The following is a 57,671-nucleotide window of genomic DNA, read 5'->3' on the forward strand; positions in this document are numbered from 1 at the left end:
AAGTGACAAGAACCCTCTTATCCTCGATGGCGTCAGAGAGAATATCGCTTATTTCGGGCTTTCGGGAGAAGTGACCTTCACAGACATCCGTGACGTTACCAATCACTATGATGTGGCAATTATCGATTTACCTTACAATTTATGTTGCGCCATCACCCCTGAGCAGCAGAAAGAAATAATCAGTCATGCACGCAGGATTGCCCAGAGGGCCGTAATTGTAACTGTTGAACCAATCGATGACATTCTGCTAGAAGAGGGATTTTCTATTATTGACCGTGCTATCGTCAGCAAAGGAAAATTCACACGCGAAGTGATTGTATGTGAATAAGTCTCCTTAGAAATGAAAAAAGACTGTAGACAATATGTGAGTTTGTTTACAGTCTAAAGCTGATGATAAATAAAGCCCTATTGAAATGATAGTGTCCTCAGGGTAACTTCGATATTATCTTTTGTAGCCTTTGAATAAGGACAGACTATTAAATAAGTCCTAAAGCTGATGTTCATCAATTACCCTGTCCGTGTTCTTTTTTATGCGGAAAACTAAAGATGCCAGTCATTCTATCAGAACTATAATCTACGATTTTCACCATTCTTTTGGCTCATAGTCTAAGTCTCTGAACAATTGATTTCGCTCTTTCTTGGATAAATCTCTCCATTGCCCAGGAGGGAGATTGCCCAAATGAATATTCATGATCCGAATTCTTTGCAATCTGTAAACGTTGTACCCTAATTCGGCGCACATGCGGCGGATTTGACGATTCAGCCCTTGCGTTAAAATGATTTTAAAATCAAATTTTGATAATTGTTCGGTTTCACAAGGAAGTGTTGTTGTACCTAAAATCTTTACACCTTCAGACATCCCCTTCAGGAATTCAGGAGTAATCGGCTTATCTACTGAAACGATATATTCCTTTTCGTGCCTGTTTTCGGACCGCAGAATTTCATTCACAATATCGCCATCGTTCGTAAGGAGGATCAAGCCCTCTGAATCTTTATCCAGGCGCCCGATATTAAATATTCTCAATGGGTGGTTGACCAGATCAACAATGTTCCCCTTTACACCTTTTTCAGTTGTGCTTGTGATGCCCACAGGCTTATTTAAGGCAATATAGACATTATTCCTTGCTACTCGGATGGGATTTCCATCTACTCGAACGTCATCCCCAGGTTCAACTGAGCTGCCTATTACGGCACGCTTCCCATTAATAGTAACTCTCCCATCGGCAATTAACTTGTCCGCACCTCGTCTGGATGCTTTTCCGGCCTCACCTATATATTTATTAATACGCATGTTGACACACCCTTAATCAGATGATTGTAATCACCTAACTATACAGTATTCTTCGAATAAAATCTCAAACACCTACATTAAAGGGAATGGATAAAAGTCTGTTTCAGTAACCTACCTTTTTTAGATGCGGACCAGTAGCAAGAGGCCAGAATCATGAGCGGATTGCCCAGTGATTTAGAAGGCCTGCACAAACATGTCAAACGTTACAATGAAAATAACGATGCAAACTTATTTGAGGAGCTAAAAACTTACATTGCCAAAGAGGTGGCCAGAAGAAAAATCATGTTGGCTCGCCCAGGGGAGCTCTTTTTATTTTATAAGGATGACTATGTTGTAGTCACAGAAGAACTGGCGAAGGTCCCTCTCTCGACAGACGAGTTTACCGGAAGCCCCAGTCTCTTTAGGCAATTGAACCAGGATCAGGTTGAGAGAGTGGGGCAACTGCCGAGGGAGCTTGTCATTCTTGCCAAGTATGAGAATGTTGGGGTTGGGCTGTAGAAAAGTTGTTTGAACAGTTGAAGGAAAAGCAGGGAGTATAGACTTTGTGTGAGGCTTTGCCGACTTTTTGGGTACAATTTTGCATATGCTACAGTGAACCGTATCATAAGTAAATGAGGTTCAAAAATCTATTATTTAAAAGCCTGTTTGGTAGGTATATTTTCCAAGCAGGCTTTTAAATTATTTGTTCAATGGTAATATCTTGTTCTAAAAATACCTTATCATTTATACTTTTACCGGGAGTCCAAATATGTCTGTTAAAAGATCGGCAATATCACTATGATTTTCATACCAAATAACATTTACACCTAGCTTTTTGAAGTTTTCTTCAAGAATATGATGGTGAAGGTCAAGAAATTTATTAGTTACCTTAGGAATGAGATCTTCTAAGTTTTTAGATGTTGAACCCGAATAACGATGAAGTAAAATAAAATGTTTTTTATCAGTTTGTTGGCTGGTTTGCATTAATAATCTTCGAATATTAGGATCTGTTAATGATAGACCAATCATTAAAACAGTATCTTCTCTAAAGGCATTTATTTGAGTTAGATTTCTCCAAGAATAGGGTTCATTTTGTAATTTGTAATATGAATCCTCAGTAAAGATAATCTCCTGCTCATCTATATTATATTCTGGATAGTTCTCCATCCTTTGAGGTAAAAAACCATGTACATGATAAATAGGGAACTGTCTAGGCTCTCTATTGGAATCTTTATATATTGTTTGCACTTCACAAGAAGGATTAAGCTTATTTAGACATAGTTGTAAAAGGTCATCATAATTATAGGTAATTACCTTTTTAATTCCTTTATTTGAAGTTGACTGCAAAATACTCTCAGCAATTTTAAATATCTGAGACTCTTTGTTTTCTAAATTATTAAATTGACTATAAAGATTTTCATGAATTTTATTATTGAAAGAAACTTTACCTTTACCTTTACCTTTTTTGACTTTTTTAGAATAAGTATTTGAAAAACCTCTTTCAAGGTAACTAGCAGATAATAAAGGGTTATTGCTAAGCAAATCACTTAATTCTTTTGTTAACAAATTTTTTTCGGTATAATGTAAATCTAAATCCATTAAATTTGATATGATTCCACTGCTTAATCTCCCAATTAACTCATCCCATAATGGCAATCCACAATCTTTTGATACACCAGAACCTAGAAAAAGAGATATATGTTCATTATTATATATACCCTTAAGAATTTCTGAATTATTTCTACTATTATTATCTGGCCTCTCTGCTTGCTTTGTATAGTATATTAAATCGAGATTTTCTAAATCGTTTTCCTCGCTAATTTTATTAAAAACCATATTTTTCTTAAACTGATTTTTTATATCATTAATATCCCAAATTACTAGATTAAAGCTCTTTGAATTATTACTTTCTAAAATATCATATATTTTAGTTTTGGTATTATAATCTAGCTCTGTGCCAATACAAATTAAAAACGTTCCAAAATGAATATTATTTTCTAATTCAAAAATAGACTTGATAAGTTTGGAAATATTTATGTAGTTAAATGAATTCTTAACTTCTAATAACACAGGGCCTTCTAGTTCTAAAACTCCTTCAGGAATTATAGCATCGAATCTTAAAGTTCTATTAGAAATTGTTTTTAATAAAGGTTCAATAAATAATACTTTTCTTTTAGCTTTTGCCAATTCTTCAATATTTAACAAAATAAATTTCTCGAAATAGTAGGATCTTTCAGTCGGCGATAAATCTAAGTTATTAAAATTTAAAAAATAATCCTTTTCCAAATATTTCATCCCCCTTCTATATTAAATATAATAGTTTAAATTAAATATTCCAATAAATAATTTATCTTTTATAGCATAAGATTTTTGATAACCTCATTTAGATTCATTACCGTGGACGTATCATAAGTAAAGGATGTTTTAGTAGGGCCTGAACAATCCGTTGTCACTCCCTGAATAAGATCAAATTACTAATAAAAGGTTTGTGTTGTTGAAAACCCTGTACATCGGGAAATTACAGAACATACATTAATAAGACAATGTATAATATAGACAAGGTTTATAGAAAAAAGATTGATCAGACGGCAATGAGTACAGTCGTACTTATTGTTTTTTAAAGGGTGGAAAAAATTGGATCATACAGAGAAGAAATTGCCGACTTATTTATATACCTACTCCTGCAATTAAGGAAAGAATGCACGTCATGTATGAGGGGGAAAGCCTTCAAGACCTGCTCAAGCAAGTGGAGGCCTTACAAATAACGGGTGAAACGTTTAAAGTAGTTTATGTGAAAAATGAAGGCTCATCAAAAACGGAAAAGATAGGATTTGAGAACAGACGTGCAATTGAGAAGGGAGTCGGATTACACATCAATGGTGAGGCTGCTCTTGAACATCCAAAAAGACTGTTCGGTATCATGGTTGTGAACGGAAGATGGATTTTCGATGAATATGTTAAGAGTGAATCGGTATGGCATCGACATCAACAAAAGCCTCATAGCTACTCGACTGCACTGAACACACGTGTAGCCAGGGCCGNAATGAAGGCTCATCAAAAACGGAAAAGATAGGATTTGAGAACAGACGTGCAATTGAGAAGGGAGTCGGATTACACATCAATGGTGAGGCTGCTCTTGAACATCCAAAAAGACTGTTCGGTATCATGGTTGTGAACGGAAGATGGATTTTCGATGAATATGTTAAGAGTGAATCGGTATGGCATCGACATCAACAAAAGCCTCATAGCTACTCGACTGCACTGAACACACGTGTAGCCAGGGCCGTTGCAAACATCGCTGTTCCTGAACCGAGCGGAATAAAGGCCATCGACCCTTGCTGCGGAATCGGGACTGTGCTGGTGGAAGCTTTATCTATGGGGATTGATATTGTGGGAAGTGACAAGAACCCTCTTATCCTCGATGGCGTCAGAGAGAATATCGCTTATTTCGGGCTTTCGGGAAAAGTGACCTTCACAGACATCCGTGACGTTACGAGTCACTATGATGTGGCAATTATCGATTTACCTTACAATTTATGTTGCGCCATCACCCCTGAGTAGCAGAAAGAAATTATCAGTCATGCACGCAGGATTGCCCAGAGGGCCGTATTGGTAACTGTTGAACCAATCGATGACATCCTGCTAGAAGAGGGATTTTCTATTATAGACCGTGCTGTCGTCAGCAAAGGAAAATTCACACGCGAAGTGATTGTGTGTAAATAGGTTTCCTTAGAAATGAAAAAAGACTGTAGACAATATGTAAGTTTGTTTACAGTCTAAAGCTGATGTTCATCAATTACCCTGTCCGTGTTCTTTTTTAATGCGGAAAATAAAGATGCTTGTCGTTCTATCTAAGCTATAATCTATGATTTTCACCATTCTTTCGGCTCATAGTCTAAGTCTCTGAACAATCGACCTCGCTCTTTCTTGGTTAAATCTCTCCATTGACCAGGAGGAAGGTTGCCCAAAACTTGAAGTCGCAATCGTCCTACCAGAAATACTTTAATGAACGGTGTTCATCTATCAAATTCGCCTCTACGAAAACCACCACTTGCAACAGGGGGGCCCCCTAGTATAAGCTTCTTACGTAATCTTATATCAGCAATTATTATACGCTCGAAGGTTTCAAAGAAATTATTTCATCAATGATTCTACGTATCCGGTTCATACTTTCGTATAAATATCTTTTTAAATTTAGTATGATTGAATAATTGGAATTGTTTAAAAAAACAAATAGAATTTTTATAGGCCTAGTGATATACATACTTATATCACTCATTAAGGATAAATAGATTCTATTTATCTTTAAATTAATGATTAAGAGGAGGAAGCAAATGTACAGAGTCGGAATTGATGTCGGTGGAACTTTTACAGATCTTTTTGCGTGGGTGGGAGATTCGGGGAGTATAGGAAAAGTCAGGATGGCCAAGGTATTGTCAACTCCAGAGGACCCAGTGGTCGGTTTTATGAATGCGCTCTCAAAGGCAGGTATCGCACCTTCAGAAATTGAAACAGTGATCCATGGAACTACCATTGGAACAAATGCGTTGATCGAGCGTAAATATCCCGAACCTGCTATGGTTACAACCGCTGGATTCAGGGATACGATTGAGATCAAAAGACAGAGCCGACACCATCTCTATGACCCCTATGCGGTGAAGCCATCTCCACTTATCAGCCGAAAACAACGTTTTACCGTTAGTGAGAAAATGGGAGCTGATGGTTCTACAGTCAAACCATTAAACCGAGAGGAAGGCCTTCAAGTAGCAAGGAAAATTGCTGAAAGAGGCATAAAAAATATTGCTATTTGCTTCATTAATTCTTACGTAAGTGGGCGCCATGAGCAGGAAATGCGAGATATTATCTTAGAGGTCATTCCAGATGCGAAGATTGCCGTATCATCTGAAACTCGGCCAAAGATCCGTGAATTAGGAAGATTTATGACGACAGCAATTAGAGCGTGCTTGTTTCCTGTAGTAGGTGACTATGTCGTAAGATTGGAAAAAACTTTACAGGAAGCAGGATGTAAAGCTCCTCTCTTTATCGTTAAGAGCAACGGCGGCATGATGCGGAGCCAGACAGCAAAAGAACGGCCGGAAGAGCTAATAGAGTCAGGACCTGCAGGCGGGGTTGCGGCGGGAAATTTCATCCATAGCATGCTCGGATTAAATAATATGATTATTACGGATGTAGGGGGTACAAGCTTTGAGGCTTGCCTCATGGAAAATGGCCAAGGGTTAGTGACTGATGAATATGAGCTTGAATGGGAGATGCCGCTCATCACCCCTATGCTAGACATTCGGAGCATTGGAGCTGGAGGCGGATCCATTGCTTGGATAGACGAAGGAGGATCCCTCCGTGTAGGACCGCAAAGTGCAGGGGCAGATCCGGGTCCAGCTTGTTATGGCAAAGGTGGAGTATCTCCTACCGTTACAGATGCTAATTTGGTATTGGGTAGACTGAACTCAACATTAAGCGGGAAGTTCCAACTGGACTATGATGCTGCGGTTGAAGCGATTGAAAAAGTATCAGAACCTTTAGGACTTTCAGTCATTGAGTGTGCAGAAGGAATTATTGAAATTGCATGTGAAAATATGGCTGATGCCATCAGAATGGTATCTACTGACAGAGGTAGAGACCCGCGGGATCAGACATATGTATCCTACGGGGGAGCAGGCGGGCTGCATGCCTATAAAGTAGCGCAGTCTGCAGGAATCAATAGAATTTTGATACCTCCTTTTGTTGGGGTGGATTGCTCAGCAGGAGCGACAACAATGAACGTTCGTCATGATGTAGAGGGAACTTTCTATGCTGCGCTCTTAGAGGTCGATCCAGCGGAACTGACCAAGGCCTTTGAAAAACTCGAAAAAGACTGTACCGACATGTTGGTCAACGACGGAGTTGCTCCTGAAGAAATCAATCTGGAGAGAACGGCATTAATGCGCTATGTTGGACAATCGTATGAGGTAGCGACCCCAGTTCCAAACAGAATACTTGATGAAGAAACACTTAAAGAAATTGCACACGAGTTTAACAACCAACACAAACTTGAATACGGTGTGTATTCGGAGGACTTCCCCATTGCATTCGTTACATTGCGAGTCACAGGGGCAAGCCAGGCAGAACAGCCTCTAAAAGATCATCTAGGGAAAATTTTAGGGCCAAAAGGAGAAAAAGCGTCTAATCAAATCAGTGGGCAAAGAGAATCTTATTTTAATGGTAAAAAATATTTAGCAGATTTGTATGAAGTTGATCAAATTTCAAAAGGGCAGAAAATTCAAGGGCCTGCCTTTATTGCCCATCCAAACAGCGAGATTGTTCTCCCGCCGGAAGCCTCAGCGGTAATTGATGAATATGGATTTATCCATATCTCGGTAAATAAGGAAGCAAAGATAACAATGAAGGAGGCTGTCCTATGACTGTAAAGAGTACTGTAGAGCGTGTACTGGATCCTATTACTTTCGAAGTGTTAAGAAGATCGTTTGTATACACATGTGAGAGAATGAGTCTGGTTTTGAAAAAAGCGTCATTTTCTCCAATTATTTACGATATGGTTGACTTTTCAAATGCTATTTTTAGTCCGGATGTTGAGTTAATAGGCCAGACTGCAAACTGTCCTGTTCATATTGCGGCCATGCATTTTAGTGCCCAAGCTGCCTTAGAAAAGTTTCCGTTGGATGAGCTGGAGGAAGAGGATGTGGTTGTCTTAAACGACCCCTATAATGGAGGTACTCATACACCAGATGTAACGATGGTCATGCCTGTTTTCTATCAAGAGGAACTACTGGGGTTTGCGGTGAGCCGTGCCCACTGGACGGATGTTGGAGGAGGAATGGATACACATGTAGCCGGTGAAGGGCTGAGACTGCCTCCATTAATGCTCTATAGAAAAGGCGAACCTAATAAAGATCTTATCGACATTATTAAAAACAGTTCAAGGACACCCCATTATGTTGAAGGGGACATTCAAGCGCAGATGGGCGCCTTGCGGGCAGCCAAGGATGAACTCATCCGTTTGGCGGACAAATACGGAATTGATACAGTGAGGCAAGGAATGCGAGAAGTTTTGGATTATACACAAACTATGACCAAGGAAGCGATTAAGAAAATTCCAGATGGCGTTTATGAGGCCGGGGATTATATAGAAAGTGATGGCTATAGTGATAAACCTATTCGCCTAAAAGTTAGGCTAACCGTGAAGGGGGATAGAATTGGCGTTGACTTTACTGGAAGTGACCCAATATCTATGGGGCCGATCAATTCACCGTATGCTAATACGGCTTCCGCTGTCTATTATTCATTAAAGTTCTTTCTTAATCCTGATGCTCCTGCCAATGCTGGAATGTATAGGCAAATTGATTTGACCATACCTGAAGGAACATGGCTAAATCCGGTGTGGCCAGCGCCTACACTTGGGTGTACAACTGCAACATCGTCTAAAATCACTTCTTCCATTTGGCAGGCATTGTCAAAAGCACTTCCGGAATTGATTGTAGCTCCAACATGCTCGGATGCTAACTGGTTCGTAGCTAGCGCTACTGATCCAAAGACCAATGAGACACACGTATTTACGGACTTACCTGCTGGAGGATGGGGTGGGACACCGTACAGTGACGGCATGCATGTAACAATGGACCCTTTAGGGAACTGTCAAAATTTGCCGGCTGAAATAGCGGAAATCTTGTATCCTATTCGTTATAACGCATATGAAATGAGAACGGACTCTGCAGGGGCTGGACGTTACAGAGGCGGTGTAGGGGTTCGGATGGAAGTCGAATTTATCGACCGGGGTGAATTGATTTGGATGGAGTCATCCAGAACATTGGAAGGGTCTCCGGGAGTGAACGGAGGGAAGCATTCTGCACCTCAAAGACAGCTGTTGAAAACAGCGGATGGCCAATTTAAAACAATCGGAGGCTTAGCCGATGACGGCACTTGGTATCCGCAAATGCTGGGTGGAGTTCATTTCCAACCTGGTGAATCGTTTGTGTTTCAAAGCACTGGCGGAGGCGGATGGGGTAATCCCATGGAACGTGACCCAGAAGCTGTAGCTGAAGATGTTAGGAATGAGTTGGTTTCAAAAAAGCAGGCAGAAGAGATCTACGGGGTTGTCCTTACGGAGAGCTTGGAACTGGAAGTGGAATTAACGCAAGAAAAAAGAAAGGCTTCCGCTGCTCGGTAACCGGTCAGGCAATTGAATTCATAAAGTCAGCAGGGTTTTGACCAAAATAACCTCGGAACCGTACTTCATCTGATGAAGTTATCCGAGGTTATTTAATAGAATAATTCCCTTAATTACATATATTTACTCTTGTGTTAAGGAGGTATGGATTTGGCACTATGCTATATACCTTTAATAAACGGAAAATCTATTAAACCAGAGGCGCGTGGCCTTATCAAGCAAACTAAAAAATTGGCTAATCACGTAACCGCCATAGTAATACATTGTGGCATGAAAGTCAGTGACATGGACCTCGATTGTGATGAGATTTATATGATTGAACTGAATGAAGATCAATGGCCCGTCGCTGCTAACCATATTCACGCCTTCCAGACATTTAATAAAGATAGGAACAACGAAACTATTATTTTTCTTGATTCGCCACTATACGGAGAAATAGCATCCGGACTTGCTTACATTTTTAATAAAAAAATGATTAACAAGGCAATGGATATGGTGGTACAGCAGAATCAACTGTCAGTTAAAAAGGAAATATACGGCGGTAAGGCGTGTTCCAATGAAATAATTGATCAGGGTAGCTTGATCACTTTTGATCCAACATACATTCCCGTTTCTACAAAGAAGAAAACTAATATGCCAGTCTTACATATTGATTACGTAGGGCCTTGCCAAGTCAGTTCGATTCAACTAGTTGAACAAAAGCAACTTAATTGGGATGAGGTCGCACTGACTGAAGCAAGTTGTGTAATTGGTGTTGGAAGGGGTGTTCATAGCGCCTTTAACAAAGATCAGTTTCAGCAAGTTGAAGAATTGGCCAGGATTTTACATGCACCAATCGGCGGTAGTAAAGTAGCTGATGAACTCCAAATTACTCCTAGGGAAAAGCGGATTGGTTCAAGCGGGGTTTACATTGATCAGGCTGACATCTATATAGCTATTGGAATATCAGGCTCTTCCCAACATTTAGATGGTATAAAAAATGTAAGGCATGTTGTAGCAATAAACAGTGATGCAGCAGCTCCTATATTTAAACGTTGTGAACTTGGGATTATCTCCCCTTTTGAAGAGGTGTTGCCCAAGCTCGTCGACATCATTAAGGAAAAAAGTGGAGTGGATAACAGTGAGATTACTAGTCATCATCAGGCAGGTGTATGAACAGAAGTCTGTTCGCTGGGATTATCAAAAAGGAGAATTGGGGTATAAGAGAGCAACTATTAATAGGGCAGATTTTCATGCCTTACAATGGGCCTACGAATATGCAACTAAGCAGAATGGTAAAATGGATGTTTTTTTATTAGCAAGGGAAAAAGTAGAGAAAAAAACACTGGATATCTTGAATGGATTTCCCATAGAGCTCTGCTTTCATATTGAGCGTGGTGAAAGTGATCAGGAAGATGCCGCATTTATGGAGACTTTGCTTAGCTGCGATATGTATGACCTGATTGTCTCGGGGGAAGAGACAGAAGACGACCATGATCGGTCATTAGTTCCGTTGCTAGGGACATCACTGAACATTCCCTCTTTAACTTCTGTACACCATATAGAAGCAGATGAAAAAAACAATCTTCTTGCACATCGAAAAGAGGAGAGGGGAATGACGCAAGTATTTAAAATACAACTTCCTGCTGCTTTATCCGTAACTACGCAAATTTCGAAACTAAGTTACAGGAAATACAAACCTAAAAGACCAATGAAAACAGTTATTAAACAAAGAGATTTAAAGAATAGCAGCTCTATTAAAAGAATCGGTGCCCCTGAACCCAATATATTTATAAGTGACGACATCCCAGACGAGGAATCTGCAGAGTCAAGACTTTTACATATTATGGGTTTTAGTTCAAAAGGGAATGCAGGACCAGCTAAAAGGACACAAACTCTGTCAGAAGAACATCTTTATTACACAGCAGAGCGTCTGATGAAATGGCTAAAGGAGTAGAGAAAAATGGAGATTGAAAGAGACACCTTTTGGAATATTTCATCTGATGCACAAATTGTTTTTTACATTCTTGCAGGAATGTCCATTATCGCTTTCTTATATGGATTTTATAGAAGGTATAGACTATGGAATAAGGGTCAAAGGGAAAAAGTGGAATGGAAACATGTAAAAGATAATATCGGATATTTTTTTCAGTTCGCCATCCGGCAGACAAAGGTGCAAAAAGACCGGATGCCGGGGGTCATGCATAAGTTAGTGGCCTATGGCTTTATCGTTTTATTTATTGGAACGGTACTTGTTTTTATTGATGAAGACTTTAAGATCCCCATCCTACAGGGGGGATTTTATCTGGTATATGAACTGGTATTAGACCTTTTTGGAATTGCCTTTCTCGTAGGGCTTGCCGGGTTTCTGTTAATCAGGGGCGGAAATTTTCGGAAAAGATTGCTTCGGGGAAAGATGGACTATTTATTCTTGATTTTACTGTTTGTAATAGGGGTTGGTGGATATATCGCGGAAGGGATCCGGCTCAGTGAAACCAAGGTCGATTATGCCCATTGGTCTCCGGTAGGATATGTGCTTAGCCTGTTGTTTAATGAAAGCCGGGTGTTTAAAGGGGATACGTACTTGTTTTGGTGGCTTACCCATTCGATACTTGCTTTTATCCTCATTGCGATTACTCCATTTACAAAGCTATTTCACTTGTTTACTGCCCCACTGAACCTTTTGCTTTCTCCTGTAAAAAGATCGGGAGATTTCCAGGTTGAATCAGCAATGAAAGATGGAACACAGCGGCGGAGAAACGTCAGTCATATCTATGACTTTACCAATCTACAGCTCTTAAGCACTGATGCCTGCACTGAGTGCGGAAGGTGCGACCATGTCTGTCCTGCTAACCTAAGCGGAAAAGACTTGGCCCCTAGAAATATCGTTATGAAAATCAGAGATAACATGCAGGAAAATGGGCCGATTTCTTCTTTTATATCAGCGGAAGAATTAAAACAGTGCACAAGCTGCGGTGCTTGTGTTGAAGCTTGCCCTGTTTCGATAAATCATATCGATTTAATTTTATCAATGCGCAGGGGAGCGCTGCCGGATAAATTGTTAAATCCGCACGCTGGGGAAGCAATGGTGAATTTGGAACAAGATGAAAATATTTGGGGCGCACCATGGTCTGAAAGAGAAGATTGGGCAAAAGGCCTGAATATCCCTGTTTTGCGGGATACTGAAAACCCAAGGAAGGAGGCATAACATCATGGAGGTGTTATTTTGGGTTGGCTGCGCAGCGGCTTATGACGCACGGTTAAAAAAAATTGCTTTAGCGTTTGCGCAGATTATGGATAAAGCTGGTGTCAGCTATGCCATTTTGGGAAATGAAGAAAGGTGCACAGGTGATATAGCTAGGAGGTTGGGCGATGAAGATTTGTATGAAAACCTGGCTAAAACAAATATTGAAACATTAAATAGGCATGGCGTTACTTCTATTGTCACGACTTGCCCGCACTGTTTCAATATCTTTAAAAATGAATACCCAAAACTCGGCGGGACGTTTGAAGTAGAACATTATACGACATTTATATATAACCTCATTCAATCCGGCCAGCTGAAAGTGCCCAGTACTGAAAAGAAAGAAATCATTACGTACCATGATCCTTGCTACCTCGGGCGTCAAAACGGCATTTTTGAGGAGCCAAGAGACATACTTGAAATCCTTGGCTATGAAATTAAGGAGATGGAGCACACCAAAGAAAAGTCTTTCTGCTGCGGTGCTGGAGGCGGGATGATGTTCCAGGATGTCAATAAAGGTGAAAAAATGAACAGTATTAGGGCATCTGAAGCAGTTTCAACAGGAGCTTCTACAACGGCAACCGGTTGTCCATTCTGCCTGGTTATGATGGAAGAAGCAATAGAGGCCATTAACCAGAAAGAGGGGAAGAACTTTTTTACACGTGATATTGCCGAGATTGTAAATGAACTGACAGAAAGGGGGCGGCGATGATGACAGCATTCAAATATTTGTTTACACCCCAAAAGCTTGGAGCTACTACGGTGAAAAACCGGATATTTAGCACGGGACACATGACGACCTATGTGGAAAATGGTTTGCCGACAGATCAGCTGATTGCCTATCACCAAGAACGTGCAAAAGGAGGAGCAGGACTGATTATCGTGGAAGCAAATGCCGTCCATTCCACGGCTGCTTTTACCTCCAATACAATTAGTGCCTTTACGGATGAGATTATTCCTCATTACCGAAAGATGGGAGCGGCAGTCCATGAATACGGGTGTAAGATGTTTATCCAGCTGTTTCACCCCGGCAGAGAAATTTTTCCCTCAGGTACTTCGGTGGCGGTCGCCCCCTCTATGGTACCGACAGACCGGTTTGGCGTAATGCCAAAGGCATTAGAAAAAGAGGAGATTAAGGAAATCGTTAACGGCTATGCAGAAACAGCGCTTCGAGTGAAAAAGGGAGGGCTGGACGGGGCTGAGATTGTGGCTTCCCACGGGTATCTGGCAAGTCAATTTTGGTCGCCGCGGCTCAACCTGCGCGAGGATGAATACGGTGGACCGCTTGAAAACCGGCTCCGATTTTTAAAGGAGGTAATTCATACTATCCGGGAGAAGACCGGTCCGGATTTTACAGTAGGCATTCGTCTCAGTGTGGATGACTTTGAAAAGGAAGGCTCCACTTTTGATGAGGTCCTGGATATCATCAGGTTCATTGACAGAGATATTGGTGGGTTAGATTATTTTAATCTGATAGGGGGAAGCTCGGCTACCTTGGCCAGTTCAGTATTTATCGTGCCGCCCGCAACCATACCACCTGCACATTTTGCTCCTTATGCAGCGAAAATTCGTGAAATGGTCTCCGTACCGGTCATGGTAGGATCACGGATCAATGATCCTGTTATCGGCGAAAAGGTGTTGGCCAATGGTCAGGCGGATATGGTGGCCATGACAAGGGCAATGATTTGTGACCCTCATATGCCTAACAAGGCGCTCCGAGAAGAATTGGACAGAATCCGTGTATGCATAGGATGCAATCAGGCCTGCATTGGGCACATGCATGATAACATCCCGATCAGTTGTATCCAAAACCCGGTAACAGGGCGGGAAATCGTTTATTCTATTATGTCGAAAGCAAAGAAAAGAAAAAAGGTAGTCGTAGTCGGCGGTGGTCCAGCTGGGATGAAGGCTGCGGTAATTGCAGCCGAAAGAGGCCACTATGTTACTCTTTTTGAAAAAAGTGGTGAGTTAGGCGGACAGGTGAAGCTTGCGCGAAAAATCCCAACAAGGGAAGAGTTTGGCGAATTGGTCCCTAATTTAAAAAGAGAGCTTGACCTTTTTAGAGTAAATGTCATCTTAAACAAGGAAGTTACCAATGAGCTGCTCAAGAAAGAGCAGCCAGATGAAATTATTTTGGCTGCAGGAGGAAAACCGTTTTATCCTCAAGTAGAAGGTTTAGATCTTCCGCATGTTATGAATACATGGGACGTGCTGGAGGGAACAAAAGATATTGGGCATAAGGTTGTCATTGCTGATTGGAAGGGAGATATGCCTGGCATTGGTGCAGCCTTGTATCTTGCCGAAAAAGGTCATGTAGTCGAACTGGTGACTAGTTCTGTTCATGCTGGGTATTCCCTGCAGCAATATGTAAGGGATATGCTTCTTGGTCAATTGTATATGAGTGGAGTAACTGTCACACCTCAATACAAAATTTATAAGTGTGAGCCCGGAAAAGCAATATTTACAAATATATATACAGGGCAAGTACATAAAAAAGATGCTGACACTTTAGTATTAGCCTATGGAAATATCCAAAACGTATCCTTGTACGATGAAATCAAAAAGAACTTTCCCAACGTCAAAAGGATAGGTGACTGCATGGTTCCTCGTACAGTAGAAGAGGCAATCCTGGAAGGATTTGAACACGCGGCCAGCATTTAGTCTAGCCTTTAACATTGGTTAGTTCAAATGAATATTACATCGTAATAGCTTCTGCGAAATCCGGAATCATTTTCAGCATAAGGGCTGTCTGCAATGCCATCCATAGCTCCGAAATATGGCTGATATTATTCAGGCGATAACCAGTGATGACTTCGATTCGGTTTACCCGATAAACCAGAGTTTGTTTATGTATATTCAAGCTTTTCGCAGAAGCTTTCCATGAGCGGTTATAGTATAAATAGACGTATAATGTTTTGACCAATTCGCTATTATTTTGTCTATCATAATCAAGTAAATCTCCGAGCACATCTTTCATCAGCATTTCAGCATCAGTTCGGTCTCTTGGAATAAAGGGAGAAACGGGAAAGCTTTCGCTGTAAAATACAACCTTTCTGCCGTGGGTTTCGGCTGATTGCAATGCCCAGATAGCCTCCTGGTATGCTTTTGATGTCCTGTTGAGCCGGTTTATGGAATCGCTAACCCCGATACGTGTCTGATTGGGGGATTCGGTCTGTAATTTACTGAGAATATTGCATTTTTCGGGAAGTAATATAAGAAGGATACCTTGATGTAACGTAATTAAATTAGGAATTCCCGTATCATGAAGCCAATAATGCAGCCACTCATAGTTAAATTTCTCTTCTCTACCGGAGCAAGCGACAATTTGCAGTGTTTTCTTTCCAAGTCCGTGGTCATTTAGTAAAATAGACGCTGCTTCATCAGTAACATTGCCTTCGACCATCCTTATTAACAGTTCTGCTCCAATCCGCCTTTGTTTTTCTAATATTGTCATATCTTTTTCTACGATTATGCCTATTATCGTAGCCAAATGTCTAAGTACAACATTGTCAGGAAGAGAACCTGCATTTGAAATGACTAATAAAATAGTAGGACGTGAAGACGGAATTGATACTTGAGCTATTAATTTATCTTTTGTTTTTATATGTTTGATATAATAAGGCAGTTCATTTGACTTGATATATGCAAGTTCTTCAATATTAAGATCTTTCTCCTGTTCAAACAGGATCCATTTGTTTTTAGCATCAATAATATATAACTTACAACCAATGATCTCATTTAGCCTACGAAGTATTTGATTAGGCGAATCGTGGTTAATGGTCTTTCTTAATTTATCATATAAGCGCATAGTTAAAATAACTTGTGCATGTTCTTGATTTACATATGCATTTGCAACAGTTTTTGAAAAAGCAATCCATGGAACATCATAATCTGTGTTCAATATTGGAAACGCCTTTTGGTCTGCCAGAGACTTGAACCCATCTGATAGCTTAGGTGCATGTAACCCTTTCCCAATAGCCAATCCGCTAGCATTACTATCAATAAGCTTTTGTAAGTAAACTATCTGCTCTTCTTCGGAGGAAGGGATGGCAAATCCGTTCGTCATAATAAGTTCACCACCAGTTAACCAATGGGTAGGATCACTGAGTTCGCATGCATGGGCCCAAGTAACTTCACGATCAAGACCGTCATTTCCAGCAATAACAGAAGATTTTAAATGGGGATTATTGAGTAGTTCACGAATAGTGATTGTCATCTTTATCCACCTTTGCTAAATGGAAATTTTAATTTAAGTAGGAGAAGTTATTACTTTTAAACCAATTAAATTATACTAGTTATTCAGAATTAAAGGAACGTATAAACGACTTTTGATGATAGAGTTGTATAATTCAATAAGTGATCGTACCTGATGTAAATGCTCTACCTATTTAATCACCAACACAGGAGCATAAATCAATAGATTTCATGAGACCAACCTTTATCTCTTTCTTTACAGAAACTTCAAGGAAATTCCTATAATTAATGTGTGTTAAATGGAGATCTGGATTTCCTTTAAGAAAAACACGCTTGAACGATGGTTCACCTGTCTCGCCCTGAGTTTTATAATGAAAAATTGTTTCAACGTTCAATAATCGAACGTAAAGCCTAATATGATGTATCCAATGAAAATCTCAATAATATAAGGGGATCAATAAACTTTGCTTTTCGCCTGCACCCAAAATTCAACGATGAGCTGCAAGGCGATGGCCAGTAAAAAGACACGATAACATAGAGGAATCCAGGTTTAAAGCTGGCCAAGATGCCAAGGCAATGGCAGCAATCCATAGGGCACCCGATAATAAGCCGCCCCGTGTTGTCCGGATAAGATCCTTCTTTGCGTAATGGTCCATCCATACTTTTTGATCTTCAAGGATCCATGGTTTCAGCCGCCCATTTTCCATTAACAGTAAAAACGCCAAGATGCCTGCCCGGGGAACGACAAATGGGATTAATATACCGAAGACAGCATGCATTTCCATGCTATCCATGAAATAGAGCATGGCGGATGTCGTCAGTCCAAATAAGAGAAGACTTGCAGCAGCGGCATACATGAGTGGGAAATCCAGTGCATCGGAAAATGGCGGCCTGTTTCTTACGTTAAGGCAAAGAAAACGAAAGCACCGCCGGAAGGAACTAGAAATGGCATCTAAGAAGAAGGTGTCATTAGATACTGAAACAGTAGCAAAATAGCTGGTCCGATGATGCCAAAGAGTAAGGCGGCCCCCGCGATTACATAGGCAGTGCTTTATGCCAATCTGAGTTTTTAGACGAACATACATCTGATCGATGACTTCATTCCTCTTTTTCTTGCTGATATATCGGCAGTGGAGGTGATATCGCCCAATTCGGCTACCGCTTTGGTAAAGGCTGCTTCATCGTCTAGGCCGTTACTTTTCAAATCTTCGTGCGATCCATCAGATTGATTATAATTTCTTCTTTGAAATCGGTGAGTTCGGGACTTGCCTCGTAACCATGAAACAAGTCATTCACATATTTTTGAATCTGACTATTCATTTTAATCCTCCTCAAGCAATCGGTTTAAAATTTTCTAGGTAACTCCCAGTCTAGCTTATTTTGACGGTATTCTTTTTTCTTCTTCGGTAATCCTGTAGTACTTCCGCCTGCCACCCTGGGATTCATCCGCCCCAGTAGGCGACGATCAATTCTTCTTTCTCCAGCCTATGGTAGCTTGAATAAAGCGTTGCCTCTTTTAATTCATACTGATCATCTGTTTTTTCAAGGATCGGTTTATAAATCTCATACACGTAGCTGTCCCCTTTCATTAAGATACCGAGCACGATCGTATCTGTGTGGCCGCGCAGCAATCGGACGACACCCTGCCCTTCATAATTTCACCACCTGTTTGTTTGATACTATTTCCATGTACACATTTTTTAAGGCAGCCTCCTAGGCATATGTGTATTTGTCACTAAGATGTCCTAGCCTTAAAAATTTTTTTCAAGATAGCTTTTCACCCGGGTGCTATAAAGATCGTCTTTTAAAACTGATATTGAAAAGAAATTTTTCTTTCTTCCTCATGGTGTCCATTTTCCATGAATCCCTCTATATAAGAGTTGAGAGGAGCGGCAGATGCAGGAGGCCGACCGATTTTTGAGGCTGAAAAAAGGAGGAAGTTGGATGAGGAAACTATTCTCCTAAGGCAGTTACATTTGTACAGGAATTAAGCCCTTATATTGCTTCTCCTTCATTTGTCGTCTATCCGTTTGTAGCAATTATTGATCGCGATCAAATAATCGATTCTCACAATAAAGAAGAAGTAGAAGAAGTATTTACCGTGCCGGTTAAATGGCTATTACACTATGAACCTTATATGCATTTTGTTTCAGTTAAACCAATACCTGCACCTGATTTCCCTTTTGAGAAAATCATGAATGGTGCCGATTATCAATGGGGAACTCGGGTGATGGAGGAATGGTTTTATGATTATAAGGAATATACCATTTGGGGGCTAACAGCTAGGATATTGAAACATTTTATAGAGACAATAAAATAAACAAACAAATACAAATTTTATTTCACTTTAGAGGAAATCACAGATGGTCCAAGTTTTAAAATTGGCAGGAATTTCTGCGATTCTTTAAAAATCCCTAATGATTAACTAAACCCACTCCTTTAATGAAGAGTGGGTTCCTTAGCGGCCATTGCCATTACAAAAAATCCCCTTAATTTTCTGCTCTATAGGCATCTAGGAATAGTTGTCCAAGATTACCCTTCCCTTTGAAACCTAAATCACGTAGGCCATTATCGATCACTGTTAATACTGATAAGACTTTTTCATAGAAGGCATTTTCACCCATATGACCAATACGCAAGATGACATCTTCATATTGCGCCAAAGAAGTGGCGATGTATAGATTGTATGTTTCTTGGATGTGTTGTTGTAATTGTAATGCGCCTATTTCTTCTGGAATGATGATCGCAGTCACTGTATTGGAGCTTCCTGATTCTAAGAATAATGTTAGTCCATATTCTTGTACAGATTTTCGGACGGCGTTCGCAATTTTTGCATGTCGCTCATAAACCGCCAATTGTCCTTCTTTTAAAATATTGTCCAAGGCAACATCTAAAGCCTCAACAATGTTAGCGGTCATTGTATAAGGCAAGGTTCCTTTTTCAACATAACCATTGAAAATTTGCAGGTTTGCATAATAGGAAGCAATTGGTGTTTTACGGTCATTCATCGCTTTTTTAGCGTCCTCACTAATGGAAACGATAGCTAAGCCAGTAGGTGCTGAGATCGCCTTTTGAGAACCTCCACAGCAAATATCGATTTGATTTTGGTCAACATCGATGGGTTCACCAACCATACTGGCTACTGCATCAACCACTGTTAGAATGCCATACTCCTTTAGTAAGGGAGAGAGTTGGCTGACGTCATTTAAGATGGACGTTGGTGTATCACAATGAACAAATGTTGCATATTTGAAGTCATGATCTTTTTCTAAATAGTCACGTACTTCTTCAACAGGTATGTCTTTATGATAGTCAAAACTTAAGACAACAGGTTCTCCTCCATACATTCTGACAAAATCTTGAAAACCTTCACCGTATATACCGTTATCGAGTACAAGGACACGGTCGCCAGGTTCAGTTAAGCTCGCACAGGCAGCTTCCAAAGCTAGAATCCCTTCCCCGGCAAGCAGCAGTACTTCATTTGTAGTACCCATAACCCGCCCCATTTTTTGGGATACCTCATGGTAATAGTGGATGAATTCGTTATCAAAATCAGGGTTATTTGTTTTTTTAGCAAACGCCAAGCGTACATTCTCACGTACGTCCGTTGGTCCTGGTGCATAGCTTGGTTTAAATCTCATATAAATCGTTCCTTTTCAATTAGTGTATTTTATGGGATAACCTTAGCAAATAATTGGTATGTTTAAAAGTATCAACTTATCCTAAAATCTAGGGGTCAGTTTAAATGAAATACCATTTTTGGATCCCTTTACAATTAGAAATTTATTACTTGGTTTAGTTGTTTATGTCGCATGAACGGGCAGTAAGATTTCCACCTCTAAATTTTAGATGACGAAATTGCGATCAGGGAGTATAAAAAGTTAATCAGAATCGAATTAATCAAGATAATAATAATGACTAAATGATGTTTAAACTCCTTGGAATACGATTTTTCCAAGCAGATTAAGATGGAATTTGGCACATGACAGTAGCCATCTACGCCCGCGTAAGTACAGAAGAACAAGCAAAAGAAGGTTTCAGTATAGCAACTCAACTTCTAAATGATCAGCAATCCCATTGCCACAAGAAAGCCGATGATAAACACAAAAAAAGAATTTCGGAACGCTCTCAACTCAATCAATTTATCCAGTTCTCAAGTCAATGGAGCTTTGCCTAAATCATCACGGTAAACAATTCAAGCCAAGAAAAAGGGTTTGACTGAGAATCTGAATTCTTAAAGTTAGTTTAGTAAATTTGCTTAAATAGGGGAGAAAGAATGGAATAAAACTATTCTTCAGATGCCCCAATATGCAGCAAACGACCCTGAGTGTGACTAGGAATATAATTCCATACTAGATTATGATAAGATATAGAGAAAAAGTTCTAGTTCTAATTTCTTATTGGTAGAGAAAGGTATTGATAAGATGATACATAAAGAAAATTTGATTCAGTTTCCTGAGTTAAAAGTTGTACAAGATGATTTAGAAGTTGAATACGAAGTTGAAGCCGTTGTGCTAGAGGAAAACGGTGCAAGAGAAGATAAAATTAAGGAGGAGATTGGCAAACTTGACGAACTTGACGAACATATATCTTTAAACCAAGATCGGTTAGATAAGCTGAACAAAGAAATTGATAGGCTTACGAACCATTCTGAAGGTGCCGACTATCTGGTTGCTGTCGGGAGTGGAGTACTTGCTGGATTGATAGATGTTTTTTGGGTAGATGAATTTAGTTTAGAGCGTGGGAGAGACTGGGGAGAAGATAAAGTCAACCAGTTTGTGAAGAAAGTTGCAGAATTTAATGGCTATGAAGGGGACGATCTTCAAGGTGCCATTAGGAATTTAGAACAATTTGGTACGCCAAGCGATAGTAATACAATGGACTTTGGAGGATCCTTACAACATCATTTACGAGATTTTGCTCATCATCCAACACTTGTTGGTTTAATGTTCTCTTTGCTTACACAATTTACTGGGAAGTCTTATGGAACTGATGAAAATGGATTATTTCAAGTAGTCGATGTAAATAATAAGAAACTGATTGGAAAAACTATCCCCGATAAGTTCTTATTAGGAGTAGTGCATTGGTTTTTACATATGGTAAGCGATATGGCGGGGTCAAGTTCTACACCGGGAAAAGGGACAGGTCTTCCGGGACCTTTACTCTCCTTAGCAAAAGAGTTATCTACTTTTTCAATTTTTCAAAATATCAAAATAGGGGAACAGCGTCTTTCCGTATGGATTTCTAAGTTATTTAATGGAACTTTATTAGCAGAACGTAATGACGATGGAACAATTGATAAACCATTAAGATTTGATTTGCGAGCCGAGATAGGGATTGGTTATGAACTAAGTCGGCAAGCACTTCCTGTAGTAATTAACGAATGTGTCGTACGTGGCTTTTATTTTATCCGTAGATTGGTAGAAGAGATAAAAGAAAAAGATGTGAAACGAGTGAAAGATTTAAAGCAGTTGGAATGGCAGCGAACTTTACCATTTAAGAATCGCACCATCGTTCGAATGTTAACAATTTCGACAGGTACATTAGCTGCGGTTGATTTAGGTGATGCTGCAATTCGCGGATTATACAAATCTGGTGGAAACAAAGCATTGTTCCTAAAGGAATTTGTTTTACGCGTGAATTTTGTAGGAATTGGAAGATTCTCTATTGCGATTGGGACAGATGCAACAATGGGGATGAAACAACAAAAGCGGCGAAATGAACGAATAGGCATTCTTGGTGAGCAACTTCATTTGATGAATAGTAAAATTTACTATTTACAGGCGAGTGCTTGGGTAACAGCAAAGACAACTGAAAAAACAATTAATGAAGCACTCGAAAAAATGAAAGAAACAACAAGATATTTTGTAGACAATTGGGAAGCAAATCGAAAATCTATGCAAAATATTGGTGCGTATCGTCAAGGGATTGAAAGGCATAACCCTAAATTGCTAGATGAAATTAGCGATATTTTAAAATGGGGGTAATGAAAGTGGTACAAGAAACTCTTGAAAAGTCGGATCGACATTTATTAACAAATGAGGCAAAAATCGGTGAAGAAGATTTGCCGGTGTTGCTTAGCGAACAAGTTACAAAACTCAACCAATTGGATAGTTCTATTAAAAAGGCAATTGAAGCTGCTGAATTTGCAAACAAATCTGCAAGAACAGCAAAAGACCAATCAGCAGGTTTTGGTAAGAAGAAAGTAGCAATCGAACAGTTGCAATCAGCCAGTTATGATTTAGCGAAAGCTGTTCAATCAGGAACGGTGGCTCAAAAAGTATCCTTTGAATTCCAAACGAAACTCGCTGAGATTTCTAAGTACTTATTTGGTTTAGGTGTTAGTAATATTGCGAGTAACCGATTTGTTGTGCGTGAACTTGAATTGAAATTGAAAGGCGCATCAGAAGAAGAATTATCGGAGCTAGCTCAACAAGAAATCGTTACAGTTGTTAAGCAATTAAAGGAGCAAGAAGATTTATTAATTAAGTTGGAAAACCTTTCAAAAAACATTGGAGAACAAGACCGTATCTTACAAAGGCAATCTCAATTCAATCAAGACGTTGACAGCCGATTCGACGAACTTGTGAAAGCTGAGTTATGGAATGACGAGCAGTGGAAGAGACAAGCTGAGGTGAGTGAAGAGTTTGAAGAACAATTAAAAGCTCATGCCGTCATAGATAAAAATTTAGATAATAAATATGAAAACCAGGCTAAGATCATCAAACTACATCGTGAAAAGTTAAACAAGCATACAGAACTTCATAAACATCAGAATGAACTGATAAAAGCTCACGAAGTAATCTATAAAAGACACGATGAAATACTTAAAATGCATGAAAAGATTAATGAGAAACACAGTGAAACACTAAATGAATGCGCTAAGATGGTTGAAAATCTTGAAAGTCAACTCAAGGTTCAATCAAAACATTCTCAAGAACAGATGGATATACTGTTTGGTAACGTTAATAAGCATGATGAAAGCTTAAATAGTTTGAATGAAATAGATAGTAGGATGAATGGGGAAATAAAGTCTAACCAAGAAACCATTGAAGTGCAAGCTCAAGAAATCCAAAAGCTTACTGATGAAGTAAATAATTTAAAAAAGCAGTTAGATACGAAAGCTAGTCTTAAAATGTCTAAAGTAAATTTTAGCATTGTGATTTTAACTTTTATATTATCTATTGTTCATTTCTTTATCTAATTCATAAGTCTTTAATTGAGAAAGGTATTTCTTTTCTGATGAGTTTTTAGGTTTTGATAAGGGAAAAAACCTAAAATATATCTGTTAAAATTTTATTTAATAAAACAAAATAGATACAAAAAACAGCATTAGGAGATAAATCCCAATGCTATTTTTTTGCATCTTAAATCACCACGGTGAACCGTATCATAAGTAAAAGAGAAAATCCTAACGATAAACTGTTAGGATTTTTCCTTTAAAATGAGAAACAGGGGTTAAGATTGGCCTCCAGCGCATGATACTGCAGATTCAGAATAGCAGAGGCCTTATTATCTTGGGAAGCCATTCATATCATTGTGCAATGGTATGTAGAGGTATATGTTCCCGTTAACTTAGCTGTACCAGAGTACCAAGATCCGGTACCAGACACTGGGAAGGGTTATGAGATAGCCGAACTGGAAGTAAGGTTGAAAATTATGGAGAACCTAATCAGAACTTCACTGCAACAGCAACAGGAAGGACCGCAGAAAAATATAAAAAAGTGCTTGAAAATAAGCACTTTAATATAATTCCTCTAAAATGGTTTTTATAGCTTTTACATGATCATGTTTGTCTTCTTTATTTACATTAATACCTATAGGTATAAGGTTTTTATCCAATAATTCTTTTGCATCAAAAGCATGTAAATTTGGGACAATAATAAAATGCTCTCCTTTTATATGCTCAAGAATTTTATCATAAAGATTTTTGAAATACTCATCTTTAAAAGAAAATCCAATAAACAATAATGTTTTATTACTCATAATTCCATTAAGAATATGCATTATTTTCTCAGATTGATAGAGGTTATCATAATCCTCTTTTGTTACTATCATTGAGCTATATTGAACTATATGACCATGAAGATGAATAACATTTTGCTCATCTTCATCCAAAAAGTCTTGTAGATCCTCTAGGTTTTCTAATATTATTGGCATTACAAACTCTTCCCGATAGTCATTTAAGTAATCAGCAATTGCATTATCATAGTTGGTAGTAATAATAAATTCTGTATCAAGTTTTAAGATATCTAAGATGTTGTGATGATTAGTATTAGATTCCTTTTTATAGCGTGATTTTATTATATCTTTAATGTCCCGTTTTAGTACTTGTTCGGTTTGATATAAAAGTGAATATTGTTTTAAGAAGCTTAGTGCTCTTAGATAATCACCTTGTTCAATTAATTCAGTATATTTTTCCTTATTAGTATCAGATAGACCTTTGTCTAATTCAAGTAATAGTTCCCCCCAGTTAGGTAAATTAAAAGGAATAGAAACCCCCGCTCCTAGAAAAGGAATTAATTTATGAGTGCGATTTTTTAGTCTATCTAAGTTATGCCTATAGTCTTCAATTAAATACTTTTTTAATTGATTCTTTTTATGTTCATGAATTAATTTTAAAAAGTTAGAATTAAGCTTATAAGTTTCACTTATAATATGGTTTTCTGAATCTAATAAAGTTTCGCCACAATGTCCACATTCCTCATTAAGACTAACTGCAAAATCAACCGAGTCTGTTGCTTCACAATCGTATGTAAAATACTTAGAAATAAAGTTGGTTCTTAATAATTCAGTAAGAATTGTATTAAGGGTATCTATTTCAATATTGTAGTGTATCAATCTTTCCTTTGGGAAAATTTCATCTTTTACTACTTCAGCAAGCATATTTAATTGCTCAAGTACTTCTTCTTCACTTTTTTGAAGTTTGGTACTAACGGTATGAATTAACTGTGTTAACAACATAATGAATTATCTCCTTATCTAAAGGTCTATTAGGAAGGAAAACTATTCTAAACCTTTTGCTTGTAGAGTATACAGTTGTTTGGATGACATCTATATCCTTGTCATCACTAAAAGTGTAATCGGTAAACCATGAGATTGACCAGTTATCGAGTCCTAATGCTTGTTCAAAATTAAAATAAAGACTATGAAACATATCTGATGCTGAGACAGGGTGTTTAGAATTACTTGACTGAGTCGAGCTCCTACTTGATTTGCTTGATGTGAATTTTATTCGTGTTGGATAACCAACAAGCTTTTGCTTTTTTGCTTTTCTAACGAGTTCGATGGCCTTTATATTGTATTCAATGTAATAAGATAGCAGCAATGCTTGAATTTTTTTTCTCAAATCCCCTTTATCAGCATTGTTTAGTCCCTCATCGTTTTTAAATAAAGCTTTGTCTAATTTTTTTACCGCATCTTTTATTGATTTATTTGTCCGTAAATCTACCTCATTACGTATGTCTTCTAATAAAGCAGTATCTAAGCTTTTGCAAAAGTTGTACATACCAGTACGATCTTTTTTTACAGAAGGTTTTTTTAATGAAATACCTAAGGTATATAGTACTTTATTAATTACAGTTTTATGCATTTGATGAATAGTTGTATTTGTTTCTTCGTCTTCTTTTTTTATTTCTGAGATGTTTCTTACCATGGTTAGAGCCAAATTATTTCTGAAATCGAGATCAATACCAGCAATAAAGTAAGCAATTCCTTGCGTTTTTTTAGGCACGACCTCTACAAATAGGAACCTAGCAGATGTTACTAAACCATTCTCCTCAGTATAATCAAACCCAGCAATAAAAGTAGTGCGTGGTGAAGTTATATTCAGTACATCCATTAGATAAAAGCCATTTTCACTCATGTGATTATGAAAGTTAATAGGAATAGTATCTTTAATATTCAACTCATTTATTAAGTGTTTGACCTTTTCTTTAAAGAAGTTGACTTGTAAATTTGGATGTCCAGAGATTTTTTCAACAAAAACATTTTTTAAATGACTATAAAGAATATTCTCAAAAAATATATAACCTATATCTTCTATTTTAAAGTTATCTATCAAATAACTATAGTAATCTGGAAAATCCAGATTTTGAACTTCTTTAGGAATTTCATACTTAATGGAAACATCATTTTTAAATTTGTCGACGTCGATGAAATCCAGAAATTTTCCTCCATTAAAGATATATATTCCGTCTTTTGTCTCCATAATATTGCCCCCTTAAACAAAATTATAGCATAATGCGAAATATTGTATTAATTGGTTTTCAACCGAAATACGCCATATTGTATATATTAAGGTGCATAATGAATATTTACTCAAATAACATTTATTTTTATTGAATTACCCCCCTCCCCACGAAGTCAAAGTTTTTTTCATAAAAAAACCTGTCAAGTTGACAGGTCATTTTCACAATTAGATTGATAAGGTGAACCGTATCAAAAGTAATGGTAAATCAAAAATTAGAGTGTACTATTGAGATTTGTAAATTAGAAATAAGATAAATAGGTATAAATAAAAAGAGGAAGGAATTAATCCGTCCTCTTTTTATTGTTTAAAGTAGCCGAGGTTAGTTTTTAAAGTGTTTATGGTGATTCCTATTAAATAAATATTGAATAGGCAGAAAAACGAAAATAAAAGTAATTAATATTATGGTGTTTTATGTTATATAAAAAATTGTAATTTAGATTTAAAATTAAAGTATAGAATGGGAACTTTTGTACTTATACAAACGGGAGGTCTGTTGAAGAGTACCATTAAGTCTTTGTTCAACATTCGGTTTAAAATGTGAAGTAGGCAAAACAAAAAAGAGGTTGATCAGACCTCTTTTTTGCTTCTGACACTTACCTATTCCTTAGTTTAAATGCGAAGCATATTAAGGTGAAGGCAGTTATCATTGTACATACTATTCCAAAGGTTTCAGGATTACTTTTAACAATTACTTTATGTACGACCATAAAGATTGTCTGTCCATAAGCACCTATAAAGAAAAATATGTACTCCAGTAAGAAGTTTAAAGCCACTGTTTGATTCCAATTTTTCATATTAAAATTCCTCCTAAAGTGTTTCACTGGGCAATACTAAAATTTTCGTAACAGTATATACCCAGTGTTTTAGGCGGAAAAAATGAATGATTGGAACAGAGCTTCTTCTTACTTTTTATTGTGAGGTAAATCTTAGTAAAGGAGGAAACAAATAACACGAAAAATTGGCGGTTTACCCAGTGAAAAGTAAACCTTTTTAATAAAATGGATTAACTTTTAAAATTGGTTAATTCATTCGTCGTAATTGTTTGCTCTACAATAAATGTAGCTTTGAACAAAATTCACACGTTTTATTTCAATCATGGTGATCAACTCCTTTTACAAAAATAGATTACCTCACTGAAGTAATTATAGAATTTTTGTTTAATTATTTCAATAACTTAGGGATTCTTTTTATTTAGAGTGTTATGGGGTAGTCAGAGAACTATGGGGAGACTTTTTTAAATTGTAGAAACTTTTGCTGAAATAATCGTTGCATATAGATAAGAATGGTCTTTAAAAGAAGAGGGTTATAATACACCCCCTTTGAAGATGATAAAATATGTTTGCCCCAAAGTAATGAGAACCAGGATAGATATAATCCATACATACCATTATAAATTTTTTAAAAAGTTACCTATCACTGGGAATAGAGTTGGAAACAATGCATGGATTAATGTTATTAAAACACCTATAATTGCGATTACTATTGACTCATTAATTTAATATTCCTCCAATAGATTTTGATTGAGGATAAAGCTAGGTTAGAAAGGTTTTTTTCTCATAAGCATTATAGAGGGTTGATCGTGATATTTTAACAGTGTTTTGGCCGAACTTTGTTTTACCTAGCAACGGAGCTTTACTTCTGGTTGAAATTCTTTTTATGCCCATATATAAATAAAGACGAAAGTTGAAAGGTTACTCCCCAAATAACCTGCATATTTCTGTTTTCAAGGAAAAAATTTATCTTTCTCACCGTATAGTGATTTGTTGGGAGAATTTTCTCAGTTTTGTGCTGAAGAAGTGGCTCACTTAGACAATTGAGGAATATGAGGAATTTATTTACTTGAGCATATAACGAGAAGTATGCTGAAAACTTATTTGAGGAATTAAAAATCTACATAAAAGAAGAGACAGCTAGAAGTAAAATAATGCATGGAGAACTTTTCTTATTTTATAAAGAGGACTATGTCATTGCCACAGAAGAATTAGCAAAAGTGCCTCTTACAACTGATGAATTACTGGAGGACCTAGTCTTTTTAGGCAGTTGAGTCAGGATCAAATTTAAACAGTGGGACAATTGCCAAGGGAGCTTGTAATCCTTGGCAAATATGAAAATGTTGGCGTTGGTACTGTGGAGAAGTTGTTTGAACAGTTGAAGGAAAAGCAGGGAGTTTAGCAGTTGTGAAGAATGGGATAAGGGTTTCGTTCCTTTATCCCATCCTTTTTGTATACAAGAAAAAGTACCATGTTGATGCTGGTAGACAGCTTTTCAAGGATCGATATGAATAGAATACTCCAGTCTGTATTTTAAAACTTGCTCATACAATCTGTTTCTGCAGTTTTTTTTATTTTCGACGTGACATCCCACTACAATCCAGCCTTTAAAAATACAAGTGAGAAACGCTTTTTTTTATTTTTTCGCCCTCAGGGTGTCCTTTTTTAAAGAATCCCTCTATATAAAAGATGACAACAGCGGCAGATGCAGGAGGCTGAACGATGTTCAGCGCCGTTGATTTTCTAAAAAGGGGGAAGTTTGGATGAGCAGATTGTTGATTCAAGAGCATCCCGTAATGATCATTCCATCGTTAGCTGTGAAGCTGGGGGTAAATGAAGCAGTGGTGTTGCAACAGATGCATTATTGGGTGATGAAAAGCACACATATTAAGGACGGACGAAAGTGGGTGTATAACACATACAGCCAGTGGCATGAGCAGCTACCGTTTTGGTCGGAGAGCACGCTGAGACGCACGATTAATTCGCTGGAGAAGAAGGGATTGGTGATGTCCGCGATGTTCAATCAGTCCAGGATGGACCAAACGAAATGGTACACTCTGGACTATGAAAAATTGGAGGAGTTAGCTGGAGAAGATCAAGATGGACATCTCCCTGCCCCGGATGGCATAGTGACCGAGCCAGTCCGAGCGCCTGAGCAGGCCAGTTTGACCAAACCAATACCAGAGATTACTACAAAGACTACAACAGAAAAAATACATATTCCTTTTTCCGAGGTCGTTGAATACTTGAATGCAAAAACGGGATCTGCCTACAAGCCGAACACGAGGCGTACACGGGAGCTGATCCGTGCACGCTGGAACGAGGGGTTTACCTTGCAGGATATGAAAAAAGTGATTGACCTGAAGACAGCGGAATGGCTACATGATTCTGATTGGAGGAAATACTTGCGTCCAGAGACGTTGTTTGGGACAAAGTTTGAATCGTATTTGAACCAAAAACCGGCCACAAAGGTATTGTGGGAGGAGGAGTTTAATTTTGATGACTAAACGGGAGACGTTTTCGCTGATGGCTAGGATTGCGGTCTATTACGAACAATTCGAGCTGGATCAGAAAAAGCTGGATTCATGGCATGAGGTGCTAAAGGGTTGCAATCTGGAGGAGTTGGAAGCCGCACTGCACGCGCATGTGTCAGCCTCTGTGTACCCTCCAAAAATCGCCAATCTGCTGAAAAGGCCGCAAAAGGCTCGGGTGGTTCCAGGTCCTGAAGAAACGGAAAGAATCATGTCCGGGAAAGAGAAGCCTGCCAGCCGCGAAGCCATGCAAAGCGAGCTGGAGAAGGTGCGGACCATTTTGGGGATAGGCAGAGGAGAATCTTGATGGAGGGGAGGCCGCTTTACAGCAGGGAAGTGGAGGAGGCCTTTGTGGGAGCATTGCTGCTGGACGGTGATCTTGCAAAAGAGAGTACCATCAAGCCTGAGCAACTGTATATGTCCAGAATGCGGGTGCTGTTTGCGGCGATTCAGCGCTTGTGTAAAAAAGGAGAACCAATTGATCCGGTGTCAGTCATCGAGGAAGTCGGCCTGGATAATGTGGAAAGTGTCGGCGGCATCAGTTATGTGACGGACCTGGCCGTCCGTGTACATACAACAGCCAATGTCAGGCATTACGAGAAGCTGATACAGGAATATGACCAAAAGAGAAAAGCAGTGAAAGTCGCAAGCCGGATTCAGCAAGAGGTACAGGAAGAGGACATTTCTTCTGTACTGAGTAATGGGATCAAGAATCTGGTTGTGCTTGAAGAGGGGCTGATTGATGAGGAGCTGGGCGATATCTCTTCCGGCCTTGTCGATCTGTATGTGGAGTCAGGAAAGGATCAAGGGGAGGTGACCGGCATTTCTTCCGGTTTTAAACATTGGGACCGCTTGACGGGCGGGTTGCAGGAGTCGGAGCTGATTGTCATTGGGGCGCGGCCGAGCATGGGGAAAACGGCATTTGCCCTAAATCTCGCTATGACGGCGGCACGACAGGATGTGGTGATTATCTTTTCACTGGAAATGTCCAAGCATCAGCTGTTAAAAAGAGCGGTCGGCCTGGCGGGAAATATCAGCTCGGTAAAAATGAGAAATCCCAGGCGCCGTTTCGAGGAGGCTGATTGGGTGAAGCTGACGGGCGCCATGGGTATGTTATCTGAGGCAAACTTGCATATTTTCGATAAGCCGGGGATGGATATCGGGTATATGTGGGCAAAGGTTCGGAAGCTTCGACGAGAATATGGTGACGAAAAGAGGTTCCTCGTCATCATTGATTATTTGCAGCTCATTGCTGGAGATACCAAGCATAGATCGAACCGGCAAGCTGAAATCAGCGAAATCAGCCGGATGCTCAAACATCTTGCCAGGGAATGCCAAGTGGCAGTGGCCGCTCTTTCTCAGCTCAGCAGGGGAGTGGAAAATAGGCAGGATAAACGTCCTGTCCTTCCTGATCTGCGGGAGAGCGGACAAATCGAACAGGATGCCGATGTGATCGCCTTCTTATACCGTGAGGACTATTACCAGAAGGACACGGATCAGCCGAACATTGTGGAAGTCATACTAGCTAAACAGCGGAATGGCCCCATTGGGACCATTAGGCTCACCTTTGACAAGGAATACGGGAAGTTCGGAGATGTGTGAAGCTCTTGAAAGTGCGGCGCTTTAATAAAGAACATGAGATTAATATATGGTATTGAAAATGTTTTATAGCCTGCAGGGAATAGGGGAGCAAAAATGCTACTGACTGTGGCATCAGTCATTCATCCGGAAGATGTTTGTCAATTGCCCAGAAGAACGACTAAGCGCCTCCCCTTTATACTAACCTGCTGATTAATGTAAAACTTCCTGAAGAAATGAATACTTCTCAGTAAGCTCCTTATACGTACCTTTATCAGTGATTGAATCATATTCACCTTTATAGCAGTATACATGTGTAAGGGTATTGATAAAGTCCAGTAACACGACGTCTGTTTCTTGGAAGACATTTCTACATATGGGGCAATGAATTTTTAACATGGGATTCTCCTTTCTTAATTCAAGGATTATTTGGTCAATTTTCGAAATTACTAAACTGGCATTTCATTTTTTTCTTGAATCCTTATTGCGAAGAATATCATCTTAAACTTCTTTCATAAACTCGGAAGAAATCCAATTCAAAAGCGGCAGTGAGACCACTGATTGTGCTGGCAATGGGCTCCTGTTGGTTGGTTTCCTGTTTGTTTATTTATTGTCTTTCTGTCAAGAGAGCGGGGTAAGCCAGGGTCTTCTTGAGATAGTTGACTCATCATTCTCAGCCTCTTAATTGTATTAACAATATACTCCAACTTCCATTAATCTATAGGTGTTTTCCCTCTTTTTATAACCAATAGAAGCTAAGGAGAAAAATCGGAACACGATGAGGGGTACCCAAAAGTTGACAAAGTCTTTTCAGGAAATTGAATCAGAATCAGATTAAGACAATGGAACTACCAAGGGAACCAGTTATCCTTGCCAAATATGAAAATGTTGGTGGTTTGAACTTGGAGAAGTTGTTTGAACAGTTAAAGGAGAAGCAGGGAGGTTAGATTTCACATTAGATTTCAATGAAAATAAATTAGTATATGGTACCATGAACCATAACATAAGAAAATGAGGTTTTTGGGGGGCGAGTAGCAATACAAACCTACCAATTACCATATAAGTTGATAAATTAAAGGTTGATAAAAAAGCTTACCATTTCGATAAGCTTTTTTATTAGATTGAAGCATGATTTTACAACAAATCTTTAATTTGTTCATAAATATATTCTTTACTTAACCACCAAGCTTGTTTTGTCATATAATGATCTGTAAAATTCTCTTTTTCACTTTCTGGTCGAAGTCCCCAATTTGCAGGGTGAGGTAATTTCCTAGAATTATTCATTAATTTCTTTTTCGAAATTCCTTTTTCTACAACATCTTTATAGTATTTTGATCTGTATTGAGCAACTTGGGCATCGGGACGAAGATGTAAAATATCTTCTAAAGATGGTTTAATGAAATTATTATTTATTCTAACTTCATTATTTTTATTTTTGGTAAAAGTTAATTCAACACCGTTTTTTATCTTTTCTACCTCCGTTTTCCATACTCTTTTTACTGGCCCATCTATATCAGTGATTGGAACATTCCAAAACTTAGCTCCTACAAAGGTAATTTTCTCCGGATTTGTTTCGTAGGAAGAGCTATTTCTTTTCATCTTATTGACATCATCAAAGACTAGTAGTAAAAACTTTTTTCTTTCTAAGAAATCATAAACTCTTGATTCCTCCCAAGATTCATTAACTAGTTCCAGAAATGAAGGAATTCCCATGAATTTAAAATGTTCTTTTGGTTTCCCCTTCCTTAAAGTAACCGTTTTTAAACTAATGTCAGCTTTTTCAATTTCTTCTGATGTGACTTCATCCGCAGTGGTAGGCAAATTAAGAATCCCACGGATTATCATGTTATTAATATTTTTTTGGGACTGACTTTTCCCTACTACTATACCAAGTTCCTGGATCAACTCACTTTGTTTCATACCATAATAGGGAGTAAAGCGGGAGACAATAATCTCTTCGAGAGTTTTCTTTTCTAGTTCACTAACATCTTTCACAATACTATTGATTGCTTCGGTATGGTCTTGTCCAATAATATGATTATTTATGAGTTCATTAATGAATTTTGATTTAAATGAATAGGCTCTAGGTTTTGCACGAACGTTTGTATGCTTCTGTTTTGTGAAATCATCACCAGTTGATGACTTTGTACATGCTCCTAGATAATTCGTAAGGCCTTCTGATAATTGTTCGGCTTTACCTGAGTTTATATATTCAGAGATTTTCTCCCAGTCTTGCTTGATTATTTCCAAATCTTTTTCTGATATTTCTATTACTGTATCTTTAGGCAAGTCGAAGTCTTTCAACTCTGTCATAGAAAGCAGATTCGCATATGCAACTTTAAATTTCGTCTTATCTTCAATCATTTCTCCGCTAGAGATTTTTTTCTTATGTGAAACATCACGTCTATAATATTGTATTAATTCAATAAGCTTATTCTTATGCCAGAATGAACTTTGTTCAAATGATTTACCATATTCATTTTGGTAATTAATTTTATTTAATACAAGTCTCTCCCCAGCAATAAGTTTTTTGGCTTTGCTCTTTTTATTTGTTTGTTTATCGATGGGGGTAACTTTTAATTCCACACCGGCTTCTGGAAAATCTGGTTCGGCATAATTATCTGCAGGATGGTTAAACCAGACTTGCTCTATCACATTGCCTGGATAAGATTTATTTTTTACATTCATAGTGCTCTTCACATCTATTTCTCCAAGCGTCTTTCCAACTGCTTCTAATGCTCTCTTATGTACTTTCTCCTTCGTATTATAGACACTACTCAAATCATTCTTCTCCTCCAATACAATGAACAACAAATGTTAAATATAGTATATCAATGACTCTGACAATGTGTAGCCGAAGCAACATTTAATGTAACTCTGTTTAAAGAATTTTCTCTCTGAATGACTTTCTTTCGGCCTGCTTAGCTTTGTATAATAGCTCCTCTTCATTTTTGTAAAGCATTTTAGGTTTTTCCCCCTTCGTAATAGAAAAGCCGATACATTGTATCGGCTAAAAGGTCAATTCCAATTGAACAGTTCTTTGTTCAAGCTTTTCTATTTCTTCTATTCGTTTTCCCATGGTTTCAATCAATCCTACGACTAAGGCATTTCCCATGCAGAAGTATCTCATGCGGTCAGTCATGCCAAATGTCCAATTGTCAGGAAATCCATTTAGTCTTTCGCATTCAATAGGTGTCAAAAGGCGTTTCCTGCCATTTACTTCTACAATATGTGTACTTCTGTTTATGGATCCTTCACTTGTTAACATTGTTCTTCCCGGTTTGTCCAATTCGTCAGTGGGAGACATTCCCCCTTCTGAAAAATTATATTTATGGCCGCTAGCAGAAACACGTTCAATTCTTTTTGGGCCTCTCAAATAACGGAACTTCTCTTCTTCTTCGGGAGTCAAATAAAATTTATCGTCTACAAGCTCTTCTTCTATGAGTATGTCAGACAATGGAGTAGGCTTCTTCTGTATTGGGTCTACATGAGCTGTAAAGACTTCTCCATCTCTCATAATACCAGCTGTATGGAAGGTATAAGAAAATGAATCGGATATTTCAACAATATCCTCCGGAAGAGTGACTGAATCCATTCTATCTTTATACGGGTCTTCTTTTACAGGGAATGATTCAGCAAAAAAGCCATGTTTAAACACAATATCATGTTGTTCCAATTCACGTATGTCATTTTCATAAACAATGTCATTCTTATAGGCGAAGATGAATACCCTTCTTCTTCTTTGAGCAAATCCATATTCGGCCGCATTGATTACACGCCATTCCACACTGTAGCCCAAATCCCGGAAAGTGCCTAACATTACAGCAAAGTCACGTCCTCTTTGGGAAGAGGGGGATTTTAACAGTCTATCAACGTTTTCTAAAAGTACATACCTGGGATTCCCATTTTCAAGTGCTCTTTTGATTTCCCAGAAAAGCACGCCTTTCTTGCCTTGGATTCCCTTTTCACCCGATAAAGTGCGGGCTACAGAATAATCTTGACATGGGAAGCCGCCAACAATCAGATCCGGGGAAATCTCCCTAAATAAATCGTCAGAGACTGTCGCTATATCCTCATTACTATGAATACCTGTATGGAAATTTCGGGAATAGCATTCGAACGCATCCTGAGCTTTCCGTGAAGGCTCCCATTGATTTGCCCAAACGGTATCAAAAAGTTGGGGATTGGCCTTTTCCAAGCCTAGACGAAAACCCCCGACACCGGCGAATAACTCCATAACTTTAAGTTTTTCATGTGCCATATTAAGTCCCCTCCGAACAAAGGCTCTCATTATATTATATATTACATCAAGGTACTTTTGTATCTTTTAAATCATTTTAGGTTCTATGATTCGACAAAATTGCGGGATGCAGGTTTTTGGCCATATCTATGAATCGAACTGTCTCGTCAACTGTTTTCTCTAGGTTTTGTCTTATTTCATGTTCCCAAATTCTCTTTATATGCCAATTTCGTTCAATGTAATAGGAAGTTATCTCTGCATCCCTCTCGACGTTCCTCTTGAATTTTTCATCCCAGAACTCTTGGTTGCTTTTAGGCCTCTTGAAATGTTCGGGACATACATGCCAAAAACAAGAGTCTACGAAAATGACGATTTTATATTTCTTTATAGCTATGTCTGGTGTGCCTTTGAGGGATTTTACATTTCGTCTGAAGCGCAAACCTCTTTTCCAAAGTGCGCTAGCGAATAGATCTTCAAGTTTGGACTTCGCCCTGATTTTGCTCATTGTCCTACTACGTTGCTCCTTGGACATTATATCAGTCATCTTTACCATCCCTTTTATGAATTTCAGGAACTGATTAAAAACTGAATTTAACCGTATATGTGTATTGTTCCCTTAAGGAGAGCGAAGAACACCTCAATAGACGAAAGATGGTAAAAAAACAGCAGGGGTACGAAGACTGGAAGATAATTACACTGATTCGTGAACTTTTCGGTTATGAGCGTGAAGTTTTTCCATCAAACATTCATCTTGAAAGCGACGATTTAGGAGGCTTTTCGCAAGTGTGGCTTGCCCAGGGCGAACACTTCGATAGGTCTCTTATTATTGTAAATGCACTTGGCGATTTCCTTTTTTTTCAAGTGTTGCAAGTTACAGGAATATATCTCAAAAGCTTCTTTTACTATTGTTCGGAACAGTTCTAGTATTAATTGTAAAGGATCTTACAGCAAGGCATGTATATTTTAACTATCCCTGTAATAACGCTTTGCTTAAATTAGTTTCCATACAATAGTATAATGGAACTATATATAAGTTATATGAATGCTATTTTTTTCGGTCAAAAACTAGCTATCAGCTTAAAAATATTGAGAAAATAGAGGTGCTATAATGAAACTTTTAGAACAGCATTTCGATCTATTTAATAGAGAACACTTCCTGTTTACCAAGATAAAAGAATTCATACCAGAGCAAAATGACAGCATTAAGGACGCTTATAAAGATTCTTGGCAACATTGGAAGACTATTGTGAATGAGGCATTTAAACAACTAGGTTCTCACTTTGATGAACCAGATACAGAGAACTGGACTAACGGTTGGTCTGTCCGAACCAGATTTTGGACTAGGTTTAAGTATGTAGATAGAGTAAATTCTTCTTCTTGTATTGCTGCAATGATTAATAAAGATAGTTTAAGAGTGTACCTAGAATGGCATGATCACAAAAGTGAGAGTTCACTTAACTCTGTTAAGCAACATAATAAGTGGATTGATCATATTGATTCATGGATAGAAAGTCAAAATATTGACATGAGTGAGTATAGCGTGTGGACCTCTTTAGAAAGTGATTATGAAAAATATTCTACATTAGAGACATTTTTAGAGGATCATGAAATTAGAGAAGAATATAAAAGGATTTTGGAAGATTCAGAAGATGAATGGATAAGGATAGGTAGAGTTTTTGCAAAAGGAGAGGTAATTCAGTGGGAAAATGCTGAGGAAGAAATTGCAAATGTTATACAGGAACTAGAGGGGATATATAAGAAAACTTATGATGTAGATTTTAACAGGAATTATTGGTTGTTCAATGTTTATTACTCTCAAAACCCAGTTGTCTGGGAGAATTGTAAAGCATATGAGGTTGCAGCAATGCAGTATGAAGAAGGGAAGCAAAACCAAGCAGCAGTTACTAGAAATTTAAACCTTATAAAAGAAATCGCTGTCGGTGATTATGTAATCGCTTATACGGGAAACAGAGGTTTCTTAGCTATTGGTGAAGTAACAACGGAGTTTTTTAATGAGGTTGAGGAGAGTAAATTTATTAGTGTAAATGGAGAAAGTTGGCGGCAACGAATAGGTGTTAAATGGTTAAAAATATTAGAGGAACCTGTTGTTTACACTGGAAATGAGTTAAAAAACAGGTTAGGTCTCCAACCTAAGACTGTTATGGGTTCTGCCACTATTTTTAAAATACCCGAAGAAGGTTTCACTTTTGTTCAACAACTAATGAATGGAAAAAAAGAAAGTAGCACTTCCAATCTTAAGTTAGGAGATATTATCCACTCCTACATAACCAACAAGGGCTTTTATTTTACAGAAGAAAACATCAAGAACTTATATCTATCCCTCAAGACGAAACCATTTGTCATCCTGTCCGGCATCTCAGGGACTGGTAAAACAAAGATTGTCCAGCTGTTTGCCGAGAGTGTCGGAGCTACGGAGGAAAATGGGCAATTCAAGTTGATTCCTGTAAGGCCTGATTGGAGTGACGGTTCGGATTTGATTGGCTTTGAGGATATTAAGGGTGAGTTCAAGCCTGGTCCGCTAACGGACGTTCTTGTGGAGGCAAATAAGCCTGAGAATCGAAATAAGCCTTATTTTATCCTGCTGGATGAGATGAATCTGGCACGGGTGGAGTACTATTTCAGTGATTTGCTGAGTGTAATGGAGAGCAGGCAGAAGGTGGACGGAGAGTATGTTTCCGTACCTGTGGTTGATCGCCCTGAGGTTGGGCGGTTGATGCTGCGGAATAATGTGTTCATTATTGGTACGGTGAATATGGATGAGACGACGCATCCTTTCAGTCCGAAGGTTTTGGACCGTGCGAATACAATTGAGTATAACGATGTTCAATTAGCTAATTTTGCTATTTTTGATCAAATGGAGGAACCTCAAGTGGCTGTTGTCTCCAATGAGCAGTTGGCCGGGGAGTATATCACGCTCAAAGATGCGTTCGCTGACCACGAGGAGTTGATCCGCGAAGTGACGGATTGGCTGGTGGAAGTGAATCAGATCTTGGAACAAGTAAAGCTGCATTTCGGTTACCGCGTCCGGGACGAGGTCTGTTTTTACATGATTTACAACGAGCAAGGGCAGTTGATGGATAAAGAGCAAGCGTTTGACCTGCAGCTTCATCAGAAGGTTTTGCCGCGCGTATCAGGGAACGATGCGGATACCGTGAAGGTACTGAAAGAGTTATATGCCTTTTGTACAGGGCATGCATGGAATGAGGAAACTGATGTTCACGTGGTGCGGGAGAGTCGCTTTCCACAGTCCGCCGCGAAGCTTGCGAGCATGATCAAGAAGGCGGAGCATGAAGGCTTCACTTCTTTCTGGATGGGCTAAGGAGTGGTTGCTCATATGAATGAAACGAAGGAATTGCTGGTAGTGGAGACGCCTGACTTTTCACTTTATATGAAGGGTGTTCCGTACGATGAGCGGTATGAGAGTCTCAAGCAATACCGCATGAAAGCCGGTTTGGAGAAAGAGACGATGACGTTTCGTTATGGTGCGCGGCAGTGGGAGAGCATCGAGTTGTATGATGTGGAGACGGATCAACTTGCTTCCTTCGAAGGAAAAGAATTTGCTCCGATCTTTTTCGAAAATCGCGTCTATCAGCTTGTTATCACCCCAAAGACAGACAAGGAGCTACACTTTTATCACGAGCATCCCGGTATTCGTGAGGCTGTCAGTTATGTGGGGAAGAAGCCGCATCAGATCCTGATGGGGAATCTGCAGTTCATGAATGAGGTAGGATTGACTACCTTCTCGATTTATAGCGGACATGAGCAACTGCTGGAAGTTACATTTGAGATTTTTCCATCGAAGCTGAATTATAAAGAGGACTATCTCCGCTTGTTGGATGAGGTCAATGAAGAGATTTATAATTTGGCTTTCCATTTTATCAAAAAGACCTTTCTCGGAGCTTCCACGACCCTTTCAGAAAAACCGTCACCAACGGAGTTTTTCAGGCTGGTGGAACATTACTTCCCATCGTTTTGCCGGGCAATTGATCGTATTGAGGCACAGCCCCACCACGAATTGGTGACAAGCTATGAAAGGGTACGTGCCGATCGCATTAAACGTCTGGATCAAAAGGGAAGGAACTATTTAAGGAAGAATCCTCAGTTGTTTTATGAGGCAAAAAACGGAACTCCGATTGGAGACCGGTCGTTTTTACCAGAGAAAGGGCTGAATGTGAAGAAGTCCCTCTCCTTTGATACAGTAGAAAACCGCTTTGTGAAGTGGATGATGGAGCGGCTTGTGTATCAGTTGATGGATCTGAAGAAGAGAGTCATGAGGCCGAGCGGCCTCTATGATGTGCCAGTGGATGAGGTGCTTGTTGGTAGGATTGATCGCAAATTGTTTCAGTTGAAGAGCTATTTGAAGAAGCCGTTTTGGAAGCGGATGGGTCCGATCAGAAAGAGCGTATTGAATATGGTCATGCAGATGAAACCCGGATACCGTGACGCTTTTCGAATTTATTTGATCATCAATCGGGGACTGGCTCTCCAAGGTGAGTTGTTAAAAATGTCCGTAAAAGATGTTGCGACTTTGTATGAATACTGGACCTTTCTCAAAGTGGGGCAGATTTTACGGAAGAAATATGAAGCCGTTGATCAAAGTGTGCTGCAGGTAACGCAGGGTAAGTTGTTTGTTAATTTGCTACAGAATCAGCGAGCGAATCAGGTGTTCAGGCATCCCCAGACAAAGGAGAAGATCACTTTGTCTTTTCAGAAAAGGACGGGAAACCTTCCTACTGTTCCACAAAAACCGGATATCATGTTGGAGATTGAGAAAAAGGGCAAGACGTATTCGTATGATTATATCTTTGATGCAAAATACCGGATCGATTTTTCCCGGGAAGACCCTGGACCACTGGAGGAAGATATTAATACAATGCATCGTTATCGTGATGCTCATGTGGTCAAGCAGGGAGGTCCTTACGAGCGTTTCGCTTTTGGCGCTTATGTTCTGTTCCCTTGGCAAGATGAAGATAATTATGAGAAGCATCCATTTTACCAAAGTATCAATAAGGTAAATATTGGTGGATTGCCATTTTTGCCTGGTTCTTTCAAGCTTGTTGAGCGATTGATTGACCGATTGGTGGAGAGCAACCCGGAGGAGTTGCAGGAAGAGGGCATCCTGCCGCAAGGCTCCATCTCTTATTGGGAATCCCAGTTGGATGAGAAGGTGCTGGTTGGTTCGGTGAGTGATTCAGATGCTTATTTGCGATTTAAACAGGGGCGCTATTTTGAAATCGAGGCTAGCCAGTTAAAAGGGGACTGGCAAAAGTCGAAGTACCTTGCGCTATACGTCACGCAGGAGGCGGCTAATACAAGTGGTGCGGAAAATGGCATTCAGTTTTATGGAGAAATAGCTGACGTAGAAATTTTGGATGGATTCGGTTCGGAAACGCTCGTCCAAATTTTTGTTGATCGCTGGGAAACATTAGACCAAACCATCCGACCTGTTGGCTATGGACTTCAAAGCTATATGTTAACAACGAAAAATATGTTGGATCAGGCAAAGGAGCTGCCGGAGCTGTTCATGAAGTTTGGAGAGGAAGTAAAGCTATGGCGAATGCTCAGGCGATTGACAACGAAGGTTCGGACGAAGCTTGATGAGGAGCTTGTTGACCGAGCAAGGAAAATCCAGGCCTATCAAATCGGGCATGACTCCGTGGTGATTGACCAAGGAGCGCAGGAAATTCAGGTGTTGCATGGAAATGAAGTCCGACAGCGGTTGTCGCTGGAAATGTTGGAGAGGCAGCCTAGCCAGGTGTTTAAGGTGATTAGAGGGGAGATATTTAGGTAGTTGGCTAAACAGTAGGTGTGACAACCCATTTTAACTCTAAATTTGTTGAGAGCCCTGAAAGGGCTCTCAAACTTTTAGGTCATTGGTTAACTTCGACGCCTTTTGCCGCCAACCACTTTATGTATAGCTCTTATTTCGATCATACCATTCGCTTGTAACAAAGTAACTAGCGCCATTAATTGTAATGGGTTTTGCATAATAGCGTGGATAATGATTCACTAAGCGCTGTTCCCCAAGGTTCTGAGAGTTACCTCTTTAGAAATGTCATGCAGGTCATGCACCTGAAATATTCCAATCAAAGATTGCTTGCTTTTTGAACATATTGTTTGATTTTTCGGTTTGCTGTTGTTTGACTAATACCTAATGCCTTACCGAGTTTAATACTGCTGGGATATTTCTTATACATTTTGTTAATGTACTCACTTTCTATAGCTTCCATGTATTCACTAAGTGTCAATTCCTGTTTTTGTTTTTCAGCGTCATTGAAACTACTATCTGCCAAAGTAATAATTTCATTGTTTGATAAAATCATTGTCTTCTCAATATAATTTCGAAGCTCCCTTATATTCCCCGGCCACTGTTGTTGGCTCATCCATACCTTCAATTCTTCAGAAAATGACTTATTTAATCCATGCTTTAGATTAAGCTCCTCCGTAAATACATCAATAAGAGTTTTTATTTCGTTCTTTCTCTCCCTAAGAGGCGGAATATCGATATTTATTACATTGATACGAAAAAATAGATCTTCACGAAATTGCCCTTTTGTTACCAAGTCCTCAAGGTTCCTGTTGGTTGCACAAATAATCCGACAATCGACATATACTTCCTTATCACTTCCTAAACGGGTTATTTTTCGATTTTGCAATACAGATAATAATTTGACCTGTAAATGATATGGAAGCTCAGAAATCTCATCTAATAGGATAGTCCCGTTATGAGCCAGTTCGAAGTATCCTTTTTTACCTCCTGTTTTTGCTCCTGTGAATGCACCTTCCTCATACCCAAACAATTCAGATTCCAGAAGGGTTTCAGGTATCGCACCGCAATTCACCTCGATAAAAGGCATGTTTTTACGAAAAGACCTTTCATGTACTACCTGTGCGAACCTCGTTTTGCCCACTCCGGTTTCTCCCCGAATGAGTAGCGTTACATCTAAGTCAGCGACCTTTTCAACTAGATTCATTAATTTTTCTTGATGGTCATAAAATAAACCTTTTTGTTTTTTTAAGTTCTCTAACTCTTTTTCATATAAAGAAATGGTTTTGGCAACTTGATTATTCTTTTCTTTAAGCATTTCCAATTCTGTAATGTCCCTCGAAAAACTTAACACATTTGCAAGAGCCCCGCATTTATCAAAAATTGGGTAAGCTGCAACAAGCACTTTTTTGTTTGTTCTTGTATATTGAATCCTATTTTCAATGGTTTTACTTTTCAATACAATAATTGATACAGAGGGGTTCAGTATGCCTTTTTCTTCTAGGTCATATACTGTCTGTCCAATTAGGTCCTGAGAGTCGACCCCGTATAAATCTGCAGAAGCAGGACTGACATCCGATACAACACCCTTATGGTCTATAATAAAAATTTCATCGAAGGAATAATTGATAATCCCTTTTAGGAGGATGGAGTCCAATAGTAAACACCCTTTCTATAAAGGTAGTCAATTTTGATTATACTATATTTAAAATTAACTAGGTATTGCATATCATTTGAATATATAAAATATTCATAAATGATGAGGTGTTGTGCATGTAATGAATAGCCAATTCTATGTTGCTATAGATGGACGATTCATAATGCAGAATAGCAATCGTTAGTAAAAGGGTTAACGGCAGTGCGGAGTCATAATCAAAAATGATTACATTTGGTAGGGAGAGTACCCTGTTAGTGGGAATACGATTTGGAACAAAACTTGCACTTAATAAATACTAAATAAAGGAGGCAGGTTGATGATTAAGAATAAAAAATACGCACCTATTGATTCTCAAGTCTATCCAAGATTTAGCGGGATTAAGACATTTATGAGGCTTCCGCATGAAACGCAGGAAAAAGCAGTTGACTTTGCTGTTGCTGGTGTCCCTTTTGATACTGGGGGAAGTTTTGCAGTAGGTACGAGATTTGCGCCAGAAGCTGTTCGGTCTATGTCGTCTTTAATCCGGCCATATAACCCCGGATTGGAAATTGATATTTTTAAGTATTGTTCTGGTATTGACTATGGTGATTTTGCCGTAAATCCAGGATATATTGAAGAATCCTATCAACAAATTGAAACTCAATTAGGGACGCTTCTAAATAATGATATAACCCCCATTTTAATTGGCGGTGATCATTCAGTTTCGTTGCCTCATTTAAGGGCAATGGCCAAAAGATATGGAAAAATAAGCCTTATTCAATTTGATTCGCATGGAGATACGTGGGATTCCTATTTTGGAAAAAAATATACCCATGGAACTATGTTCAGGCGGGCGGTAGAAGAGAATATTGTAGACCCATTTAAATCTATACAGATCGGAATGAGGGGCAGCCTGTATGGACCTGGAGACATTGGGGACGCCGAAAATCTGGGTTATAAAGTGATTACCACTGAAGCGCTTAGAGGCATAGATCCGGTTAGGCTTGGTGAAATAATTAAAGAAAGAGTAGGTGACGGTCCGGCCTTTGTTACTTTTGATATTGATTTCTTAGATCCGGCTTATGCTCCGGGAACAGGCACTCCAGAGATTGGTGGATTCAGCACTTTTGAGGCGCAACAATATATTCGGACTCTTAAGGGGCTGAATATAAAAGGCTTCGATGTAGTAGAGGTTCTTCCGGATCGGGATCCTTCTAAGATTACTAGTCTTGCTGCTGCAAATGTATGCTTTGAGTTCATTTCATTGATAGCCTTTAATAAAAGAGAGGCATCTGGTACATACAAAAAATAGATTAGAATGAATAAACGGTGTCTAATAATAAAGCTATTTTCCTCTATTGGGAATACAGACCTTATCAAAAGATTTACGTTATACGCTCAAAAATATTAAACATGTGCGTAAAAACCTCACTGATTGCAGTAATCATTCAAGGAATGACTTTTAAGTTGAAACTATGCGTAAGAAGAAGGCAACGGTCTTCGTAAAAGCTTCGCCACATGCATTTTCAGGCAAATGGGTGGGACTGCTGAGCCATTGTGAGATGTTAAATTGACTAGTTGGAGGGTATCTAAAATGAGGAAAATATTAACGGTTATGGTTTTTCTATCATTACTTTATTTAACCGCATGCAGTGGTAAGGTTGCTAATAATGATCAATCAGGAGCTTCCTCAAAGGAACTAGTTGTTGTTGATTATGGAGGGGCAATGTCTGAGGCCATGCAAAAATCAAAATATGAGCCATTCGAAAAAGAGAACGATGTTAAAATTACCATTGTTTCCCCTACTGATGTTGGAAAACTAAAGGCAATGGTTGATGGTGGAAATGTTGAATGGGATGCAGTAGTGGCCGACAGTGACATTGCACTCCGTTTAGAACAAGAGGGCCTGCTTGAAGACTTAGACTTTGACATAATTGATAAATCAGGTTTTATGCCGGAACTAGTTACAACTTCTTCGATCGGCAATGAACTTTACTTCACAAATATAGCCTATAATACAGATGTTTTTGATGAGGACAATCATCCAAAAACCTGGAAAGAGTTTTGGGATACGGAAAAATTCCCTGGTGGCCGCACTCTGCATAAAAGCCCTATGGGAACATTAGAGATTGCACTTCTTGCTGACGGTGTTTCCCCTGATGAACTATACCCATTAGATGTAGAGCGCGCTTTTAAAAGCTTGGATAAAATCAAAAGTGAAGTAAAAGTTTGGTGGGATGCTGGTGCTCAACCTGCTCAATCACTCGCAACAAAAGAGGTAGTCCTGGCTGCTGCTTGGAATGGCCGCGTTTCTGCGGCAAAAGCTGGGGGAGCACAAGTTGCGAATGAATTTAACGAAGCGCTTGCAATGGCCGATTCATGGATCATCCCGAAAGGTGCTCCCAATAAAGATTTGGCACAGAAATTTATTTCTTTTGTCTCACAGCCTGAACAGCAGGCAGAATACTCTAAGCTCATTGATTATGCACCACCTAATGAAAAGGCATTGGATCTATTACCAGACGAAATAAAGGAAAATATCGGACGTTCTTCAAAGGATGCAGAGAATCAAATTACTGTTGATATTGAATATTGGGCAAAGAATTTTGAAGAGATAAATGAGAAATTTGACAATTGGTTATTAAGCAATTAAGAGCAAGCTATAGTGTAACAAATTAACTATAAATTACAGAATTTTTTCAACCATTCCATTGAACATATTGGGAGATATCGACTTGGAATTCTTCATGTCCAGTGGTCTTGGGAGACTTCTTTAAATATGGTTCATGAAGTTTGCTGACAGAAAAAAACAATATAGGGGAGGATAAGGTAATGCCTCAACGCGAAATTTTAGTTCCTGGCGGTTATGGAAGAGCATTTCAGGTTTCTAAGGGCGAGTTTATAACCGTTACTGACATAGAAGGGAAGCAAGTTGCGGATTTAGTAGCATTTAGCCCAAATAATTTTGATAGGTATTTGTCAACAGCACAGACTAGAATAATGTTAGGCAAGATGCATGTAACAAAGGGAGATTGTTTATATAGCAATTATAAAGAGCCATTGCTGGAAATTATAGAGGATACTGTAGGGGTTCATGATACACTTTATCCATGTTGTGATCGTGAAAGGTATCTATACGGATTCGGTGTAAGCGAACACAGAAACTGCAGGGAAAACTTTGTAGAGGCGTTTGAGGCATATGGGTTAAAATACTCGCATGTTCCAGATCCCTTAAACCTTTTTCAGAACACACCCCTAAACGATGATGGAACATTTGGGGCAATTTTAGAGCCGAAATCTAAGGCTGGGGATTACGTTGTTCTAAAGGCACACGAAGATTTGCTTATCGGTCTTTCTGCGTGTCCAATGGATCTAACACCTCTTAATGGGGGAGAGATTACTGATATAAAAGCACAAATAACAAACGGCTTATAAAGGAGGGGAACAATTACCTGGATGTAGACTACCGATACCTTATTGGCGGAGGCTTGCAATCCATCAAAGGTATTAATAAAACTGTTGAAAAAGCTTATTAGGGTGAAGAAGCTTTTCAAATGCTGTGAAAAGATCTTATATGTCATTTATCCATTAATCCGGTAGAGAGATCTACCGGATTTTGTGATGTGCCCCGCAATCACAAAATCTAAATGGTTTAAATCCACTCAGCATGTTTGCCCTTTAATGTGCTGAAGCCGAACAGAGATCCTTCATCGATAAATGAGTAGGATTGATAGGGTTGTCCTCTGTGAAGGGGTATCTGAAAGGTCTGCTGGTAAAGTCCGGCCCGTAACAAGATGTGATGTGAACCAGAGGTGGCGGAGAAAATAGGTGAATCGCCCATAAATAGGGGAAGCTTATGCGTAAAGCATCCCCTATAGGAAAACGATTGTACCACTTTCCATTAAAAGGGAGCATGTTGAATAAAGCCCCCTTAATTTTTTACAAAAAAGAAGGTCGAACCAAGTTTCGAAGAATCAAAAGAACTGTATAGGCAGCGTTATTGCTGGTTAAGGGAAATACAAAAAGCAACCAAGCAAGATACTGCTATAGTCTGTGTGCCAGACCAGTTGCTTTAACGGGTAGTCGATTAAGTAAAAATACATAAGGTGATATGCGAATAAACAAGGGGATAAATAGATGCCGAGTATTCATCCCCTTTCTCAAAAGTTAAAAAGGCCCTCACTGAGGTTAATTTCGGCCTAACCGCTCTACTAAAGTTTTTCCACTTGGAGCTTTTCCATTTAATTCTGCTTTTTCATCTATGCGAGAAAGGCCGGATTGGACAAAGCGTACGCCCATCCATCTAAATGGCTCAGGCTCCCACTTCTTTGATTTGTGTTGGACCATTGGCAATTTAGTTACTTCGGTCTGTTGCTCTAATAGAAGGTCAGACATAATTCTTCCGCCGAGGTTTGTTGTCGATACACCTTGCCCGGCATATCCCCAAGCACTAGCGACCTTTGTCTTTTTGTTATATAAAAAATTGGGCGTCCAGTCTCTCGTAACACCGACTGGCCCTCCCCAGTCATGCGTAAAACTAATGCCCTTTAAGGAAGGAAACCATGTATAAAGCCTTTCTTTCAAGGCATTATGTGTTTTTTCGTGCCGATCAAAAGCGTTGCTGATCTTTGATTTGTATTGGTAGGGCTGACCTCTTCCTCCAAAAAGAATTCTTCCGTCAGCCGTCCGCTGCAGATAGTCTACCGAGAGGCGTGTAGAGCCTACAGTTTCCCGGCCACCCCATCCAATGGAGCTCCATTGCTCTTCTGTTAATGGCTCAGTAAGCGTAATAAGTGAATACATGGGAATTAGATTGCGTTGATAATTCCGCATTTGTGTCATATAGGCTTCTCCTGCCAAAACGATGGCATGTTTGGCATTGACAGCCCCATTGCGGGTGACGAGTTTAGGAGACTTTCTTCCATTACCCTCAACGACTTTCACGACCTCTGAATTCTCGTAAATCTGCACTCCACGCTGTTCGAGAGTTTCGGCCAATCGCCTTACCAATTTACCAGGATTAAGCACGGCGGAAGTTTTGGATAATAGGCTGCCGGATGCCCCGTTAATTCGAACCCGTTGATCTGTCTGCAACTGGTCAAGCAACTGGAAATGCTCCTCTAGATCCAGCTTTTGATAGGTGGCCATTGCTTTTTCCAATGTAAGAAGATGGTGGTCTCCTCGTGCGATTTGCAGCGATCCGCCTAATGTCCAATCTGCATTGATATTTTCTTTTTCTATAACTCTTTCAATTTCTGTCACAGAGTCAAACATGGACAATTGTATTTGGCGGGCGATATCTTTTCCGTATCTTTTTATACAGGTGGCGGGACTGACCGAGAATTTTGATGAGCACCAGCCGCCATTTCTGCCTGATGCTCCAAAACCAACGCAACCTTTGTCCATAATGACGATTTTGAGTGAAGGATCTTTTTCGAGTAAGTAGTAGGCGGTCCATAACCCTGTGAAGCCTGCTCCCATAATGGCGATGTCTGCGGTTATGGATTCTTTTAACGTCGGACGCTCTTTAATATCGTCTTTTGCTGTATCCAGCCAATAGCTAATGGCGTTTCCGCTATTTTCTTCTTTCATCCATGACACCTTCTTCTATGGAGATGGTTAAATATTTGATGTGGAGGCTTATTGGAGCATCCACTCTTGAAATCTCTGGTTCACTTCTTCAAAGTTTTCAGCCCAGTACTCCTCATTGACTGGAATTTGCTTTTCAGCCATTTCAGGTGATTGGCCAAGTCTTTGTTTGACCTCATCAGGAAGCATTTCAATGGCTTCTTCATTGATTGGGGAGTAATCAATGTTTTCAGCAAAAGCGGCCTGTGGTTCTGCTCTTGTAGCAAAGTTAATAAACTCCATAGCCAACTCTTTATTTTTGCTTCCTTTCGGAATAGACCAGGCTTCACTGTTCAGCAGGGCTTGATTATATTCAATGTCTACAGGAGCCCCATCATTTTTGGCAGCTGTAATACGTCCGCTCCAGGCAGAGGAAGCTGCAACCGTTCCAGAGGATAACATTTCAGCTGGCTGGGCTCCCGCTTCCCACCATATAACGTCTGTTTTGGATTTCAGTTTGTCCAGACTTTTAAAAGCACGGTCGATATCAAGCGGATAGAGGTCTTCCGGCTTAACGCCATCGGCCAAAAGGGCAACTTCTATCGTATCGTATGGACGGTTGCTCAACGCGCGTGCCCCGGGGAATTTATCCGTATCCCAAAACTCTTCCCACGTTTTCGGATGGCTACCGTTAGGGAAAGCTTCTGTATTATATGAGATAGCAGTAGAATACATCTCTGCGCCTACATAAAACTCTCTTGCCATGTTGGGGAATACCCCTTCTTTGCTGACCACGTCATAATCGATTGGTTCAAACATGTCTTGCTCTATTGCCTGTGCAGCCCACATGGATCCCACATTAGCAACATCCCATGACACATTTCCTCCTTCGACCATCGCTTTATATTTGCCATAATCGGTAGGAGTTTCTACTTGAATTTTGACACCGAATTCTTTTTCAAAAGGCTCGAAGATGGAATCTTCCCGAGCTTCGGTGATGGCTCCCCCCCAGTCGGCGATGACTAATGTTTTAGCCTTTTCCTTACCGCCGCTGCTTTTTTCGCTGTTTCCACATGCGGCAATCATAGAAATCACGACTACCATTGCACCTGCCATGAATACTCTTTTTAGCATGAGACCACTCCTGTCTTATATTTTTTGTTCCTTGCAACCTCTGCATTTAAGGCAATATAGCCTTGCAGAAGGTATATGACAACGATGCTTACGTTGAAGGTGGGTGAGATAGCAGCAATCGTTGGTTCAACCTGTGTACGGAGACCTCTCACATTTTAACGCAAGATTTTGATGTTGATTCTGCCTAGAATACGGTTATGAGCAATTCATTGATAAAATAGAAAGGCAAACAATGCTCTTTTATAAAGATAAGTGTCATTTTGTCAATAGTATTCTAAATATTATAAAAAGTAAATGTATAAATTTAAAGAGGAGTCCTATTAAATATATAGGCATCTTAAATAAATAATAATTTATTTAGTTAATTGTGGAATGTATCCTTCAATTATTCTATTGCTTGGAGAGAATCTAGCACGTCATTAATTAGTATATTCATGCATGAAATTATAAAAGGTTAAACCCAAACAAATATGGCGACAAGGAGTAATGGCTTCATATCCACTAGGTAAAAAGGGCGGGTCTTGGCACGCTGCCATTTAATAGAGAGAAAATTTAAGAAGGGAGAAGACAATAGGATAAAACGATTAAACAATCTTTAAAGTTAATGAATTCCTTGAACTGCAACAATAATATCCAATATAAGAAAAAGCAATATCCAGAGAACTTTTAATAGGTTTAAAGAAAAGAAAGGACCTGAGCGGTCCTTATTCACCCTCTTCAAGGAGGGGAACTTTCAATCATCGGGAAATTAACGGTCTATTTAACTTAAGTGTACAAATTATCAATGCTTGAAAAGTATCTATAAGCCTTTACGGAAAACTCTAACGCTAAGCGATTTGGAGAGGACAAGAAGTCCTTGCCTAAAAGATCTTGGAGCTTGTTGATTCTATGATAAAGTGTTTGGCGAACGACAAATAGTTTCTGTGAAGATTCCTTGTAAGAGCCATTATGATCAAGAAATACTTCTAATGTAGTTAAAAGCTCTAGCCTGGCCTTAGGCTCTAACTGCAGAATTCTTCCTAAATGAGATTGGATAAAGGATTCTAATTGTTGTCTGTTTTGAAGTTGAAACAGTATTTCATAGATCCCGATATCTTCGTAAAATAAATCACTGGCAATATTAGATTGCCGTAATTCAATGACACGCTTAGCTTCTATATACGATTGAGATATTTCTGATACACTGTTATAGTTCTTACCGATTCCCACATAGTATTCATTATTTAATAATTTTTGGAGTTCCTCGTCTTCAGTAATGAGCTTCAAAGCTTTTTCATACTTTGCTTTATTATCGGAAGCTTTATTCCTTGAAATCATGAAAGAAATGATACTGATTTCATTTTCTCTAACTGAAATTAATGGAAACAAGTTATATCTCTTAAAGATTCCCCTGATTGTTAAAGTGATTCTTAGCTTCGTTTCATTCCATTCATGCCAGATTTCGTCATTTATTTCGTTCATAATGAAAACAATCACTCTGAAAAAAGAACTTTTATATGAGAAAGGCAATAATGAATCAAGTCTATTATAATCATGAAAACGGTCATGCAAAAAACCTTGAACCACTTCGACCTCGGTATATTGCTTTCTTTCCTCTGCCATTTCGTTTCTTAAGGTAATTTGTGAAACCGCTAAACCTGCATGGTCCAAAACGGTGTGTAAAAAATCCGAGCTTCCTTCTTGGGTTAATTGTAGAAATAAATAACCTGGTGTTCGGCTAGTATTTTCAACCTTTGAGCAAATGAAATTATTGTCTTCAATTTGAATGTAATGATCTTTCAAGCCGTGTTCATGAATGTAATCAATCATTTTTCTCTCAATACTTTTTGCATGAGGAGGATAGTAAACAGATGAACTTCCTGGCTGAATATAAAAAGCAGGCGTCTTAAAATAATTATGTAATTCTTCAAGAATTTTCAATATGCCATTGGGTAACAGTGATAGAGCATTAAATTTCTTTGAGAGTGTATACAGGCTATTTAATATTTGGTAATGATTATTAACCATTAATCTGTGTATGTCCTGGGTGATATCAACGAATTTTACTATGTTAGGGAAGGTGATGATTGGTGTGTTTTTTTCATTTGACAACTTTATGATCTCGGGAGAAATATCTCTAAATTTGTTTCCCAGTTCAATGCATATGGCGGCCACATTTTTTTTTATCAGCTGTTCGATAAATGAAATATTTGCATAAGGTTCGGAATCTAGCCCAATTCCAGTTGTTAAAATTAACTCCCCGCCATTAAGGTAGTTAATAAACTTCTCGCTTTCTATAATGTGTGTCCACTTTACCGCATTATTTAATCCCATCTTTCCGGAAATGACTTTTACATTTTTAAATGAATCCCTTTTCAAAATATCATTCACAGTAAATTCAAGATGATTATTCAACTGAATTGATCCCTCCGGTTAAAAATAAACAAATAACTTTTAACATATTGTTAAAAAGAATTATTAGAATTATATGTATAATTGTACACAATCCCATAATTTATTGTCAAAGTGTCGAGAGGAGGGCTAGGATGGAGTGCAACTCGTATTGGGCAGCCTCTTTTAGACAAACACAAAAGAGAGCTGAACTAAGCGGTGAGAAACATACGGATGTAGCCATTATAGGAGCAGGTTTTACCGGCCTTTCATCATCCTATTTTTTACAAAAAAGCGGTTATCAAACGATTGTGCTTGACCAAGGACCTGTTGGAGGAGGGGCCAGCGGCAGAAATGGAAGTTTAATGTTGGTTGGATATAAGCACAGTCTTGTAAATATTGCTAACCGGTTTGGTGTAGAAACAGCAAAAGAAATGTTACAAATCTCATTGGATGGGATTGAGCTGGTGAAAAGTATTACTCAGGAACACAATATTGAGTGTGAACTTGAGAACAATGGAAGTTTTTATGCAGCTTTTAAGCCCGCTCATTTTGAGAATTTAAAAAGAGAACAAGAATTTATGACAGAAAAATTGAATTACGAAAATACTGTTGTTGAGGCAAACGACATAAAGCAAGAATTAGATACAAATCTATATCATGGAGGTCTTGTGGATCCGAATAGTTATCACTTTCACCCACTTAAATATGCTGTAGGTTTAGGTGAATTAGTAGAAAGTGTAGGAGGAGCCATCTATGAAAATTCAAAAGTAATCTCAATAGACAAAAAGAATCAAATGTTTTACTTAACCACTCCTAATGGAAAAGTTGTGGCCAAGGAATTAGTTATCGCTACAAATGGGTATACGACTTCGATTACAAAACAACTAGCTAGGTCTATCATACCGATGAATAGCAATATGATTGCCACCGAGCCATTGGATGAAACAATTGCCAAAAAGCTGATACCTAAAAAACGTGGGGCTTTTGATACTAAAAATTTACTATATTACTTTAGGTTATCTTCTGATAACCGTTTGTTATTTGGCAGCAGGATAGCGGGCCCTCAAAACGACATTTTATATGAAAAGCTAAGACAGGGTATGCTCAACGTATTTCCCCAGCTAAAGGAAAGTAAAATTGATTATAAATGGGGCGGGAAGTTGGCAGTAACAAGAAGTATGTTCCCACATGTAGGAAAAATGGAAGATGGCGCACACTTTGCATTGGGATACAGCGGGCATGGCGTTTCACTCTCAACATTAATGGGGCAGATCATTGCTGAAAATATAGCTGCTTCAGATAGAGAAAAATGTAGTTTGGAGAAATTGCCGCTTAAAGAAATACCATTCCTTAATCAAAGGGGACTAATTTTAAATTTGGCAACAAATTACTTTAGATTAAAAGATTTAATATCATAACAAGAAAAACAGGAGGTAACATGAATGACTGAAGAACTTAAAATAAGAAAGTTGTACACTGTGATGGATGAGGTGCTGAGTGAAGGAGACCTTACTTTGGAAACTCCTATTAAAAGGGCTGTAGCTATTGCTGTAATTAAGAACCCTTTTGCCAACAGTTATCAAGATGATTTAAGTACACTATCAAACTATGGAGAACCCTTAGGAGAACTGCTTTCAGCCAATGCTTTAAAGGGATTAGGCATCAGCGATGGCTCCGAAGTTGAAAGTTATGGAAAAGCAGTTATCGTGGGGTTAAAAGGTGAAATAGAACATGGACATGCGATTATCCATCCGAAGATTGGTGCTCCATTTAGAAATGCCATAGGAGGAGCGGACAAAGCGCGAGCGGTTATCCCTTCAACTGGAAAAATAGGAGGGCCAGGGACATCGATTGACGTGCCGGTTCACTATAAGGACTCCGAGTGGGTCGTGACTCATGCTGATACGATTACTGTAATGGTCCCAGATGCGCCTTACGAGGATGAAATTCTTGTCGCTTTGGCGATTACAACTGGCGGACGGCCGAATGCTAGAATACCAGGATTGCAAAAAGAAGCAGTGCTGTAAAAAAATAGCGATTATAAACAGTCTTTTCTACAAAATAGGATTGACTGTTTTTTCTTTAAAATAATTACCAGAAGCAAAAGGAGGGGGAATAGTAAAAATTTATTGAAATTAACATTTATTTATAATATTATGTATACACGAAAGTAATACAGCGAAAAACACATCCTTTGTTCATTTTTTTAAAAGTTAAACAAAAAAATGTAAGCGTTTTACTATAAGGGCTGTGCATTTTAAATTTCAAATAAATCTTAAAGTCTTTTAAATATTAAGGGAGGTCAAACCTAATGGAAAGCAATTTAAAGGTGGAAAATGTCACGAAGTATTATAAGAAATTCAAAGCGGTCGACAATGCGAACCTAACTGTAGAACAAGGCGAATTTTTTACAATCCTGGGCCCCAGCGGCTCGGGCAAGACAACCCTATTAAAATTAATAGCCGGTTTTGAGGAAATCAGTTCAGGGACCATTATGCTAAGGAATGAAAACATCTCATCTAAGAAGCCTTATGAACGAAATATCGGAATGGTGTTTCAAAACTATGCCCTCTTTCCACACATGACAGTCGCCGAAAATATTGCTTATCCACTGAAACGCCGTAAAGTAAAAAAACAGGAAGTAAAACAAAAGGTGGAAGAAGTACTGAAAATTGTTCATTTAGAACAGTACGCCAATCATTATCCAAACCAAATGAGTGGAGGCCAGCAACAGCGAGTGGCCTTGGCCCGAGCGATTGTTTTTAGTCCGCCGCTTCTTCTGCTGGATGAGCCGTTAAGTGCATTGGATAAAAACTTGCGCCAGCGTATGCAGATTGAAATTAAGAGTATCCAGGAAAATCTGGGTATCACCACCATTTCCGTTACCCATGACCAGGAAGAAGCATTGACAATGTCCGATCGAATTTGTGTCATGAACAATGGAGGAATTGAACAGATTGATACACCTGAAAACTTATACAAATATCCTAAAAATAGATTTGTTGCCGAGTTCATCGGTGAAATTAACTTATTGAAAGCGGTATTGATAAAAGAGGAATCAGGCTATGCCAATTTCCAACTGTCAAATGGTCAAGTGGTGATAAACCAAACAAGGGGCCAGACCCTCGATACAAAATCCTACTTGATTGCTTTGAGACCAGAGAACATTCAACTTGCGGAAGCAGGAAAAGATTTGAAGAACAAACTTCAAGCCAAAGTGGAATCCGTCATATATGTCGGGGAGGCATTGATTGTCCTTGCGCGGACGAAAGAGGGAGAAGAGTTGAAAATAAAAGTTCCATCATTATTATCGCATGCCATTTTGCCGGGCGAAGAATTGGCCATTGGCTGGAATCCGCAAGATGCAACCATTTTAAAAGATGAATCGGCTGCCGCCGAGAGCGCTCTATTACAAGTGGCATCTTCTTCAAACTAATAAATATATAACAAAGGATGTGATGTGAATGATTGAGGCTAAGCAAGAAAAGCAACCAATGTCCGTTTATAGTGTTCCAACGCCAGGTATTTTTACAAGAATTCCAGGTTTGAAATGGCTGCTTGTTGTTATACCGATCGTGTATGTTTTTACCTTGCTGCTTTATCCAATGATTGGCTTATTTAAGCTTGGGGTAACTAACAGCGACGGATTTACTCTTGAATATATAAAACACATTTTTTTGAACAAAGTATATTTGGATGTCATTTTGATTACTCTAAAAATCTCGTTTATGGTAACAGTTATTACTTTACTGATTTCCTATCCAATTGCTTATTTATTAATAAGGATTCAATCCAATACATGGAAAAGTATCATTATTGCTTTAGCCATGATTCCTTTTTGGATTAGCCTCCTTGTCCGTACATTTTCCTGGATTGTGATGCTCCAAGACCGTGGAGCCATTAACCAGGCGCTGATGGCGTTAGGAATCATTGATGAACCTATTAAACTATTGTATACGACTACAGGAGTAGTCATCGGAATGGTGCACGTCTTATATCCATTCATGTTTTTTAGCCTTTTTTCTGTAATGAAAGGGATTGACCAACGATTACATCAGGCGGCTGAAGGGCTGGGGGCTCGTCCGCTGACAGCATTTTTACAGATTAATTTACCATTGTCGTTGCCGGGAATATTGGCAGGATCGCTTCTCGTTTTCGTCATGAGCCTTGGATTTTTTGTTACACCGGCTTTACTTGGAGGATCCGGTGAAATGATGATATCCATGGTTATTGAGAACTACATTAACAAAACCTTGAATTGGCACCTGGCATCGGCATTATCACTAGTATTGTTTGTTGTCACCGTTCTTATTTTAGGCTTGGCTTTCCTTGCTTTGCGGAATCACGCTGTATTAAAGGATGTGACGTAATTATGTGGTTAAAAACCATTGTTGCTCTTATACTTAGCGCTTTAACTGCACCGATTCTAATTATTTTTGTTATGTCTTTTACCTCTGTATCCTATTTTCAATTTCCGCCACCCGGATTTTCCGTCAAGTGGTATGAAGCATTTTTTAGTGACGCATCATGGATGGAAAGTCTGTTCCGAAGCCTGCAGATTTCTTTTTTTACTATGATTTTAGCAATAGTCATTGGAACTATTGCGGCTAATGCTGTCATGCGATTGGACTTTCCAGGCAAACAGTTTTTTATGGCGCTTATGGTTGCCCCCATGATTATTCCTGTTATTATCCTCGGTATTGCACTTTATCGTTTTTTTGCTCCGTTGCAGATGACGGGTACTATAACAGGAATGGTTCTTTCACATTCCATTTTGTCTATACCGATTGTGTTTGTCACTGTCTTGGCGAGTTTGAAAGGGATGGACCGAAACTTGGAGCTAGCAGCGATGGGACTTGGATCCACACCTATTGAAGCATTTTTCAAAATAACCGTGCCATTTATTCGGCCGGCCCTATTTTCAAGTGCTCT

At 38.9% G+C, this 57,671-nt stretch carries 39 protein-coding genes and 5 pseudogenes (1 of these 44 only partly in view); 27 read left to right on the forward strand and 17 right to left on the reverse strand.

What is annotated here, in order from left to right; translation table 11 throughout:
• Nucleotides 1-328: pseudogene (locus tag D4T97_RS20695) on the forward strand (RNA methyltransferase); the annotation flags it as partial.
• Between the two features lie 255 nt (nucleotides 329-583).
• Here D4T97_RS20695 and rluF read toward each other — a convergent pair.
• A complete protein-coding gene (rluF, locus tag D4T97_RS01805; RefSeq protein ID WP_126047081.1) occupies nucleotides 584-1,291 on the reverse strand; it encodes a 23S rRNA pseudouridine(2604) synthase RluF in 708 nt (235 codons plus the stop codon).
• A gap of 153 nt (nucleotides 1,292-1,444) precedes the next feature.
• Between rluF and D4T97_RS01810 the strand changes: the two genes are divergently transcribed.
• On the forward strand, nucleotides 1,445-1,789 hold the full coding sequence (locus D4T97_RS01810; RefSeq protein ID WP_126047083.1) for a hypothetical protein: 345 nt from the start codon (nucleotides 1,445-1,447) through the stop codon (nucleotides 1,787-1,789).
• 225 nt (nucleotides 1,790-2,014) lie between these two features.
• Here D4T97_RS01810 and D4T97_RS01815 read toward each other — a convergent pair whose 3' ends face one another.
• Nucleotides 2,015-3,556, reverse strand: a complete 1,542-nt coding sequence (locus D4T97_RS01815; RefSeq protein WP_164525432.1) for an SIR2 family protein — start codon at nucleotides 3,554-3,556, stop codon at nucleotides 2,015-2,017.
• Nucleotides 3,557-4,411: 855 nt separating this feature from the next.
• Between D4T97_RS01815 and D4T97_RS21040 the strand changes: the two are divergent.
• Nucleotides 4,412-4,993: pseudogene (locus tag D4T97_RS21040) on the forward strand (TRM11 family SAM-dependent methyltransferase); the annotation flags it as partial.
• 149 nt (nucleotides 4,994-5,142) lie between these two features.
• On the opposite strand, the pseudogene D4T97_RS20700 reads toward D4T97_RS21040, so the two are convergent.
• Nucleotides 5,143-5,238 (reverse strand): annotated as a pseudogene (locus D4T97_RS20700) (23S rRNA pseudouridine synthase F); the annotation flags it as partial.
• A 366-nt stretch (nucleotides 5,239-5,604) separates the two neighbouring features.
• Between D4T97_RS20700 and D4T97_RS01835 the strand changes: the two are divergent.
• The 7 genes from D4T97_RS01835 (at nucleotide 5,605) to D4T97_RS01865 (ending at nucleotide 15,336) form a co-directional block, all read left to right on the forward strand.
• Nucleotides 5,605-7,689 (forward strand): hydantoinase/oxoprolinase family protein, encoded by a 2,085-nt coding sequence (locus D4T97_RS01835; protein ID WP_164525433.1) that lies wholly within the window; start codon nucleotides 5,605-5,607, stop codon nucleotides 7,687-7,689.
• A complete protein-coding gene (locus D4T97_RS01840) occupies nucleotides 7,686-9,452 on the forward strand; it encodes a hydantoinase B/oxoprolinase family protein (RefSeq protein WP_126047091.1) in 1,767 nt (588 codons plus the stop codon). Before D4T97_RS01835 ends, D4T97_RS01840 begins: the two co-directional genes overlap by 4 nt.
• A 144-nt stretch (nucleotides 9,453-9,596) precedes the next feature.
• Nucleotides 9,597-10,607 carry an electron transfer flavoprotein subunit alpha/FixB family protein gene (locus tag D4T97_RS01845; protein ID WP_126047093.1) on the forward strand — a complete coding sequence of 337 codons (1,011 nt, stop codon included), beginning with the start codon at nucleotides 9,597-9,599 and terminating at the stop codon, nucleotides 10,605-10,607.
• Nucleotides 10,573-11,388 (forward strand): adenine nucleotide alpha hydrolase family protein, encoded by an 816-nt coding sequence (locus D4T97_RS01850; RefSeq protein ID WP_164525434.1) that lies wholly within the window; start codon nucleotides 10,573-10,575, stop codon nucleotides 11,386-11,388. Before D4T97_RS01845 ends, D4T97_RS01850 begins: the two co-directional genes overlap by 35 nt.
• A gap of 6 nt (nucleotides 11,389-11,394) precedes the next feature.
• Complete coding sequence (locus D4T97_RS01855; RefSeq protein WP_126047097.1) at nucleotides 11,395-12,639, forward strand: 4Fe-4S dicluster domain-containing protein; 1,245 nt, start codon at nucleotides 11,395-11,397, stop codon at nucleotides 12,637-12,639.
• A gap of 4 nt (nucleotides 12,640-12,643) precedes the next feature.
• Entirely contained in the window at nucleotides 12,644-13,387 is a 744-nt protein-coding gene (locus tag D4T97_RS01860; protein ID WP_126047099.1) for a (Fe-S)-binding protein, read from the forward strand.
• The gene (locus D4T97_RS01865) at nucleotides 13,387-15,336 is read left to right on the forward strand and encodes an oxidoreductase (protein ID WP_126047101.1); all 1,950 of its coding nucleotides are present in this window, start codon (nucleotides 13,387-13,389) and stop codon (nucleotides 15,334-15,336) included. Before D4T97_RS01860 ends, D4T97_RS01865 begins: the two co-directional genes overlap by 1 nt.
• Nucleotides 15,337-15,370: 34 nt before the next feature.
• On the opposite strand, the gene D4T97_RS01870 is transcribed toward D4T97_RS01865, so the two are convergent.
• The 3 genes and pseudogenes from D4T97_RS01870 to D4T97_RS01885 all read right to left on the reverse strand — a co-directional run bounded on the left by D4T97_RS01870 (nucleotide 15,371) and on the right by D4T97_RS01885 (nucleotide 18,500).
• Nucleotides 15,371-16,891 (reverse strand): PucR family transcriptional regulator, encoded by a 1,521-nt coding sequence (locus D4T97_RS01870; RefSeq protein WP_126047103.1) that lies wholly within the window; start codon nucleotides 16,889-16,891, stop codon nucleotides 15,371-15,373.
• A gap of 466 nt (nucleotides 16,892-17,357) precedes the next feature.
• On the reverse strand, nucleotides 17,358-17,726 hold the full coding sequence (locus tag D4T97_RS01875) for a hypothetical protein (RefSeq protein ID WP_164525435.1): 369 nt from the start codon (nucleotides 17,724-17,726) through the stop codon (nucleotides 17,358-17,360).
• A 487-nt stretch (nucleotides 17,727-18,213) separates the two neighbouring features.
• Nucleotides 18,214-18,500, reverse strand: a pseudogene (locus D4T97_RS01885) (PadR family transcriptional regulator).
• A 353-nt stretch (nucleotides 18,501-18,853) separates the two neighbouring features.
• Between D4T97_RS01885 and D4T97_RS20705 the strand changes: the two are divergent.
• Nucleotides 18,854-19,189 (forward strand): annotated as a pseudogene (locus tag D4T97_RS20705) (NUDIX hydrolase); the annotation flags it as partial.
• 169 nt (nucleotides 19,190-19,358) lie between these two features.
• Here D4T97_RS20705 and D4T97_RS01895 read toward each other — a convergent pair.
• Complete coding sequence (locus tag D4T97_RS01895; RefSeq protein WP_126047109.1) at nucleotides 19,359-20,510, reverse strand: pyridoxal-phosphate-dependent aminotransferase family protein; 1,152 nt, start codon at nucleotides 20,508-20,510, stop codon at nucleotides 19,359-19,361.
• Between the two features lie 341 nt (nucleotides 20,511-20,851).
• Here D4T97_RS01895 and D4T97_RS01900 point away from each other — a divergent pair, with 341 nt between their 5' ends.
• From D4T97_RS01900 to D4T97_RS01910, 3 genes are all read left to right on the forward strand, one after another.
• A complete protein-coding gene (locus tag D4T97_RS01900; RefSeq protein WP_126047111.1) occupies nucleotides 20,852-21,046 on the forward strand; it encodes a hypothetical protein in 195 nt (64 codons plus the stop codon).
• Nucleotides 21,047-21,293: 247 nt separating this feature from the next.
• Nucleotides 21,294-22,856 (forward strand): hypothetical protein, encoded by a 1,563-nt coding sequence (locus D4T97_RS01905; RefSeq protein WP_164525436.1) that lies wholly within the window; start codon nucleotides 21,294-21,296, stop codon nucleotides 22,854-22,856.
• A 5-nt stretch (nucleotides 22,857-22,861) separates the two neighbouring features.
• Nucleotides 22,862-24,073 (forward strand): coiled-coil domain-containing protein, encoded by a 1,212-nt coding sequence (locus D4T97_RS01910; protein WP_164525437.1) that lies wholly within the window; start codon nucleotides 22,862-22,864, stop codon nucleotides 24,071-24,073.
• 539 nt (nucleotides 24,074-24,612) lie between these two features.
• On the opposite strand, the gene D4T97_RS01920 is transcribed toward D4T97_RS01910, so the two are convergent.
• Entirely contained in the window at nucleotides 24,613-25,833 is a 1,221-nt protein-coding gene (locus D4T97_RS01920) for an SIR2 family protein (protein WP_235872127.1), read from the reverse strand.
• Nucleotides 25,802-27,079 (reverse strand): hypothetical protein, encoded by a 1,278-nt coding sequence (locus tag D4T97_RS01925; protein ID WP_126047116.1) that lies wholly within the window; start codon nucleotides 27,077-27,079, stop codon nucleotides 25,802-25,804. The genes D4T97_RS01920 and D4T97_RS01925 overlap by 32 nt, the downstream gene beginning before the upstream one ends.
• Before the next feature lie 2,575 nt (nucleotides 27,080-29,654).
• On the opposite strand from D4T97_RS01925, the gene D4T97_RS01935 reads away from it, so the two are divergent.
• Genes D4T97_RS01935 through dnaB form a run of 3 tightly spaced genes read left to right on the forward strand, consistent with a single transcriptional unit; the run spans nucleotide 29,655 to nucleotide 32,024 of the window.
• Nucleotides 29,655-30,398: a conserved phage C-terminal domain-containing protein gene (locus tag D4T97_RS01935; protein WP_126047118.1), complete on the forward strand. Its 744-nt coding sequence runs from the start codon at nucleotides 29,655-29,657 to the stop codon at nucleotides 30,396-30,398.
• A complete protein-coding gene (locus tag D4T97_RS01940; RefSeq protein ID WP_235872147.1) occupies nucleotides 30,391-30,729 on the forward strand; it encodes a replicative helicase loader/inhibitor in 339 nt (112 codons plus the stop codon). Before D4T97_RS01935 ends, D4T97_RS01940 begins: the two co-directional genes overlap by 8 nt.
• Nucleotides 30,729-32,024, forward strand: a complete 1,296-nt coding sequence (dnaB, locus tag D4T97_RS01945; protein ID WP_126047122.1) for a replicative DNA helicase — start codon at nucleotides 30,729-30,731, stop codon at nucleotides 32,022-32,024. The genes D4T97_RS01940 and dnaB overlap by 1 nt, the downstream gene beginning before the upstream one ends.
• 189 nt (nucleotides 32,025-32,213) lie before the next feature.
• Here dnaB and D4T97_RS01950 read toward each other — a convergent pair whose 3' ends face one another.
• The 4 genes from D4T97_RS01950 to D4T97_RS01970 all read right to left on the reverse strand — a co-directional run bounded on the left by D4T97_RS01950 (nucleotide 32,214) and on the right by D4T97_RS01970 (nucleotide 36,784).
• Nucleotides 32,214-32,399 (reverse strand): hypothetical protein, encoded by a 186-nt coding sequence (locus D4T97_RS01950; protein WP_126047124.1) that lies wholly within the window; start codon nucleotides 32,397-32,399, stop codon nucleotides 32,214-32,216.
• 735 nt (nucleotides 32,400-33,134) lie between these two features.
• Nucleotides 33,135-34,781, reverse strand: a complete 1,647-nt coding sequence (locus D4T97_RS01960; RefSeq protein ID WP_126047126.1) for a Sau3AI family type II restriction endonuclease — start codon at nucleotides 34,779-34,781, stop codon at nucleotides 33,135-33,137.
• 229 nt (nucleotides 34,782-35,010) lie between these two features.
• The gene (gene dcm / locus D4T97_RS01965) at nucleotides 35,011-36,261 is read right to left on the reverse strand and encodes a DNA (cytosine-5-)-methyltransferase (RefSeq protein WP_126047128.1); all 1,251 of its coding nucleotides are present in this window, start codon (nucleotides 36,259-36,261) and stop codon (nucleotides 35,011-35,013) included.
• Between the two features lie 76 nt (nucleotides 36,262-36,337).
• Nucleotides 36,338-36,784 (reverse strand): very short patch repair endonuclease, encoded by a 447-nt coding sequence (locus D4T97_RS01970; RefSeq protein WP_126047129.1) that lies wholly within the window; start codon nucleotides 36,782-36,784, stop codon nucleotides 36,338-36,340.
• A gap of 564 nt (nucleotides 36,785-37,348) precedes the next feature.
• Here D4T97_RS01970 and D4T97_RS01980 point away from each other — a divergent pair.
• Nucleotides 37,349-39,580: an HI_0552 family protein gene (locus tag D4T97_RS01980; protein WP_126047133.1), complete on the forward strand. Its 2,232-nt coding sequence runs from the start codon at nucleotides 37,349-37,351 to the stop codon at nucleotides 39,578-39,580.
• A gap of 15 nt (nucleotides 39,581-39,595) precedes the next feature.
• Nucleotides 39,596-42,052: a restriction endonuclease-like protein gene (locus D4T97_RS01985; protein WP_126047135.1), complete on the forward strand. Its 2,457-nt coding sequence runs from the start codon at nucleotides 39,596-39,598 to the stop codon at nucleotides 42,050-42,052.
• A 295-nt stretch (nucleotides 42,053-42,347) separates the two neighbouring features.
• Here the strand turns inward: D4T97_RS01985 and D4T97_RS01990 are convergent, their stop codons facing one another.
• Nucleotides 42,348-43,685, reverse strand: a complete 1,338-nt coding sequence (locus D4T97_RS01990) for a sigma-54 interaction domain-containing protein (RefSeq protein ID WP_126047137.1) — start codon at nucleotides 43,683-43,685, stop codon at nucleotides 42,348-42,350.
• A 316-nt stretch (nucleotides 43,686-44,001) separates the two neighbouring features.
• On the opposite strand from D4T97_RS01990, the gene speB reads away from it, so the two are divergent.
• The 3 genes from speB to D4T97_RS02005 all read left to right on the forward strand — a co-directional run bounded on the left by speB (nucleotide 44,002) and on the right by D4T97_RS02005 (nucleotide 47,099).
• Nucleotides 44,002-44,976, forward strand: coding sequence for an agmatinase (gene speB, locus D4T97_RS01995; protein ID WP_126047139.1), 975 nt, complete (start codon nucleotides 44,002-44,004; stop codon nucleotides 44,974-44,976).
• A gap of 282 nt (nucleotides 44,977-45,258) precedes the next feature.
• Entirely contained in the window at nucleotides 45,259-46,317 is a 1,059-nt protein-coding gene (locus D4T97_RS02000) for an ABC transporter substrate-binding protein (protein ID WP_126047141.1), read from the forward strand.
• 179 nt (nucleotides 46,318-46,496) lie between these two features.
• Nucleotides 46,497-47,099: a DUF1989 domain-containing protein gene (locus D4T97_RS02005; RefSeq protein ID WP_126047143.1), complete on the forward strand. Its 603-nt coding sequence runs from the start codon at nucleotides 46,497-46,499 to the stop codon at nucleotides 47,097-47,099.
• A 753-nt stretch (nucleotides 47,100-47,852) separates the two neighbouring features.
• Here D4T97_RS02005 and D4T97_RS02010 read toward each other — a convergent pair.
• The 3 genes from D4T97_RS02010 to D4T97_RS02020 form a co-directional block, all read right to left on the reverse strand.
• Nucleotides 47,853-49,256, reverse strand: coding sequence for an NAD(P)/FAD-dependent oxidoreductase (locus D4T97_RS02010; RefSeq protein ID WP_126047145.1), 1,404 nt, complete (start codon nucleotides 49,254-49,256; stop codon nucleotides 47,853-47,855).
• 48 nt (nucleotides 49,257-49,304) lie between these two features.
• Nucleotides 49,305-50,366 carry a polyamine ABC transporter substrate-binding protein gene (locus D4T97_RS02015; RefSeq protein ID WP_126047147.1) on the reverse strand — a complete coding sequence of 354 codons (1,062 nt, stop codon included), beginning with the start codon at nucleotides 50,364-50,366 and terminating at the stop codon, nucleotides 49,305-49,307.
• Nucleotides 50,367-51,131: 765 nt separating this feature from the next.
• Complete coding sequence (locus tag D4T97_RS02020; protein ID WP_126047149.1) at nucleotides 51,132-52,760, reverse strand: PucR family transcriptional regulator; 1,629 nt, start codon at nucleotides 52,758-52,760, stop codon at nucleotides 51,132-51,134.
• A gap of 131 nt (nucleotides 52,761-52,891) precedes the next feature.
• Here D4T97_RS02020 and D4T97_RS02025 point away from each other — a divergent pair, with 131 nt between their 5' ends.
• The 5 genes from D4T97_RS02025 to D4T97_RS02045 form a co-directional block, all read left to right on the forward strand.
• The gene (locus D4T97_RS02025) at nucleotides 52,892-54,157 is read left to right on the forward strand and encodes an NAD(P)/FAD-dependent oxidoreductase (RefSeq protein ID WP_126047151.1); all 1,266 of its coding nucleotides are present in this window, start codon (nucleotides 52,892-52,894) and stop codon (nucleotides 54,155-54,157) included.
• Between the two features lie 24 nt (nucleotides 54,158-54,181).
• Nucleotides 54,182-54,766 (forward strand): amino acid synthesis family protein, encoded by a 585-nt coding sequence (locus D4T97_RS02030; protein ID WP_126047153.1) that lies wholly within the window; start codon nucleotides 54,182-54,184, stop codon nucleotides 54,764-54,766.
• Nucleotides 54,767-55,050: 284 nt separating this feature from the next.
• Nucleotides 55,051-56,175, forward strand: coding sequence for an ABC transporter ATP-binding protein (locus D4T97_RS02035; RefSeq protein WP_126047155.1), 1,125 nt, complete (start codon nucleotides 55,051-55,053; stop codon nucleotides 56,173-56,175).
• Nucleotides 56,176-56,203: 28 nt separating this feature from the next.
• Complete coding sequence (locus D4T97_RS02040; RefSeq protein WP_126047157.1) at nucleotides 56,204-57,109, forward strand: ABC transporter permease; 906 nt, start codon at nucleotides 56,204-56,206, stop codon at nucleotides 57,107-57,109.
• Between the two features lie 2 nt (nucleotides 57,110-57,111).
• A protein-coding gene (locus D4T97_RS02045; RefSeq protein WP_126047159.1) for an ABC transporter permease crosses the window boundary here: on the forward strand, nucleotides 57,112-57,671 show its 5' portion. It continues 217 nt past the right edge of the window; the window shows 560 of its 777 coding nt (coding positions 1-560); the start codon lies at nucleotides 57,112-57,114; its stop codon lies off the right edge, out of view.

This window comes from Siminovitchia acidinfaciens, from assembly GCF_003605385.1.
In the GTDB taxonomy this organism is placed as follows: Bacteria; Bacillota; Bacilli; order Bacillales; family Bacillaceae_C; genus Siminovitchia; species Siminovitchia acidinfaciens.

Coding starts and splice junctions, on each gene's coding strand:
- rluF (WP_126047081.1), bottom strand. CDS start 1,291: ATGCGTATTAATAAATATATAGGTGAGGCCGGAAAAGCATCCAGACGA.
- D4T97_RS01810 (WP_126047083.1), top strand. CDS start 1,445: ATGAGCGGATTGCCCAGTGATTTAGAAGGCCTGCACAAACATGTCAAA.
- D4T97_RS01835 (WP_164525433.1), top strand. CDS start 5,605: ATGTACAGAGTCGGAATTGATGTCGGTGGAACTTTTACAGATCTTTTT.
- D4T97_RS01840 (WP_126047091.1), top strand. CDS start 7,686: ATGACTGTAAAGAGTACTGTAGAGCGTGTACTGGATCCTATTACTTTC.
- D4T97_RS01845 (WP_126047093.1), top strand. CDS start 9,597: ATGGATTTGGCACTATGCTATATACCTTTAATAAACGGAAAATCTATT.
- D4T97_RS01855 (WP_126047097.1), top strand. CDS start 11,395: ATGGAGATTGAAAGAGACACCTTTTGGAATATTTCATCTGATGCACAA.
- D4T97_RS01860 (WP_126047099.1), top strand. CDS start 12,644: ATGGAGGTGTTATTTTGGGTTGGCTGCGCAGCGGCTTATGACGCACGG.
- D4T97_RS01865 (WP_126047101.1), top strand. CDS start 13,387: ATGACAGCATTCAAATATTTGTTTACACCCCAAAAGCTTGGAGCTACT.
- D4T97_RS01870 (WP_126047103.1), bottom strand. CDS start 16,891: ATGACAATCACTATTCGTGAACTACTCAATAATCCCCATTTAAAATCT.
- D4T97_RS01875 (WP_164525435.1), bottom strand. CDS start 17,726: ATGTATGCCGCTGCTGCAAGTCTTCTCTTATTTGGACTGACGACATCC.
- D4T97_RS01895 (WP_126047109.1), bottom strand. CDS start 20,510: ATGAGATTTAAACCAAGCTATGCACCAGGACCAACGGACGTACGTGAG.
- D4T97_RS01900 (WP_126047111.1), top strand. CDS start 20,852: ATGACAGTAGCCATCTACGCCCGCGTAAGTACAGAAGAACAAGCAAAA.
- D4T97_RS01905 (WP_164525436.1), top strand. CDS start 21,294: ATGATACATAAAGAAAATTTGATTCAGTTTCCTGAGTTAAAAGTTGTA.
- D4T97_RS01920 (WP_235872127.1), bottom strand. CDS start 25,833: ATGTTGTTAACACAGTTAATTCATACCGTTAGTACCAAACTTCAAAAA.
- D4T97_RS01925 (WP_126047116.1), bottom strand. CDS start 27,079: ATGGAGACAAAAGACGGAATATATATCTTTAATGGAGGAAAATTTCTG.
- D4T97_RS01935 (WP_126047118.1), top strand. CDS start 29,655: ATGAGCAGATTGTTGATTCAAGAGCATCCCGTAATGATCATTCCATCG.
- D4T97_RS01940 (WP_235872147.1), top strand. CDS start 30,391: ATGACTAAACGGGAGACGTTTTCGCTGATGGCTAGGATTGCGGTCTAT.
- dnaB (WP_126047122.1), top strand. CDS start 30,729: ATGGAGGGGAGGCCGCTTTACAGCAGGGAAGTGGAGGAGGCCTTTGTG.
- D4T97_RS01950 (WP_126047124.1), bottom strand. CDS start 32,399: ATGTTAAAAATTCATTGCCCCATATGTAGAAATGTCTTCCAAGAAACA.
- dcm (WP_126047128.1), bottom strand. CDS start 36,261: ATGGCACATGAAAAACTTAAAGTTATGGAGTTATTCGCCGGTGTCGGG.
- D4T97_RS01970 (WP_126047129.1), bottom strand. CDS start 36,784: ATGACTGATATAATGTCCAAGGAGCAACGTAGTAGGACAATGAGCAAA.
- D4T97_RS01980 (WP_126047133.1), top strand. CDS start 37,349: ATGAAACTTTTAGAACAGCATTTCGATCTATTTAATAGAGAACACTTC.
- D4T97_RS01985 (WP_126047135.1), top strand. CDS start 39,596: ATGAATGAAACGAAGGAATTGCTGGTAGTGGAGACGCCTGACTTTTCA.
- speB (WP_126047139.1), top strand. CDS start 44,002: ATGATTAAGAATAAAAAATACGCACCTATTGATTCTCAAGTCTATCCA.
- D4T97_RS02000 (WP_126047141.1), top strand. CDS start 45,259: ATGAGGAAAATATTAACGGTTATGGTTTTTCTATCATTACTTTATTTA.
- D4T97_RS02005 (WP_126047143.1), top strand. CDS start 46,497: ATGCCTCAACGCGAAATTTTAGTTCCTGGCGGTTATGGAAGAGCATTT.
- D4T97_RS02010 (WP_126047145.1), bottom strand. CDS start 49,256: ATGAAAGAAGAAAATAGCGGAAACGCCATTAGCTATTGGCTGGATACA.
- D4T97_RS02015 (WP_126047147.1), bottom strand. CDS start 50,366: ATGCTAAAAAGAGTATTCATGGCAGGTGCAATGGTAGTCGTGATTTCT.
- D4T97_RS02025 (WP_126047151.1), top strand. CDS start 52,892: ATGGAGTGCAACTCGTATTGGGCAGCCTCTTTTAGACAAACACAAAAG.
- D4T97_RS02030 (WP_126047153.1), top strand. CDS start 54,182: ATGACTGAAGAACTTAAAATAAGAAAGTTGTACACTGTGATGGATGAG.
- D4T97_RS02035 (WP_126047155.1), top strand. CDS start 55,051: ATGGAAAGCAATTTAAAGGTGGAAAATGTCACGAAGTATTATAAGAAA.
- D4T97_RS02040 (WP_126047157.1), top strand. CDS start 56,204: ATGATTGAGGCTAAGCAAGAAAAGCAACCAATGTCCGTTTATAGTGTT.